This window comes from Nitrospira sp. MA-1, assembly GCA_032139905.1.
Taxonomy (GTDB): Bacteria; Nitrospirota; Nitrospiria; order Nitrospirales; family UBA8639; genus Nitrospira_E.
On the sequence record JAQJDB010000004.1, the window covers coordinates 57,672 to 115,342 of the forward strand.

Annotated in this window: 52 protein-coding genes, 1 tRNA gene and 1 pseudogene (2 of these 54 cut by a window edge); 32 read left to right on the forward strand and 22 right to left on the reverse strand. The window is 51.4% G+C overall.

Features of this window, described 5'->3' with window-relative positions:
• From PJI16_03345 to PJI16_03365, 5 genes are all read right to left on the reverse strand, one after another.
• Window positions 1–2,022, reverse strand: partial view of a proline dehydrogenase family protein gene (locus tag PJI16_03345; GenBank protein ID MDT3776593.1) — the 5' portion only. 969 nt of this gene lie to the left of the window's left edge; 2,022 of the gene's 2,991 nt are visible here — the first part of the coding sequence; it begins with the start codon at window positions 2,020–2,022; the stop codon falls past the left edge of the window.
• Window positions 2,023–2,105: 83 nt separating this feature from the next.
• The gene (locus PJI16_03350) at window positions 2,106–3,038 is read right to left on the reverse strand and encodes a hypothetical protein (protein MDT3776594.1); all 933 of its coding nucleotides are present in this window, start codon (window positions 3,036–3,038) and stop codon (window positions 2,106–2,108) included.
• Between the two features lie 311 nt (window positions 3,039–3,349).
• On the reverse strand, window positions 3,350–4,171 hold the full coding sequence (locus PJI16_03355) for a dienelactone hydrolase family protein (GenBank protein ID MDT3776595.1): 822 nt from the start codon (window positions 4,169–4,171) through the stop codon (window positions 3,350–3,352).
• A gap of 664 nt (window positions 4,172–4,835) precedes the next feature.
• A complete protein-coding gene (locus tag PJI16_03360; protein MDT3776596.1) occupies window positions 4,836–5,153 on the reverse strand; it encodes a hypothetical protein in 318 nt (105 codons plus the stop codon).
• 89 nt (window positions 5,154–5,242) lie between these two features.
• On the reverse strand, window positions 5,243–5,548 hold the full coding sequence (locus tag PJI16_03365; protein MDT3776597.1) for an ATP-dependent Clp protease adaptor ClpS: 306 nt from the start codon (window positions 5,546–5,548) through the stop codon (window positions 5,243–5,245).
• 253 nt (window positions 5,549–5,801) lie between these two features.
• On the opposite strand from PJI16_03365, the gene PJI16_03370 reads away from it, so the two are divergent.
• The 3 genes from PJI16_03370 to PJI16_03380 all read left to right on the forward strand — a co-directional run bounded on the left by PJI16_03370 (window position 5,802) and on the right by PJI16_03380 (window position 8,585).
• Window positions 5,802–6,824: an SDR family NAD(P)-dependent oxidoreductase gene (locus PJI16_03370; protein MDT3776598.1), complete on the forward strand. Its 1,023-nt coding sequence runs from the start codon at window positions 5,802–5,804 to the stop codon at window positions 6,822–6,824.
• A gap of 388 nt (window positions 6,825–7,212) precedes the next feature.
• Window positions 7,213–8,289, forward strand: a complete 1,077-nt coding sequence (locus tag PJI16_03375; protein ID MDT3776599.1) for an OmpA family protein — start codon at window positions 7,213–7,215, stop codon at window positions 8,287–8,289.
• A 207-nt stretch (window positions 8,290–8,496) separates the two neighbouring features.
• Window positions 8,497–8,585 (forward strand) — tRNA-Leu (locus PJI16_03380).
• 185 nt (window positions 8,586–8,770) lie between these two features.
• On the opposite strand, the gene PJI16_03385 is transcribed toward PJI16_03380, so the two are convergent.
• The gene (locus tag PJI16_03385) at window positions 8,771–9,124 is read right to left on the reverse strand and encodes a hypothetical protein (protein MDT3776600.1); all 354 of its coding nucleotides are present in this window, start codon (window positions 9,122–9,124) and stop codon (window positions 8,771–8,773) included.
• 111 nt (window positions 9,125–9,235) lie between these two features.
• Here PJI16_03385 and PJI16_03390 point away from each other — a divergent pair, with 111 nt between their 5' ends.
• Both PJI16_03390 and PJI16_03395 read left to right on the forward strand, forming a co-directional pair.
• Window positions 9,236–9,673 (forward strand): STAS domain-containing protein, encoded by a 438-nt coding sequence (locus PJI16_03390; GenBank protein ID MDT3776601.1) that lies wholly within the window; start codon window positions 9,236–9,238, stop codon window positions 9,671–9,673.
• A 341-nt stretch (window positions 9,674–10,014) separates the two neighbouring features.
• Window positions 10,015–10,359, forward strand: a complete 345-nt coding sequence (locus PJI16_03395) for an STAS domain-containing protein (protein MDT3776602.1) — start codon at window positions 10,015–10,017, stop codon at window positions 10,357–10,359.
• A gap of 499 nt (window positions 10,360–10,858) precedes the next feature.
• Here the strand turns inward: PJI16_03395 and PJI16_03400 are convergent, their stop codons facing one another.
• Window positions 10,859–11,059: a hypothetical protein gene (locus PJI16_03400; GenBank protein MDT3776603.1), complete on the reverse strand. Its 201-nt coding sequence runs from the start codon at window positions 11,057–11,059 to the stop codon at window positions 10,859–10,861.
• A 1,005-nt stretch (window positions 11,060–12,064) separates the two neighbouring features.
• On the opposite strand from PJI16_03400, the gene PJI16_03405 reads away from it, so the two are divergent.
• From PJI16_03405 to PJI16_03455, 11 genes are all read left to right on the forward strand, one after another.
• The gene (locus PJI16_03405; GenBank protein MDT3776604.1) at window positions 12,065–12,397 is read left to right on the forward strand and encodes an STAS domain-containing protein; all 333 of its coding nucleotides are present in this window, start codon (window positions 12,065–12,067) and stop codon (window positions 12,395–12,397) included.
• Between the two features lie 71 nt (window positions 12,398–12,468).
• Window positions 12,469–12,846, forward strand: coding sequence for an STAS domain-containing protein (locus PJI16_03410; protein MDT3776605.1), 378 nt, complete (start codon window positions 12,469–12,471; stop codon window positions 12,844–12,846).
• A gap of 542 nt (window positions 12,847–13,388) precedes the next feature.
• The gene (locus tag PJI16_03415) at window positions 13,389–14,489 is read left to right on the forward strand and encodes an ABC transporter ATP-binding protein (GenBank protein ID MDT3776606.1); all 1,101 of its coding nucleotides are present in this window, start codon (window positions 13,389–13,391) and stop codon (window positions 14,487–14,489) included.
• Window positions 14,438–15,346 (forward strand): ABC transporter permease, encoded by a 909-nt coding sequence (locus PJI16_03420; protein ID MDT3776607.1) that lies wholly within the window; start codon window positions 14,438–14,440, stop codon window positions 15,344–15,346. Before PJI16_03415 ends, PJI16_03420 begins: the two co-directional genes overlap by 52 nt.
• Entirely contained in the window at window positions 15,343–16,143 is an 801-nt protein-coding gene (locus tag PJI16_03425) for an ABC transporter permease (protein MDT3776608.1), read from the forward strand. The genes PJI16_03420 and PJI16_03425 overlap by 4 nt, the downstream gene beginning before the upstream one ends.
• A gap of 13 nt (window positions 16,144–16,156) precedes the next feature.
• Window positions 16,157–17,215: a spermidine/putrescine ABC transporter substrate-binding protein gene (locus PJI16_03430; GenBank protein ID MDT3776609.1), complete on the forward strand. Its 1,059-nt coding sequence runs from the start codon at window positions 16,157–16,159 to the stop codon at window positions 17,213–17,215.
• A gap of 84 nt (window positions 17,216–17,299) precedes the next feature.
• On the forward strand, window positions 17,300–18,127 hold the full coding sequence (locus tag PJI16_03435) for a HEAT repeat domain-containing protein (GenBank protein MDT3776610.1): 828 nt from the start codon (window positions 17,300–17,302) through the stop codon (window positions 18,125–18,127).
• A gap of 112 nt (window positions 18,128–18,239) precedes the next feature.
• Window positions 18,240–18,770 carry a peptide deformylase gene (gene def / locus PJI16_03440; protein MDT3776611.1) on the forward strand — a complete coding sequence of 177 codons (531 nt, stop codon included), beginning with the start codon at window positions 18,240–18,242 and terminating at the stop codon, window positions 18,768–18,770.
• Window positions 18,771–18,896: 126 nt separating this feature from the next.
• Entirely contained in the window at window positions 18,897–20,621 is a 1,725-nt protein-coding gene (locus PJI16_03445; protein MDT3776612.1) for an ABC transporter ATP-binding protein, read from the forward strand.
• Window positions 20,622–20,714: 93 nt separating this feature from the next.
• Window positions 20,715–20,906 (forward strand): DNA gyrase inhibitor YacG, encoded by a 192-nt coding sequence (locus PJI16_03450; GenBank protein MDT3776613.1) that lies wholly within the window; start codon window positions 20,715–20,717, stop codon window positions 20,904–20,906.
• A 194-nt stretch (window positions 20,907–21,100) separates the two neighbouring features.
• Entirely contained in the window at window positions 21,101–21,640 is a 540-nt protein-coding gene (locus PJI16_03455) for a hypothetical protein (protein ID MDT3776614.1), read from the forward strand.
• Window positions 21,641–21,681: 41 nt separating this feature from the next.
• On the opposite strand, the gene lpxD is transcribed toward PJI16_03455, so the two are convergent.
• From lpxD to fabF, 3 genes are read right to left on the reverse strand one after another with little or no spacing between them, the layout of a single operon-like run.
• Window positions 21,682–22,764, reverse strand: a complete 1,083-nt coding sequence (gene lpxD / locus PJI16_03460) for a UDP-3-O-(3-hydroxymyristoyl)glucosamine N-acyltransferase (GenBank protein MDT3776615.1) — start codon at window positions 22,762–22,764, stop codon at window positions 21,682–21,684.
• A gap of 23 nt (window positions 22,765–22,787) precedes the next feature.
• Window positions 22,788–23,159 (reverse strand): acyl carrier protein, encoded by a 372-nt coding sequence (locus PJI16_03465; GenBank protein MDT3776616.1) that lies wholly within the window; start codon window positions 23,157–23,159, stop codon window positions 22,788–22,790.
• A complete protein-coding gene (gene fabF / locus PJI16_03470) occupies window positions 23,156–24,409 on the reverse strand; it encodes a beta-ketoacyl-ACP synthase II (GenBank protein MDT3776617.1) in 1,254 nt (417 codons plus the stop codon). Before fabF ends, PJI16_03465 begins: the two co-directional genes overlap by 4 nt.
• A gap of 219 nt (window positions 24,410–24,628) precedes the next feature.
• On the opposite strand from fabF, the gene PJI16_03475 reads away from it, so the two are divergent.
• Both PJI16_03475 and cynS read left to right on the forward strand, forming a co-directional pair.
• On the forward strand, window positions 24,629–24,880 hold the full coding sequence (locus PJI16_03475; GenBank protein ID MDT3776618.1) for a hypothetical protein: 252 nt from the start codon (window positions 24,629–24,631) through the stop codon (window positions 24,878–24,880).
• The gene (gene cynS, locus PJI16_03480) at window positions 24,873–25,325 is read left to right on the forward strand and encodes a cyanase (GenBank protein MDT3776619.1); all 453 of its coding nucleotides are present in this window, start codon (window positions 24,873–24,875) and stop codon (window positions 25,323–25,325) included. Before PJI16_03475 ends, cynS begins: the two co-directional genes overlap by 8 nt.
• Window positions 25,326–25,717: 392 nt before the next feature.
• Here cynS and PJI16_03485 read toward each other — a convergent pair whose 3' ends face one another.
• Entirely contained in the window at window positions 25,718–26,086 is a 369-nt protein-coding gene (locus PJI16_03485; protein ID MDT3776620.1) for a DUF2784 domain-containing protein, read from the reverse strand.
• Between the two features lie 277 nt (window positions 26,087–26,363).
• Between PJI16_03485 and PJI16_03490 the strand changes: the two genes are divergently transcribed.
• From PJI16_03490 to PJI16_03505, 4 genes are all read left to right on the forward strand, one after another.
• Window positions 26,364–27,662: a hypothetical protein gene (locus PJI16_03490; GenBank protein MDT3776621.1), complete on the forward strand. Its 1,299-nt coding sequence runs from the start codon at window positions 26,364–26,366 to the stop codon at window positions 27,660–27,662.
• A gap of 374 nt (window positions 27,663–28,036) precedes the next feature.
• Window positions 28,037–29,485, forward strand: coding sequence for a SulP family inorganic anion transporter (locus PJI16_03495; protein ID MDT3776622.1), 1,449 nt, complete (start codon window positions 28,037–28,039; stop codon window positions 29,483–29,485).
• Between the two features lie 41 nt (window positions 29,486–29,526).
• Complete coding sequence (locus PJI16_03500) at window positions 29,527–30,390, forward strand: universal stress protein (protein MDT3776623.1); 864 nt, start codon at window positions 29,527–29,529, stop codon at window positions 30,388–30,390.
• A gap of 455 nt (window positions 30,391–30,845) precedes the next feature.
• Window positions 30,846–31,853, forward strand: a complete 1,008-nt coding sequence (locus PJI16_03505; protein ID MDT3776624.1) for a hypothetical protein — start codon at window positions 30,846–30,848, stop codon at window positions 31,851–31,853.
• A gap of 597 nt (window positions 31,854–32,450) precedes the next feature.
• Here PJI16_03505 and PJI16_03510 read toward each other — a convergent pair.
• Window positions 32,451–32,633, reverse strand: a complete 183-nt coding sequence (locus PJI16_03510) for a hypothetical protein (GenBank protein MDT3776625.1) — start codon at window positions 32,631–32,633, stop codon at window positions 32,451–32,453.
• A gap of 1,557 nt (window positions 32,634–34,190) precedes the next feature.
• On the opposite strand from PJI16_03510, the gene PJI16_03515 reads away from it, so the two are divergent.
• Window positions 34,191–34,340: a hypothetical protein gene (locus PJI16_03515; GenBank protein MDT3776626.1), complete on the forward strand. Its 150-nt coding sequence runs from the start codon at window positions 34,191–34,193 to the stop codon at window positions 34,338–34,340.
• 138 nt (window positions 34,341–34,478) lie between these two features.
• A pseudogene (locus PJI16_03520) lies at window positions 34,479–34,808 on the forward strand (DDE-type integrase/transposase/recombinase).
• Window positions 34,809–34,956: 148 nt separating this feature from the next.
• On the opposite strand, the gene PJI16_03525 reads toward PJI16_03520, so the two are convergent.
• Both PJI16_03525 and PJI16_03530 read right to left on the reverse strand, forming a co-directional pair.
• Window positions 34,957–35,640: a PDZ domain-containing protein gene (locus tag PJI16_03525; GenBank protein MDT3776627.1), complete on the reverse strand. Its 684-nt coding sequence runs from the start codon at window positions 35,638–35,640 to the stop codon at window positions 34,957–34,959.
• 21 nt (window positions 35,641–35,661) lie between these two features.
• Window positions 35,662–36,249, reverse strand: a complete 588-nt coding sequence (locus PJI16_03530; protein ID MDT3776628.1) for a hypothetical protein — start codon at window positions 36,247–36,249, stop codon at window positions 35,662–35,664.
• A 579-nt stretch (window positions 36,250–36,828) separates the two neighbouring features.
• Between PJI16_03530 and PJI16_03535 the strand changes: the two genes are divergently transcribed.
• A complete protein-coding gene (locus PJI16_03535) occupies window positions 36,829–39,051 on the forward strand; it encodes a hypothetical protein (GenBank protein MDT3776629.1) in 2,223 nt (740 codons plus the stop codon).
• 127 nt (window positions 39,052–39,178) lie between these two features.
• Here PJI16_03535 and PJI16_03540 read toward each other — a convergent pair whose 3' ends face one another.
• Entirely contained in the window at window positions 39,179–40,018 is an 840-nt protein-coding gene (locus PJI16_03540) for a DUF5677 domain-containing protein (protein MDT3776630.1), read from the reverse strand.
• A 754-nt stretch (window positions 40,019–40,772) separates the two neighbouring features.
• Complete coding sequence (locus PJI16_03545) at window positions 40,773–41,609, reverse strand: hypothetical protein (GenBank protein MDT3776631.1); 837 nt, start codon at window positions 41,607–41,609, stop codon at window positions 40,773–40,775.
• A 517-nt stretch (window positions 41,610–42,126) separates the two neighbouring features.
• Between PJI16_03545 and PJI16_03550 the strand changes: the two genes are divergently transcribed.
• A complete protein-coding gene (locus PJI16_03550) occupies window positions 42,127–42,459 on the forward strand; it encodes a hypothetical protein (protein ID MDT3776632.1) in 333 nt (110 codons plus the stop codon).
• An 88-nt stretch (window positions 42,460–42,547) separates the two neighbouring features.
• Window positions 42,548–43,804: an IS4 family transposase gene (locus tag PJI16_03555; GenBank protein ID MDT3776633.1), complete on the forward strand. Its 1,257-nt coding sequence runs from the start codon at window positions 42,548–42,550 to the stop codon at window positions 43,802–43,804.
• Between the two features lie 77 nt (window positions 43,805–43,881).
• Here PJI16_03555 and PJI16_03560 read toward each other — a convergent pair whose 3' ends face one another.
• The 3 genes from PJI16_03560 to pgm all read right to left on the reverse strand — a co-directional run bounded on the left by PJI16_03560 (window position 43,882) and on the right by pgm (window position 47,379).
• Window positions 43,882–45,036, reverse strand: a complete 1,155-nt coding sequence (locus tag PJI16_03560; GenBank protein MDT3776634.1) for an NnrS family protein — start codon at window positions 45,034–45,036, stop codon at window positions 43,882–43,884.
• Window positions 45,037–45,482: 446 nt separating this feature from the next.
• On the reverse strand, window positions 45,483–45,659 hold the full coding sequence (locus tag PJI16_03565; protein ID MDT3776635.1) for a hypothetical protein: 177 nt from the start codon (window positions 45,657–45,659) through the stop codon (window positions 45,483–45,485).
• 70 nt (window positions 45,660–45,729) lie between these two features.
• Window positions 45,730–47,379, reverse strand: a complete 1,650-nt coding sequence (pgm, locus tag PJI16_03570; protein MDT3776636.1) for a phosphoglucomutase (alpha-D-glucose-1,6-bisphosphate-dependent) — start codon at window positions 47,377–47,379, stop codon at window positions 45,730–45,732.
• Window positions 47,380–48,442: 1,063 nt separating this feature from the next.
• Between pgm and PJI16_03575 the strand changes: the two genes are divergently transcribed.
• A complete protein-coding gene (locus tag PJI16_03575) occupies window positions 48,443–49,810 on the forward strand; it encodes a sodium:alanine symporter family protein (GenBank protein MDT3776637.1) in 1,368 nt (455 codons plus the stop codon).
• Window positions 49,811–49,960: 150 nt separating this feature from the next.
• On the opposite strand, the gene PJI16_03580 is transcribed toward PJI16_03575, so the two are convergent.
• Window positions 49,961–50,203 (reverse strand): hypothetical protein, encoded by a 243-nt coding sequence (locus PJI16_03580; protein ID MDT3776638.1) that lies wholly within the window; start codon window positions 50,201–50,203, stop codon window positions 49,961–49,963.
• Window positions 50,204–50,522: 319 nt separating this feature from the next.
• Here PJI16_03580 and PJI16_03585 point away from each other — a divergent pair, with 319 nt between their 5' ends.
• Together PJI16_03585 and PJI16_03590 are read left to right on the forward strand one after the other, a co-directional pair.
• Window positions 50,523–51,038: a hemerythrin domain-containing protein gene (locus PJI16_03585; GenBank protein ID MDT3776639.1), complete on the forward strand. Its 516-nt coding sequence runs from the start codon at window positions 50,523–50,525 to the stop codon at window positions 51,036–51,038.
• A gap of 11 nt (window positions 51,039–51,049) precedes the next feature.
• The gene (locus PJI16_03590) at window positions 51,050–51,568 is read left to right on the forward strand and encodes a DUF1499 domain-containing protein (protein ID MDT3776640.1); all 519 of its coding nucleotides are present in this window, start codon (window positions 51,050–51,052) and stop codon (window positions 51,566–51,568) included.
• A gap of 533 nt (window positions 51,569–52,101) precedes the next feature.
• Here the strand turns inward: PJI16_03590 and PJI16_03595 are convergent.
• Window positions 52,102–54,459: an FdhF/YdeP family oxidoreductase gene (locus PJI16_03595; GenBank protein ID MDT3776641.1), complete on the reverse strand. Its 2,358-nt coding sequence runs from the start codon at window positions 54,457–54,459 to the stop codon at window positions 52,102–52,104.
• Window positions 54,374–55,351 (reverse strand): formate dehydrogenase accessory sulfurtransferase FdhD, encoded by a 978-nt coding sequence (gene fdhD / locus PJI16_03600; protein MDT3776642.1) that lies wholly within the window; start codon window positions 55,349–55,351, stop codon window positions 54,374–54,376. The genes PJI16_03595 and fdhD overlap by 86 nt, the downstream gene beginning before the upstream one ends.
• 341 nt (window positions 55,352–55,692) lie before the next feature.
• Between fdhD and PJI16_03605 the strand changes: the two genes are divergently transcribed.
• Together PJI16_03605 and PJI16_03610 are read left to right on the forward strand one after the other, a co-directional pair.
• Complete coding sequence (locus PJI16_03605) at window positions 55,693–57,126, forward strand: SDR family oxidoreductase (protein ID MDT3776643.1); 1,434 nt, start codon at window positions 55,693–55,695, stop codon at window positions 57,124–57,126.
• A 247-nt stretch (window positions 57,127–57,373) separates the two neighbouring features.
• A protein-coding gene (locus PJI16_03610; protein ID MDT3776644.1) for a DEAD/DEAH box helicase crosses the window boundary here: on the forward strand, window positions 57,374–57,671 show its 5' portion. The gene runs 4,148 nt beyond the window's last position; 298 of the gene's 4,446 nt are visible here — the first part of the coding sequence; the start codon lies at window positions 57,374–57,376; its stop codon lies off the right edge, out of view.

The window sequence follows — 57,671 nt, forward strand, 5'->3', positions numbered from 1 at the left end:
ATTCCCGCTGACTAAGGCTGCCGAAACAAGACCGGTGGGGATGGCTAACGAAAAATTCCACGGCGCAATCACCACGGCCAATCCTCGTGGTTGGAAAATCCGTTGGTTATATTCCCCTGGCTCTATTCCCAGGCGCTCCGGAGTGCCTAACCGAATCATTTCCCTTCCATAAAATTCCAGAAAATCGATGGCTTCAGCGACATCGGCATCGGCTTCCCGCCAGGGCTTACCGGTTTCCAGTATTTCCCACGCGGCTAATTCCGATTTGCGTTGTCGCATCAGCCCGGCTGCATGAAATAAAATCCGCGCACGAGCTTTCGGAGGGACCTTTGCCCACGTACCGATATGGTCGTGCGCGATGTGAACAATCGGATCAATCTGGTCAGGAGATGGAGTTGGAAATTTGGCAATAATTTGCCCAGGAAAACTAGGGTTAGTCGAGATCAGTTCTGCCCCAAACCATTGCATGGGGGTTGGAACCGGATATGAATGGATTTGTCCCAGGAGGGGACCGATGTGATTGAGAGCTAGAGAAAGATCTCGTTGAACGTCCTTTTGAGAAAAATCCGAATGTGGTTCGTTGGAAAATCTCTCGGGACTGTCTTCAGCGAGTACAGTGGCTTCCGGCTGAATTTCCCGAGACATCGTCTCCTCTCCATTCTTGTGAGCGTTTGAGGGTGCCAATAGCAGATGCTCCAGGGATTCGGCCGTTTCATATTGGCGTCGAATAAAACTTTCATTCGAGGTATTTTCCAATAACCGACGCACGAGATAGGCCATGCCGGGAAGAAGTTCCCCAATCGGCGCATAGACTCTAAGCCGAAATCCCTGTTGAACCACGGCATCACGTAGAGGTTCGGCCATGCCATATAACATCTGATATTCAAACGTTCCCGGCGGGAGATTAAGTGAGTCGCCCATCGCCTGGACTACGGCTAAGGTTCGAATATTGTGCGAGCCAAAGGCCGGGCGAATGAAGGCTCGATGTTCCAGAATTCGCTGGGCGAGGTGTTCGTAGTTCGCATCCGTGTCGGTTTTTTTTAAGAAGACCGGGATGGGCCAACCTTGTTGTTGATAGCGAATCACTTCAGAGTCCCAGTAGGCGCCTTTGACGAGGCGAATACCGAAGGGAGTGTTGCGCTGTTTTCCCCATGCTAGAAGAGTATCCAGTGTGTGGTTGGTGTGCTTGAGGTAGGCTTGTATGGCGATGCTGGCATGCGGAAAATGTTGGTAGGCAGGTTCAGAAAATAAGCGCATAAATACCAAAAGAATGAGCGGCTCCAATTCGGCCTGTTCCATATCAAATGTGAGGGAGGCAGGGAGGGCCTGCGCAAGCTCCAGGATCGATCGTAGTCGAGGGGCAACCCCAGCGTAACTGCTCTCAGGATCAATCGGGTCTAATTGCGAATATAAGGCAGAGAGTTTGATGGACAGATTGATCCTGGGAAGAGACCCAAGATGATCGGTTTCTAATAGATGTTGATGATTCCATTGTGGGATAATCTCATGTAATTGGGTCAATGTCTGAAGGCATCGCGTGTGATATTGGTCGGCCTCCTCTTCACTGACCGTGGATTCTCCGAGCAAATCCAGCGAACACGCACTTCCTGCTTCCCAAAGTTGAGTGAGCGTCGGGACAGCGTGACCGACGGTTTCCCCTGCCATAAATGTGTAGGCCATTTTCAAAAATTGGCGTCGCAATATCCGTGTCCCAACTTGGGCCGTAAGGGAATTTTTTGAAAACCGGTGCAGGAGCCACTGCAGGGGACCAGGGAGAGTCGGCAGATCTTGGAAGTATTCCTTCAGGATACGCACAAATTGTGCGTCTGTCTGAAGGGAGGGAAGGACGTCAATAAAGCGAAACAATTGCACTTTGAACTGTTCATCACGAGTTCCCCAATCTAGAAGCAGTGAGGTCCACCACCGGTGATCCCAAAATCCCGGTGTATGGTGATGAGCGTATTTGGCTAATGTTTGTCCAATGCGCCGAATGTCAGGTTCCAACGAATCATGCGCAATCATCGGCTTTTTCCTCCTAAAGGTATTTTACACCTTTTCGGAGAATGGGGAAGAGAGGTGAAGGGGGGGCAAACCGGGAAAAGGGATTAGGGCTGGCAAGCCGAGAGACGTTTACCGGAAATACTGCCATGAGGACCAAGGGAGTTTTTAAAAGTGCCTTCCAAATGAGTGTCGTTGTTGCTGAGCAGCAAACTATCTTCCTGAACTCCTTGGAGAAATGTCCATTGGAGATAGACCGTATCCCCGTGAATCTCAATAGTGGTCGGTGCGATTTGAGACGGCGAGGATTGGTCAGGGGGTGAAAAGGTGACAGTCATTTTACGATCGCCATGGTTTTGGTGGTTATGTACTATCCATCGCCAGGTACCGCACAGCCGGGTGGTGTCAACATTGGCTTGTTCCAGTTTTTGCCACTGCTGAATCTTTTGCCAGGCTTCCCATGCTGTCCTATGGGCGGTGGCCTCCAACTGGCTGATTTTTGTGAGAAGAATCATTCTAAACATAGGGAAAAGCCGGGTTTCAATATAATGCTGAGTATAGGCATCATGAATTGATTGGGCGGATTGGTGCTGATTGGCTATGTTATCGGGAGTTTGCCAATACTCGAGTAACCTCTCCTCGATTCCTTTTTGGCCGTGCTGCGTGAAAGTACTCGTCCAGGATTGGGGACTATTATCCCAATCCGGATACGTTTGATCGTAATATGAGGCAAATTTGGCAAATTCTTCGCTAGGGGGAGGTGGGTGAGAGGTCATCGTGTGAGACCAAGCCGATACTTGTTTGTAGCCATTAATGACAGATTCCAAAGCTTGAGGGGGCGAGTGTTTCGTGATCCATTTCAGGTGTGCATCGTCGGGGATGATGTCGGAAAGTGGTGGGATACCTATTGTTGGTTTAATAAGAATCTTCCGAAATGTTTGCGTATGAATGGTAGTAGCCAGTGAGTTCAAGTAGATGATGATCGCTTCCTTGATCTCTGCTGGGAGATTCAACTGCGTAGGTAACAGTTGTGATTTCATGTGAGAGCGTGAACCTCTTTCACCTGGAATGGTTGTGGCTTTGAATAGGGCTAAAGCCTCGTCATCAGAGGAAAGCTGAAGAATTTGTGTACGATGTTTTTCAAGGAGGGACCAGGGGAGCCTAGTTGATTCCTGATCGGCAAAGGCAGTCGAAAGGAAAGAGAAAATCAAGACTTTGGCGCAAACAAACCAGAGAATCAACCAAACATTTCGATTGCCACGCCATTCCATTTTTCAAAAAAAGAGTTGGCGGTGTATCGGGATAAATGGATGAAAGGAGTCAGGCATGGATTTCAAAAATCAAACGATGCTTATGGGGTTTTGTGAATGATCGCGTTAATGAAGTCTATTGAGGTTTGTAGCACGTCTTCTAGATCTGATGCCCGGTAGCTAGGAGTGCTACTTTGCCAGAATTCATCGGAGGCGTCGGGATAAGATCGCACTTCGATCTTTTTCCCGGCCTGGTTGGCCATTTTGCAGAACTGGTCACGTTCTTCTGCTGAATTGAGTAGGCTTTTTCCCGGTGTCTGGAGCAGAAGGGGGCAGTATAAACGTTGAGCCAATTCAGGGTCGGTTGGCAGAGTCCCAGAGATTGCCACTGCGGCCTGAAGGCGACGTCGATGCGCAGCAGTTTTGATTGCCAGGGATCCGCCCATTCCAAACCCGATCACGGCATGCGCATTGCGGGTGGTTCTTTCTAAATTTATATCCTCGGTCAGGTTAGCGTTGAGAAATTCAAAGCTGGCATTGATGTCTTGTAAGGCTTGTTGCTCATTGACTCGTTCCATTAAGGCATCGGCAACTTCAGCATTGGCCGTCACCATCCCGCCCTGTCTCACATACAAATTGGGAACTAAGACCACGTACCCTTGGCAGGAGAGGCCTTTTGCTAATTCCTGAATATGGGACGTGAGTCCATAGCGATCATGCAGGAGGACCATAGCCGGTAGTATTTTGTTGGCCTCTTGGGGGGCGAATTGAAGACCCTCCACCTGCGGGCCTTTAGCATGTCGTGTTTCCGCGTAGGGATCCACCATGTGGTCTTTGTGTGTTTCAAAAATTCCTGAACTATTAAATCGCACAACGGTATATCCAATTTGTTCAATGTCATAGGGAGTAGTGTGTTGGGTCATCAGAATAGCCTTTGGATAAGAATGAGCCGAGCTAGCGGAAAAGGAAAAATCATTGAAAATTCAATGGCAAAAGTCAAAACACTATATCGGTGGATTCTTTGGCCTGTCAATCGAGCATCTGTTCTTCAGAGCGGGAAGCGTTAAACGAAGATTTTTTATTGGTTTCGTCTTTCAGAGGAATGATTCCATTGGAATGCATTCTCTGGTGATAAGAGTTCGGTCATGCCATATTTCCTCACATGGGAAGCCATCTCAGAATAATTGGCATCTCTTTTTCGAGGAAAACCACACCACATTCACGCAGGAAAAAATCAACTCAAATGCTATTGTGCGTTTCGTTAATTTTGTAATCAGATATTTCTTGCTAATTCCTAAAACGATCAGTTTGACCACCTTCCAAGTCCATTTTTTCTTGATACAAACTGTACTTCCTGAATCCTAGAAAAGTTCATTAGGGAATATTGCCAATGTGGTGGCTTTTAGTGTAAGATGGCGCCTGCAGTGGAATGTCAGAAGGTTGGATATCGGGATAAGGAAAGGAGTTGAGCATGGAACGGCGAGTCACTTCCCATACGGAAGAAGAAGAAATGAATCAACGCCGTCGCCTTCTCACGCTTGCACGGAAAGGGGATCAAAAGGCGGTTGAATCGTTATTCGAATTATATCAAGTTCGGGTTTTTTCAGGGGACGCTCTGAAAAAAAAGAAGTTGCCAACGTTTCCCTTGCCCACGCCAACAGGATCTTCGGGGAAAGGCTCGGGGAAGGGGATAAAGAAATTAGGTAAAATATCCAAATCTTCTCCATCAGAGAGGAATTCTCTTCCATTAACCGCCAAGGTACCGCAAGAGTCAAAAATGATGTCGGGATTGCCCACCAAGAAAATTGGAAAAATTAAAGTGGCAAAGCCATCTGCAGGAAAATCCGTACAAACTGCTCCCAAGCTTGGAAAAAGTAAAAAAGGTGTTCCTGTTGCCAAAGCCAAGACTCAGAAATCCACCTTGTCTGTGAGACCGGCCAGGGCAAAGAAAAAGTAATAATAGATAGGGCAACTCTGTCGTGTGGTGTCAGAATTCAATAGCGGACTTCAACTCTCAAACCACCTGCTGCCAACTGCTTCCCAATTATATCAGCGTCTTTAATGTCTCCTTGATAGACGATTGCACTTCCGTGGTGATCAATCTGCCAGGCTAATTCAAAGGCTTTTTTCGGGGTCATCCTGGGAATCACCTGACAAAAAAGACTGACGACTTGTTGGTAGGTATGACAATCGCAATTGTAGACGACGACTTCAGCCTCAAAATCTTTTCCGGTTCCTGTGTCAATGGTTTCTAGGGTTTCCGGGTCTTTTACGATTCCATAGGTAATAGGGTAGAGCATTCTGCATTGTAGCAATGGAGCTGAGGTCCCTCAAGTGAATGCCTAGGGACCCGTTATTTTGAAGAAGCCCCGATTACAGAACAATCAGGAAATTGATCGTCAGAGATACTTGACCTATGATTGTCCTTCCTGAATCAAGCATGGCAGAATTGTTGCCGAAGAAAACTAATGCAGGGGTGTGCCAAATTCGACAGCTAGCGTGAAAAAATGATGTGCCAAATAGGAACCCTCTAAGTAACATAAAGGAGTGTTTGTGGGTAAAACGATACTGGTAACTGGAGCTGCGGGGTTTATTGGAAGCCATGCGGTGGAAGCATTGATCAGGCGTGGAGATCAAGTGATTGGAATCGATAATCTCAATGATTACTATGATCCTGCGCGTAAAGAGAAAAATCTTCGAGAAGTGACCGAACATGCCAAAACGGAGAAATGGCCCGGCACATTTCAGTTTCTCAAAGGAGATATTCGCGATCGAGAGTTGGTTGCAAATCTTTTTTCTGATCATCGTTTTGACGCTGTTATCCATTTAGCAGCGATGGCGGGAGTTCGGGTATCCATTGATGACCCTGGACTATATTACGATGTCAATGTGATGGGGACGATGGCCTTATTGGATGCGTGTGTGGGGCGGATTGGTTCACAGGGTAAACGTTCACCTTCTCCGATATTTGTGTTTGCATCAACTTCCTCTGTGTATGGCAATACCAAGACGATTCCCTTTGTTCCGGAGGATTCGTGTGATAAGCCGCTTGCCCCGTATGCGGCAAGTAAGCGAGCAAGTGAATTGCTAGGGTATACCTATCATCACTTGTATGGGTTGGATTGCACCGTATTTCGATTTTTTACCGTGTATGGCCCACGTGGTCGTCCCGATATGATGGCCTATAAAGTATTGGATAATATATTTACTGGCTGTGAAGTCCCTCTCTATAACAATGGGAACATGCATCGAGATTGGACGTATGTCGAAGATATTGTCAGTGGTCTTACCGCGGCGGTGGATCGTCCTATGGGTTATGAAATCCTGAATCTTGGACGAGGTGAACCTGTCCACCTTGTCGACTTTGTGAAAGGCATTGAGCAATTAGCAGGACGTGCGGCGCACCTAGTTCCCGCGCCCATGTTGGATGCCGATATAGCCTACACCTTTGCCGACATTTCCAAGACCCGCAAGCTATTGGGGTATAATCCTCAAACATCTGTGCCCGAAGGAGTCGCGAAATTTTGGGCATGGTATCAATCGGAGATATTGCCGGCTTCAGCCTCAAAGCCCTAACCCCGAATTTCTCAATTCCGCCGTTTTGCCCTCTCATTCTTTCAGAGTCTGTTCCTATTCCCCGGTTCAACTGGACCGGGGAATCTATGCCTCTATTCCTGCTTGAAAACGAGCGACAGAAGGTTTCCTCCCATTTCGTGCCTGTTGTTGACGTTGAATAATGATATCTGGTCCTTCGGGTATGATGCTCAAGGGGACATTTTTTCGCATGTTGCGGGAAGCCTTAACTTTTCTACGGAACTGCCGAAAAGGATTTACACGTGTCCATCTTAGAAGAATAAAGATAATTTTGGCAGTCTTTCAGAGGCCATTCAGTATTCGAGATGAAGGAGAAATATTCTTCTTTCTCTCATGATACGAATAGTCACCATTGCACCAGGAGGATCTCATGTGGGTTTGTCCAAAACGTAGCGCTTTAATTGTCGTTGTCACGTTGGGAGTCCTTATGGCTTCGGGGTGTAGTAGCCATTCGGTCCGAACTGGGGCCAACTCGGAAGGGGATGGGATGGCCTCAAGTGAAGATGCAGTTGACACCAATAGGATTATGGGTCAGGCAAATGGATCAGGTGAGGGAAGAGGAATAAATGGCGGGTTGGTTAATGGAGTCAAACCTTCTCAGCATTCGAATGGTTCGAATTCCCAAGATATGGATATGGTTAATGGGGCAGATCCAAATTCGAATCCTGAAGGGATGCAGGGAACGCAACGAGCATTTGGCCTAGGTGGCTCAAACTATAAGCATCAATACCCCGGTGTAGATGGATCTGACCCTAATCATGGACCTGTTTCTGGATTTGAAAATGGAATGGCGTCGAGTCAGAATCCTGATCCAGAAGCTTGGGCAAATGCCTATTTGGGAGATGGCAAGAATCGCCGTGAGTTTTATGGAGATCCGTCAAAGTCCGGGATTCCCATGGACGGCTCTTCACAAGGAGGAGTGAATCCTGCGAACTGGGGCGAAGCGTATAGGAAGGAACATGGCGGTCCTTCTCCTGAGTATGTCGATCCCGATTCGAGCATTGCTATTGGCCCTGGCCAGCAAGGGCGGGTCTCAGTGGGAATTGGGAGAACCGATAAGAATGGCTCGATATTTGAGTCAAATTTTAGTGGGTCCATGGGGATCCAACGGGGTCAGGTTCAGGACATTTACTTTGCCTTTGATAGTTGGAATATTTCTGGCGACGCCGCCAAGTTTCTTGAGGAAGGGGCCCAATGGTTGCAGGCGAATCCTGGAAAGGCTTTGACGATTGAGGGGCACTGCGACCAAAGAGGGACTCAGGATTATAATTTGGTATTAGGTCAAAAACGGGCCGATGCAGCACGAACATATTTAGTGAATCTCGGTGTGCAACCGGACCGGATTAAAATTGTCTCCTACGGCAAAGAGCGACCATTTTGTCAACACGACAATGAAGATTGTTTCCAGGAAAATCGACGAAATCATATGGTTGTTCGGGTCAATTGAAAGTAGGGCTCTCATAGGACCCTCTGTGGTCTTCGAATAAGAGGATGCGAAGCACTCGCATCCTCTTCATTTTTCTTGTACATCCGTTTTTCAACCAAAAAGACAAAAAGGCTGGAATAGTTAGGTTATCCTCTCCTAATCTTTCTGTCTGAAAATCTTGCACCGGTTTTTAATGAGTGGTAGAGTCTCCACCCCAATCTGTGCGATGCCGGAGTGGCGGAATAGGCAGACGCAAGGGACTTAAAATCCCTCGGGCTTACCAGCTCGTACCGGTTCGACCCCGGTCTCCGGCACCAACCAAATCAATCGCTTGAAGCGACGAACCTCTAAATGTTTCTCGATCTTGTCTTCAGTAATCTTGTCTAGAAGAGTAGAGCCGCCCAAAACCGGAAGAAACCGCCTGGAAAACCAATTGGACTTTTTTTGAAAAATCCGTTGGCGTTGAAATTCGGGGTCTGTCAGATAAGTGTCTGTGAGGGCCTTAAACGTCATTGGCCCTTTGGCTTGATCGCTCACAATTTTTCCCATCATTAAGTCCGTTATATTTGGCCATTTGTTTCTTAGACAAAGTCACGTTGAGAGTTGAGGTTTTCCACCGCTTTAGCTTGACTCCCAGTGTCTCTCCTGCTACCTGAAGTATCTTCCCGTCATCCACGACACGAAACTTCACGTACCTTTCTTCCTTTATTTTGATCAGTCCCATAAGACTTCTTATAGATTGAGGAAATGGGTGATTATCAATGACTTGGGCCAGTGTGACATAATGCACCACGGCCCGCTCTTCCAATGCACGAATGGGAAGCCCTTGGGCTTGCCGAATTCGCTTTAATGCCATCTCCGGATTCTTCATGTGAGTGTTTAGACTAAAAGTGGTTAGCTGAGTTTTCTCGGAAGCGGCATCACGATTTGCGTTTTGATATAACCATCCAATGCGGTGGGTTCAAATATGCCCGCACTTTCCGAGAGTTGTCTTTTACCCACAAAGCCTCTTCACTCTCTCCTCTGTCTTACCGATAAACCTCTTATGCAGGACTTTGATAACTCCAAGCATCCTACCACCAGAGTATTAACCCTTTCCGGACATCTGGATTCCCTTCAAACCCTGAGGCTTGAAAAATTTATTGAGGAGGCCCAGCAAGGAACCTGTCGTCACGTCATCCTCAATCTTTCCAAAGTGGCCACGATGGACCTGGGCGGAGTGGGCAACCTCTTCACGTGGTACCACGCTTTGCATATCAATCAGGTGCGCCTCAGTATCGTGGCTCCGTCCCCCATGGTCCGCAATACGATGGAATCTCTCCATTTGACGGAACTCATTTCAATCCATTCGTCCATCCCTGAAGCGATCAGTCATCATCATGTCCCCAATTCCGTTTCTTCCTAGATACCTCCTGGTGTCATCGGCAGCACTGTCTATTTCTGAATCCATCGCTCTACCTGGTTCGTAGCAAGTTTAGAGTTTTAGCCTTTGCGCTTGGCTTTCGTTGCTCAGGTCGCAAACTGCAATATTCACCCATTATCACGGTGGGAAACTCCACGAATGATCTCACCTTTTTTGGTAGTTCAACGACATCACTTTACTTTTTGAGTAGTTTGCTCATTAGGACCACCAGTACGTACCTCTAGTCTTAACGAGTAATTGTTCGGCCTACCCGGAAAAGATTGAATATAGCCCTATGTATTAACATCCCATTTTTATTCTCTACAAATTAAGAGGTAGATTCGATGCTCCAAGTCCGCGAAAAACTAAATAACCAATCAACCGTCATCATCTTCACGGGACGGTTTGATCGACAATCAACCATTGGTATTGGGGATCTGATCCTTGGATCCAAGGACATGAGGTGTCAGCACATCATTTTGGATTTTATGGGCATCACCGGGATTGATTCGGTGGGTCTCGGTCTCCTGTATCTTTGGTACCATAAACTACAACCTCAACACATTGGGCTAAGTATTGTGGGGCCTTCTCCTAATGTTCAGGCTGCGCTGGAAGGCTGTCACCTTCCTGCCTGCGTTCCGGTCTATGCCACTGAGCACGAGGCAATCAGACAGGAAGTTTACTGTTAGAGGGCTTCATCGTTCGGACATCAGTATGGTCGTCTGTTCTTTGATCCACTAATCCCGGGTTGTAGGAACACCAGTCATCAAACTCTCATTTTTTTGGGAATATGTCGCCTTCCTCCTACTTTAATTCACTGGGAGTCCTGGTATTGATCTGCAAAAATCCTAGTGAAAAGCTCCACAACTGACTCAAGAGGTGATTGAAACCGAAGGTAAATTTCTTCAGGTGGCGAGGAGATTTGAGTAAGGATTTGAGAATGCCAAAGTGGTATTTCTTTTTGAGTCGTAACCCTTAAAATTGAATCATTCGCGTATTACTTTCCCTGTGTGATTTCGTTGTGAGGTTTTTTTGTTTTCTTCCATCAAAATGTAGCTGGCCGGTTTTTCCCCTATCAAAAAACTATTGGACTGAATGGTTCTTAATTAGATGTTTCTATATTCCCCAAAATTTTTCCTACGAAAAAAAACTGATGAAGAGCTAGAAACTACTGTGAAGGGGCTCAAGTTAACTAATGGCCACGGCTAGGTCACGTCGACAGTCGGAACACTTGGCTCCTTCTTTCGAAACCGATACCAATCGAATGTAATGTGCGCACCACATGCAGTAGAGATACCCTGGTCCATTGAATCGAAACGGATAGGTGGGGGAAAGCTTTCCCCAATTGACCGTTTCTATGGGATACCAGGAGTGTGTGTGTGGCAGCATTACCTAAAAATCCTTTCTCAATAAAATGGTTGGTCCCGACCCCTATGCTGAAATGTGTGTTTTTGCTAATTCCAGAACCAGTGAAGGGAAAAGACTCCCAAAAACGCTATCACCGTTTCAATCACCCATAAGGTCGTCCAGTCCATAAAGATGTCCCCCCTGGTTTCTTTCTTGTCCTTTTTCTCGTCTTTGCTCATAAAATAGCAACCTTAATGCCATATAATCCGGCGCATCGGACCGACCGGCTGCCCTCCTACCAACTAATTGATTATTAAAAGAAACAGGAAAAGTAGAGGAAGGAAAGTTGCGATCTAACCATGGAGGCCGAAGTATCGGAATAGATACAGATCGTATCTCATTCGCTGAGGAAATCTGGCTTTTTGACGAGCACGTCATTCAGGATGTTTGGAAGGACCGTATTATTGGCCTACATAATAGCCTCTGACTCCTTGTGGGGTCGGACTTTTGAGTTTTATTCGTCTTAGGGATTCACAAAGGATATGTGTTTGATCCTCCTCCGAACCGGTAGACATTCCTATACTTAAAGTAAGGTAGGGGATGGAACGTCATGACCAGGAACCTATTGACGGATGAGTTCAAAGAAGAAGAGGTCATGCAGGTATTTTCAGGCTTTTAATCTCCTCCCAGCTTGACCCTGGTCTCAGCATCACGTTTCTTTTCTGTGTTGTCTTCGCCTTTTTCCCACTGTGTTGTAGCGTGTGGGTGATCAGTGAATTGCCCTGGTCGTTAAAATTTTCATAGAACATTTTTACCCATTGGGTAAGGTCTGCTTGGTGTTTTATATGAGGCCAAGCGCCTCGTCCCATTCCCTGTTCTATACACACATGTTTTTTGAGGAAATTTTTAATATAAAAAAGTGGATATCGAAATATTTCAAAATGGGAGCATGGCACATCTGTTGCTGATATATGGGATCTGAAGGATAGCGGAGCAGAGGCTATTCCAGTCATATTATGTGTCAGATCATAAAGGAGGGACAGGTGCATGTTGGTACGAGCACGGTGGGAGAAGGAAACGAGGGTCTTGCTGCTTTCTGGTCGGTTCGATAAATTTGGACGAGTACCAATTGAAACGGCCTTGGCGGCGGGAGAGGGACGAGCTTGCAACCACGTTGTGATGGATTTTTCACGAGTGTCGTCAATGGATAGTGCAGGCATTGGAAGATTGTTGTTGCTCTATCATTCGCTTCGAAGGAAAGGCATGGGATTGACGGTGATCAATCCAAAACCCTCGGTTGAGACACTTTTGGATCTGGCGGATCTAACCACCATTATTCCCATTATCCCGGAAAAGTCTGAAATCCGATCGGTTGCCTGATCCCCAGAGAAAGAGAATCGAGTTTTTCTTAAGTTGTGGAATCGCAAAACCGAAATGGAAATTATTGACCTATGATGTCTATGATCCATACCCAACCGACTTCAATTGACGATATGCATGTTATTACATTCGGGACCTGCTTTGATGGGTCTGCCGAACCTGCTTTAGAGGCGGCTGTTTTACAGGTGCAGGAAATTCAGGGCAAACATATCATTCTGAATATGGAAACCCTGACCACACTTAATAGTCGTGCCTTAGGGAAATTATTCCTCACCTACCATCATCTCAATCGGAAGCAAATCCGGCTCAGTATGGTCAATCCAAAGCCGGCAGTCCGTGAAATGTTAGCATTTGTCAATTTTCCGAAGATCGTCCCCATCTATGATTCGGTTGATGACGTAGTGGCTTTCGAGCAACGTCAGATGGAATCTTCAGGCATCCCAGAGTAACCGACGTCACAAAAGGCGTATTGAGGCCAGGGGCATTTCGGATAAAAATGCGGCTTGGGAAAATGGGTAAGATTAATGAATGAGGTTCTCGTATATGAGTTGACTAAAAGGAGCGCTTCCCTCTGAAAGGAGATGCAGCATGTCGATTAAAACCGGTCAACATATCGTCGAAGGATCCATGTCCAATCTCCTCCTTCATTAAGATCCAGGCACTTTCCTGGAGGCCGCCCTCTATTTCGGAAGACAAGCAAATTGAATATCTGCCCAACGTCTGATTCCTAAGGCATTAACCCAGGCACTCCGGGATCTCGCCCCGACGGTTCAGAGGCGGACTTGCAGTTTTTGATGCCTATGGGTGCCTGCAAGGCCTGAACCGGTTCTCCGACCATTCGCCATAGCCTTCTTGTTTGCACCCCTCGCCTTCGTCGGTTTGCCTTTGGCATACTGATGCCGGTATCCCTTCATTGACTTCCATTTTCCTCCCTTCCTAGAATCGTCACCTTGGCGGCTTATCCAATTCTCCCGGAAGGGATCTCTGGCTCGTGAATGAAAGCGTCGTCCTCGATAAGGTTATCAAAACTCATGGTCTCGTGAGGGCGGTGGATCATGTGTCCTTGGCGATTCAGAACGGGGAATTTTTTTCCATATTGGGACCGAGTGGGTCGGGGAAAACCACAATCCTTCGGTTAATTGCTGGATTAGATCGGCCGGATCAAGGGGACATTATAATTCAGCAACGTGCTGTCACCTTGGATCCCCCTCATAAGCGACCCGTGAATATGGTGTTTCAGCATTATGCGCTCTTCCCGCATCTGTCCGTGTTTGAAAATGTGGCCTTTGGATTAAAAATGAAAGGAGATGGCCGGGCCAATATTCAAAAGGCGGTGAGTCACATGTTGGCTCTGGTTCGTTTGCAAGGAAAGGAGAAGCGACTCCCCGGGCAACTGTCCGGAGGGGAGCAACAACGGGTGGCGCTTGCACGAGCCCTAGTGAATCGTCCGGTCGTCCTGCTGTTGGATGAGCCCTTGGCTGCTTTGGATCAGCAGCTACGCCAGGAGATGCAGGGAGAATTGAAGCGATTGCAGCGTGAGGTGAAGGCGACATTTATTTGCGTGACCCATCAGCAGGATGAAGCCCTCATGCTCTCGGATCGGATTGCGGTCATGCATGGGGGGAAGTTGTTGCAGGTGGGAACGCCTCAGGAGATTTATGATCACCCCGTATCTTCGGTTGTGGCCAAGTTTATCGGGCTTTCCAATGTGTTGTCGGGCACCATTGCCAGTTGTGACGGTGGGTTGTGTCGGGTTGAATCGAATGGCTTGTCACCCGTCATGGTCTCGTGTTCCCCACATGATTTTCCGCAGGGGGCCGTCACGGTCATAGTTCGCCCCGAACGCGTGCATGTGTCCTCTAACATGTCTGCCAATCGATATGACAATGGTCTTCAGGCGATGATGCACCACGTGGCATTTTCCGGGAATGAAGTGGTGTACCATGTTCGGCTTCAGGACGGGGCGATCTGGATGGCTCGCGTGCCAATTGCCGAAGCACAGGCCTGTCCCTTGACAGTTGGTCAACAGGTGTACGTGCAATGGTGGGCACACGATGGGTTGGTTTTGCCCTCCCAATCTCCTCCATGCTGACCAATCGTTTTGCCACATCTTCCGCATTTCCTGTCAGGCTGTCCCTCGTATCGGCAGGCCTCTTCTTGGGCCTGTTCTTTTTTCTCCCGCTGGTATTGGTCTTTGGAGTGAGTCTGGCAAGCCGGGGATTGTATGGGGGAATTTCCTGGATCGCGACCTGGGAAAATTATCAACGTGTCTTCGATCCGCTCGTGGGAGTCATATTTTTTCGGTCGCTTCTCCTGGCTGGATTAACGACTCTAGTTTGTGCAGTGGTGGCGTTTCCCTTAGCCTATTGTCTGGCCAGGGCTTCCCGGCCCTGGCAACTCATATTATTGACCCTTGTGATGATTCCATTTTGGACGAATTTTTTGGTTCGCACCTATGCGTGGGTGTTGATTTTTCGGGCGGACGGTATTCTGAATAGTCTGTTGATCAGAGTGGGGTTTCTGGAGGAGCCGCTTTCCTTATTGTTCACGGATGTGTCGGTATTTGTGGGACTGGTCTATGGCTATCTGCCCTTTATGGTGCTTCCTCTGGTGGCGGCCATAGAACGCATCTCTCCCCAATTAGAAGACGCGGCGTTTGATTTATATGCGTCTATGGGCGCGATGTTCCGACATGTGCTGCTCCCGCTCAGTGCCCCAGGTTTTCTGGCCGGGGGAGTGTTGGTCTTTATTCCTTCCCTCGGTGCCTTTATTACGCCGTATTTATTGGGTGGAGGACAAAACATGATGGTGGGGACCTTCATCCAGCAGGAATTTTTGGTCGCCCGGGACTGGCCGTTTGGATCAGCCATCTCATTCGGGCTGATGGGAAGCGTTCTTCTTATTTGGTTTTTGCTAGCTCGGACGTCAGTGGGAAAGGATCCGTCATGAAGCGGATGCCGAGCAGTTTCATCCTCATGAGTGTGCTGGTCATGCTCTTTTTATATCTGCCGGTGGTCATCCTGATCGGCCTGTCATTTAATGCCTCCACAATGGGAGTGGCGTGGAAGGGGTTCACGTTTCAGTGGTACGAAAAGCTGGCCCTGGACCGGGCGATTCTCGAAGCGACGGTCAATAGTGTGGTGATTGCAATAATATCAACCGGATTGGCCCTTTTTCTTGGAGTGGGGACCGCCATCGGTCTGGAAACCCGTCAAGGGGGGCAGAAGGCGTGGGTCAACATGATCCTGTTGCTGCCACTGGTCATCCCGGAAATATTATTGGGTGTGGCCTTATTGATGGTGTTTGTCTTATGTCAGGTCCATCTGGGGTTTGGGACCATCATTATCGGACATATGGTCTTCAATCTTCCGTTGACCATCGTCATGGTCAGAGCCCGTCTCCGTAAGCTGGATCCTGCCTGGGAAGACGCGGCGCGTGATTTGGGCGCCACTTCATGGGACGTGCTCACCCGCATCACACTTCCCTTGTTACGTCCGGCAATCTGGGGGGCAGGACTGTTAGGGTTTACCGTATCGTTGGATGACTTTGTCGTGACATTTTTTGTCGCCGGCCCCGGTTCAACCACCCTCCCACTCAAAGTGTTTTCGATGATCAGAACAGGGATGACTCCCGAAGTGAATGCCTTGTCGGCGGTAATGGTCGTGGTCTCCATGCTGTGCGTGGGGTTGTCTTGGTTCCTCCAGGAGCGGTCGGCACCGGCTTCGTCTGAATCTTCGTATTTATGAAGGGCGGCAACTCATGAACATGTTGTGTCAGTGGGCGGGGATCTTGATTCTCCTGGTGGCGGCGGGATGTTCGGAATCTGGCACATCCTCGGAATCACCATCCTCTCAACGCCCTACTCTTTATTATTTTACGTGGTCTGACTATGTGGATGCGGGGGTGGTGGCCAAATTCGAAGCGACCCGGGGGGTGCGGGTGGTCGTGGACACTTTTAGTAGCAATGAAGAGTTATTAGCCAAAGTGCAGACCGGCATGACCGGGTATGATGTGGTGGTGCCTTCTGATTTTATGGCAGGCATTATGGGCCGATTGGGGTTGCTGGCGGAGTTGGATCTGGAAAAAATTCCTCATGTGCAAGATCTGGAGCTCCACCTCCAGCAGCTCTCGTTTGATCCCACCAACCGGTTTGCCATTCCCTATTTATGGGGCACGGTTGGAATGGGGTATAATTCTGAGGTGGTGACGGAACCGCCAACCAGTTGGGAAGCCTTATGGGATCCGAAATTTTCCGGTCGTATCAGTATGCTGAACGATGAACGGGAAGTCTTCGGGTTGGCACTCCAGTCCTTAGGCTACTCGCTGAATAGTGTCGATCCCCAGGCCATTCAACTAGCCAAGCATAAGTTGATGAAGCAAAAGCCCTTGATCAAAGCGTATACGAGTGAACAGTTTGACCAACTACTTGTGGCCGGGGAGGTCGTATTAGCGCATGCCTGGGGAGGGCCGATCGCCAGGGCGATGCGTGAGCACCCGTCAATCCGGTATGCGCTCCCCCAGGAAGGTGGGATGATGTGGACGGATTGTCTGGCGGTCCTGGCCAGTTCTACTCAACAAGCGCTCGCGATGGATTTTATCAATTTTCTTTTAGATGAAGAGGTGGCGCTTGCCACATCGCAGCGACTATTATTTGCTTCAGCCAACCGACATGTTCGGAATCGTCTGCCGGAAGAGATTCGCACGAACACGGCGGTGTACCCGCCAAGTGAGATGCTTGCCCGGATGGAGTGGTTGGAAGATGTTCAGGAGGCCATTCGTTATTATGATCGAGCATGGACAGAGCTGAAAGTGCACTAGGCTTGGCTTGACCCTTTTAGCCATCTGCTACTAAACTGCATGATTGCTAAGTTTTATATACGAGGATTCACGAAAGGGAAGTCCATGATGCAGCGAATGATAATTTCGTCACAGACAATATGTTGGGTGGTCGTGGCCTTTTTCCTGGCCGGCGCTCCGCTGTGGGCGGAAGAACCAGGAACAAGTCGTTCCCCTCTCTACCTGACGCAAGTGCCCTATGAGCCTCCTCCTCCGTCAGAATCAAGAGGGGTCGAGGCCACGCCACCTCCTGAAAGCTTAACGACCGAGGATGAGGAGCGTCTGGAAGCACTTATTCCGCTGCTTGAGGGAAAACAGGAATTTTGGGCCATCGGAGAGTTTGTCTATTTTGGGAAACACTCGATCCCGTATTTAGTAAAAGCCCTCAAGTCGCCGGTGTCCAGAGTCCGGTTCAATGCGGTGGAAACGCTGTCGATGATCAATGATTCCTCCGCAGTCCCGGGCTTACTGGAGGTCGCAATCAATTCGGAGGAAGACTCCCGGATCCGGTCCCATGCATTGCGTGTGGCGACACGATTGGATCCCAACCAGGTCGTTCCGGCCATAGAGGTAATGGTGAAGGACCCCAATTCTACGATTCGGAATACGGCGGTGTTTGAATCACGGAGGGTCCATCGGAAGGAAGTGCTGCCTTTCATTATCAGTGCCATTTCAGATCCAGAGCAATACGTGTCAATCACGGCGCGGGATTCTTTCTGGATTCTCACCAGATTCAGCGGTTCAATCCATGATTGGGAAGCCTCCACCCCTGAAGACAGGAAGGAATGGATGAAGGAATGGTGGTCCTGGTTGGAAGAGAATCAGGAACGATTCGGCGAGACCCCGTCATCCACAAAACCTCTTCGATCACCGGCAGACCTGAATGTCAGTTGACAGTGGTCCCTGAATAACCAAACGAGAGGCCAGGGCCTTCCCGGACGGTGGTCGGAAGCGTGTGATTTCATGAGACGAAAGACGTAGAAGATTCAGAAAAGGAGTCAGGTTGATGGCAGTATTACCTATAGCAAAAATCGGCAACCCCGTTCTCCGGCAACAGGCCAAGCCGGTCGATCCCGCATCAATCGGGAGTCGACGAATCCAGGAGTTCCTTGATGATATGTTTGAAACGATGGTGCATTATGAGGGAATTGGATTAGCCGCCCCGCAGGTCGCACATTCGGAACAGATTGTCGTGATGGAATGTGAGGGGAAGGATGGCATTCCGAAGACCGTCCTCATTAATCCTAAAATTGTGTTTTATAGCCCCTCCCAAACTGAAATGTGGGAAGGTTGTCTCAGTATTGATCTCATGCGAGGTAAGGTGGTCCGGCCGTCCATGATCCGCGTGCAGGCCTATGATCGGCAGGGTGTACTCCAGGATTTTGAAGCGAACGGACTCTATGCGGTGTGCATCCAGCATGAAATGGACCACCTCATCGGAAAATTGTTCATTGATCGGATGGCCGACATGTCGACCCTGACCCAGTTGGAAGAGTTTGATGCCTATTGGCGCGAAGAATCCGCCCCGGTGATTTAATTCCTGCTTGAAAGAGCTGACCGTCGAGCGTTTTCTGCTCATCCATTCCACGCGTGTGTTTCCGTGATTCCATGATTCCCATGAGAATCACGCCATCTGGCGACAAAAAAGGTTTCGAAACTTCCTGTGAAATCGCTCCTGAGAGTCCTGTCCTACCTGGCCCCGTATCGCGGGCTCGTGTGTGTCACCTTCTTCTTTGCCGGTGTAACGACGGCCCTGGAGCTGCTCCCCCCCTGGCTCATCAAAGTGGTGATTGATGACGTAATCCCGGCAAAAAATACGGACATGCTGACCTGGGTGCTCATTGGACTACTCCTGGCCTATGGACTGAAGAATCTCTGTAATTCCCTCCGCATCCGCTTTAATAACACGCTAGAGCAACGGGTGGTGCATCGACTCCGACAACAAGTGTTTGCCGCTCTGCAACGGTTATCGTTGACGTATTATGAAAATCGATCGACGGGTGAAATCATGTCGCGTGTCGTGAATGATACGGAACACGTGCAACGAATTTTCATTGATGGGCTTGAGGGCATGTTGACGGCCACTTTGACCCTGGTCGGCATTACCACTATTTTATTTATGCTGAACTGGAAAATGGCCCTTCTCGTTCTACTGCCGATTCCGATACTCACCATCGGAGGCGTGGCGTTTACCCGCCGGGTCCACCGGTATTATCACGATATTCGTCAGCAGGCCGCTGAACTCAATGGCTATCTGCAGGATTCCTTGTCGGGGATCCGGGAAACGATGGGATTCAATCGACAGCCCTACGAGCAGACTCGTTTTCAGGACATGAGTCATCACTACAGCCAAGCAAATCTGAAAGCGATGTATTTATGGTCGATTTATTCTCCTGGAATGATTTTCATCGGAAGCCTGGGAACCATTTTGATTGTGTGGTATGGCGCAGGTGAAGTGATAGCCGGTCATCTTTCCACTGGTGAGTTGGTCATGTTTTTATCATACCTCGTCTTGTTTTATACCCCGGTCAATCAAATTCATTCCGTGAATCATTTGTTGCAACATGCCCTGGCTGCCAGTGAACGGGTGTTTGACATCTTGGATGCGGAGCCTGCCGTTCCCGACCACGGGCATCTTCGTCCGGCTCAGCCCCGGTTGTCGGGGAAAGTCGAATGGAAGGATATGGCCTTTTCTTATCGGCCCGGGAAACCGGTCTATCAACATCTTTCCCTGGTGGTGGAACCGGGGGAGCATGTGGCGTTAGTCGGGCCAAGCGGTGTGGGAAAAAGCACGCTCATGAAACTTCTCTTCCGGTATTACGATGTGGGGGAGGGTGCGATTGAGTTGGATGGATACGATATTCGTCATCTCCCGTTATTCTATCTTCGTGAACAAATCGGCTTTGTCCAACAGGAACCCTTTTTGTTTAATGGCACGGTGCGAAGCAATCTAGCGTATGGAGACTTGGCGGCATCGCAGGGTCAAATAGAAGCGGTGGCGCGGGCTGCGCAAGCGCATGAATTTATTCAAGCGCTACCTGATGGATATGACACCTGGATCGGGGAACGCGGAGTGAAATTGTCGGTTGGGCAAAAACAGCGTATCGCCATTGCCCGGGTATTGCTCAAAGATCCACCCATTGTGGTCATGGATGAAGCCACGTCGAATATTGACACGGAAACGGAAGTCGAGATTCGGATTGCCATGGATGAACTCATGCGTGGCCGGACGACGTTTATCGTGGCCCATCGGTTGTCAACTCTGCAAGCCGTGGATCGAATTGTCGTGTTTGAATATGGACAGATTGTTGAGGAAGGCGATCATGCGACCCTACTGGCAAGAGGGGGCTTGTATGCCGGGTTGTATGAAGCCCAATTTCATGTTTAACATGGTATCGCATACATCCGCTGCTATACGCGTAATCGAGCGCTGGTGGGTGGGGGCCGGAACTAAAGACCCGAGTCTATCGTGAGAAACGAAATGACCGTGAAATGTCCGATATGCGGCAACGTGGAACAATGGGAAGGCAATGTCTTTCGACCCTTTTGTTCCAAGCGATGCCAATTGTTGGATTTGGATGGATGGTTGAGTGAACGCTATCGTATTCCCGATGCGGAAGAAGATGGGTTGGATGAGGCGGTTGGTGAGTCCGGACCCACATCTGCTGATTAGGAGAGGGTTAGACTGAGGAGAAATGCGTTGCCAATATGGCTTCCTGCTCTCAAGTTCACCGCTTTTCTGAGTCAGAGGCCAACGATGGGCAATTCGCCAAAATAGGGTTTCGCTCAGCCACATTGACCTTTTCGCCCTCGCTCCATCCAGTCCGAGATGCTCCTGGTAAATGAAATTATAATGGAGACAAACCTATGCCAAAAATGATCACGGCGAAACGTCATGAGGACGAAACAGATAAGGCCCAGGAGTTTGTCCGGACCAATATCCTACTTCCTGCCAGTTTGTTGGGGTTGATTTCGATCGTCGTCGGAGTCATCGCCTTAGGCTTTCAATTCTGGGCAGGAACGTATGGATGGGAAACCTTTACCTACAGTTCGGCGCTCATCATAGCCGGAGTTCTTGTGGGAATCGTTCAAACGAAATACCAACAGTATCTATTGCGAGAGTTTCCGGGACATTTTGCTAATCGCATGAGAGCCTATAGCCAACGGTCGGTCCGGAAGGCCAAGAAGGCCATCACCGAGCATGATATTGAGCATCGCGGTCGCGGATTCGTTCCGCTCTGGTATCTTCTGGGGATCGTGATGTTTTTTGCGCTTTCCGGATTAGCTGTGGCTACCGGTTTTATGGAGCCGGTTGCCGCGTTTGCCTTGCCCTGGGCAGGCTATTTCTGGGCAAAGTTATTTTTTTGGAAGGGGGTAGTGTTGCTGCCGGACCGCAAAAAGAAATGAGGCCTTTTCTGCTGTTGAGTCCTGGATCGGCTATGGCCGGATTAGCGCTTGGAGGGTGAAGGCTTCTTGAACCGTTCTGGCTTGGGAGCCGGTTGGGCCGGAAGAAGCGATTCAAGATGTTTGACCTGTTTTTGAAGAGCCCGAAGTTCCTTGCGCAATTCGGGGAGTTGGTATTGAATGACCTGTGACCTTCGCCAGATACCATGTTCGACCGCCGGTCGCCCACCTACAATCTGACCGGATTTCACATCATTGGTGACCCCCGAGCCCGCCGCAATTTTCACCTGATCACCGATCGTGACATGATCCACCAGGCCGGCCTGGCCCCCAACCATGACGTGGCGGCCTAACACCGTACTGCCTGCAATCCCCACCTGGGCGACGAGAATACAGTCTTCCCCGATTACCACGTTATGGGCGATCTGCACCTGGTTGTCGATCTTTGTGCCGCGCTTAATGACGGTGCTGCCAAATGTTGCCCGATCCACGGTCACATTGGCCCCGAGTTCAACGTCATCTTCAATGATCACATGGCCCAATTGCGGAATTTTATGGTGGCGGCCTTCATGTTGCACATAGCCGAAGCCGTCGCTCCCGATGACGGCGCCGCTGTGCACAATGACTCGATTGCCGAGGACACACTTGGTCAGTAATGAGACATGGGGGTAGAGGATGCACTCATCCCCGATACTGGCATCGTCGCCAATATGTACCCCGGCATGAATGGTGACCCCGGAGCCGATGAGCACGCGGTCCCCAATAGTGACGAGAGCGCCAATTGAGACATCCGGACCAATCCGCACATCGAGTCCTGACACAGCCGTGGGGTGAATGCCACGTGGTGGAAGAGGAGGAAGGAAAAATTTCTGCGCCAAGGTGGTGACGGCGACCAGCGGATTCGGAACAATTAATTGCGGTCGAGGATCGTCGGGAATAGGCTCTGTCACAATGAAGGCTGCCGCCTGTGACTGACGTGCCGCTTTCTGAAACGAAGGCTTCAGGAGAAAGGAGATATCTCCCGAGGAGGCTCCTTCAAGATGAGAGAGCCCGGATATCTGAATGTCAGAGGATCCGTGAATGGTGGCGTGAATGGCTTGGGCTAATTCCTGAAGAGGAATATTCATGATTCCTGGGGAAGACGATATCGTCATGTGCGCGATTTTTTTGAAGTGGGACGGGTTTTGGCTTTTTTGACAACTGGAGCAGGGCGCGAATTCTTTGCCGGTGGTGTGGGGTGCGGGTCGGAGAGGGCGTTCCCTTGAGCATGTGTCCGTTCATCCAGATAAAGGATGACCGCCCCGATGGTTGTTAATCGCCCAAAATCCTCATCCGGTATTTGAAGGTCAAACGCCGATTCGACTTCATAGACTAATTCAATGGTTTGCAGCGAGTCCAATCCCAAATCATCACGGAGCGAATCCTCAGGATGCAGATTTTTCGGATCGCGCTGAAGGTATTTACCGAGGGTGTGGTACACCTGCTGACTGAGTTGAGAGGATTTGTTTACGGAAGATTTCATGTAAACTTTTTTAAGACGAGAACCGCATTGTTACTTCCAAATCCGAAGGCATTCACCAAGCCCACCCGAACGGATTTTTTTTGTACCTTAGTAGAAAGTCCCGGCAAGGCACAATGGGGGTCCGGATTATCATAGTTCACCGTGGGGTGGATGACACCGGTTTGAATGGATAAGGCCGAGACAATTGTGCCGATTGCTCCTGCTGCTCCCAAGGTATGGCCAATGAGCGATTTGGTGGCATTAACCTTGATGGCATTCAGGCGTTTGTCGAACACCGCCCGTAACCCCTTGACCTCCACATCGTCACCGACCACAGTGGATGTCGCATGGGCATTGACGTAGTCCACCTGGGATGGCGAAACCCCTGCATCTTTTAACGCCAGGCTGACGGTTCTCGCAATATCCGAGCCATCCTCTCTGGGAATCACCATATGATACGCCTCGTTGGTGGCGGCATACCCCGCCAGTTCGGCATATATTTTCGCTTTACGACGGGTGGCATGGCGAAGCGATTCCAGAATCAGGGTGCCGGCCCCTTCCCCCATCACAAAACCGTCCCGTCCTTGATCGAATGGTCTCGAAGCCTGATCGGGGTGGTCATTATACCGGGTGGATAAGGCGCGTAATGAGCAAAAGCCGGCAAAGACCAACGGGGTAATGCTGGCGTCCGCTCCTGAGGCAATGACAACATCCGCCTGGTTCAAGCGAATGGCCTGCAGGGCTTGTCCGATAGAATGAATGCTGGAGGAACAGGCGGTGGAAATGGTGAGATTCGGTCCCTTTGCCCCAAAGGCTAATGCCAGAATGCCTGAGGCGGAATTCAGCGTAATGGTCGGAATAAAGTTCGGATGGACCCGATGGGGCTTCCGGGACTGATAGAGGGTGGTGAGTTCACGCTCCCCCATCATCATGCCACCCATGCCCACACCGGCCATGACCCCCATCCGTTCGGCCGGCTCCTTCTCAAGGTCCAGCCCACTATCCTGAATGGCTTCCCGTGTGGCAGCAAGGGCAAATTGCGCATAGCGGTCCACACGCGATGAGAATTTATCTTCTGAAGGATCCGGGAGACGAAAGTCGGAAACCTGCCCTGCAATCCTGGAGCGATAGGATTCCATGGGGAAATCCCCAAAAGATGAGATCGCCGTAATCCCTGATTTGCCATGAAGGGCGGACTTCCAAAAAGTAGGAACCCCGACACCAATGGGGGACACGATGCCGAGTCCGGTAATGACCACGCGCACTGCCATAGTTTTCTCCAAAAAAGAAGGTTCTAACCTACCAGAACCTTTGGTCAAATAGGGAGGGGGCATGGTGCGATAAATTCTGTTTTTATGCTCTTTTTTCTTCATATCGAGCATTTCAGTTTAGGATTTGGTGCCTGGAAGGGTCGCGCGGTAAAGGGGAATTTGAGTTGAATAAATTCACGATTTGCCTAAAACGTAAGCAGAATGTCGGAGTCATGAAAAATGGCTGGCGGAAATTACTTGAGTCCCCGCTTGAGAACTTCCCCTTTCGGGGGAAGTCTGGCAAGGCATCAAGGACTCTCCAACACGTACTGGAAGCCGTTTCAGGTGGGGGAATATTGGATTGACACGTCCATGCTCACCGCCTACCGTATTGTCAGCCGTGAGGCAGAGAAGAACGTCTCAGCTCCAGGGGCACCATGGGAATATCAATCATTTGGAGACTTTAAAGGAGGAGAGGGTGAAAATGAATAAAAAGGAACTTGTCAGTCAGTTGCTTGCAGCGAAAAAAGCCTCAGGAAAGACGTACGACGAGCTGGCAGCAGCCCTCGGCCTGTGTAACGTCTATGTGGCCCAATTATTCCGATTGCAGGCGCAACTCAAGAAGGAAACGGAGGTCTTGCTCGTCAAGCTGGTACCGGGACTCACGGGGAATTTGCTTGATGCCATGCGGGAGTTTCCCCTGCGATCCTATGATCCGGCGGTCCTGCAGGAGCCACATGTTTATCGCATGACCGAGGTTTGTGCCCATTATGGGGAGTCCATTCTGGACATCATGCACGAGCAGTTCGGTGATGGGATTATGTCGGCGATTGATTTTAAGCTCACCGTCGAGAAGGTAAAGGGTGACAAAGGAGAGGACCGTGTCGTCATGACATGGAATGGAAAGTTTCTGCCACATATCGAACAGACCGCATAGCTGGGCGGGGAGTGATGCCATGGAAGCAATGGGCCAGAGGGCAGGAGATTATTGTTGATTCTAGTTCCATTAAATGTAATGCAACAGTTTAGTTTTTACTTTAAGTTATTTGTTTTAGGCTCTCTGAAATGAAAGTGAATGTTGGTGGATCATTAGGATTAGGCAGTCCATGAAATGCATAATTTTGTTTTATTGTGAATGCATATATTAACCTTTGTGGAGCGGTTAATTTCATTTGTCTGTAGCATGAAGCTCAAGCTAAAAGTAAAGTGTAACTTTAAGTTTAATGCTAATGAAAACGAGTTGGAGATAGACCGTGTAGACGAAGAAAAATATGACGGTGGAATGGGGGGAATGGTTTAACGAAAAATCGGAGGGTTAACTGAGGTAGGTTAGATACCTGAGGCTTTCCTCCACCATACAAACCCATAGGTCACAACCATAAAAAGCAGGACGATGAACCCCAAGATTATTTGAATCTCCGGGGTGAGGCCTTGGGGATAAATGATGGGCAGGGCATAATGCTCAAGGAATCCACCCGCATATCCAGCGTCACCGCCGGCCTGAAGAAGCCAGTTTTCTAATGGAGTGAGAGGGCAGATCCACCCGCCAAATTCCAAGGCTACCGCCCAAAGTGCGGCAGGAAGATGAACCCAGGGGATCCAGCGCCACCACATCGTAAGGATTCCCCCGACCAATACAAAGACAATGAAGGCTAAGTGGATCAGAAGGACAAGGTCAGCAAGGATTTGCCAATGCATGAGGACTATCCCGATTGTGATGGTTTCCGGTCAATTCCAGACCCAAAATGGATCGAGAGGAAATAGTACAGACGTCCCCTCTGTTCCGTCCGGGATGGTACCATCCTGGATTCCTCCCGACGGAATGGGTCTTCCATCCTGCTAAATCCAAATACGTAATGGTTTCTTGCGCTTTGTGGAGCGACGGAAATTCGTATGCCGATCATGCGGGTGTAAAGTACCAATTGAATGTCGGTCTGTCATTCCAATAAAGGCATAACAGAGGGAGGAGGAGGCAGTGAATTACGATAGTGTATCTCCCGGAGCTCCCCTCGATTTACACTCACATCGGATGGCAAACGTGGGACAAAGGTTCTTACATGGCTTACCACCGGTTCACCTGATCGGATCCCAGGCCAGGGGGCTATCACGGGGAAGTAAACTGGTGGGTTTCATCCTGGGGGTGGTGTGGATTGGAACGGTCGTTCCCTTGGCTATGGGCAGCCATAAAGGTTCCGAAGGGCATCATGTGGCTTCCGAGTCCGGAACCCAAAATGCTGTAGGGCATACCATTGAAGGTGCGCCGTTTCAGGTTTATCTTTCCAAGGGAGTCGGGACAGACCAAGAAGGTAGCCAGGTCCAAGCCGGAGGCAATGCCGCACTCCAGACGGTTATTGGGGTTTTCAATCACATGATGGAACATCGGACTGAATACGCCAGATTTCAAGAGGCCCTGACCAAAGATGCCCTACAAAAAGTCATCATTGAACCAAAGGTCGTGAATCGGGAGGGTAAAGAATTTTTATTGTTGGTGGCCCAAACCGCACAACCCAACCAGGTCAATCTGCTTATCAGCGCATCCGCACTCGAGAAACAGGGCTATCTCAATCATCCGGATCAACTGGTGCCGGTATTTGCGAGAGAATTTCAATGGGTGGTGAGCAAAAGCGACACGACCTCGAAACGTCAAACAAATATGCCCCCCGGAAACTTCAAGCAAGTTCCGATCAAGACCAATCAAGAAATTGCGGAAATGTCAGGAGAGGACCGCGATCATCTGCTTCAGCTTTTGTTTCGCACCTATTTAACTACCACCGACAGGCATAACAGTTTGGATGGACAATCCTATTACGAAACCGGTTCCACCACACGGATCCCCCCGGCACAACCTGATTCCACGACCAAATTGTATGACATTCGGGTGCGTGAGGCGCTGCAAAAAATTGTGAGAGAACCATACTTTCAGGAACAGACTCCGAAGGCGATCAGGAGTCTGCTCAATGGCAAAGTTTGGAACGTCACATTCGCGGACATTCAGAATCGGGATTGGGCCACGCGGACCCGGGTGGTCCCCAAAGAGCAATCGATCACGGTTGGCGAACAAGAGAGAACCATTCAACCCGCCATGATCTTGATAAATACGTATCGGGCCGCCTCGCCGGACGATCCTTTCTATGCGGAAACCAATGGTCTTCCGATGGGTGCGCTTCCCGTCGGCAAGTTGGCACGGGTCATCGCTCGGGAGATTCAAGACAATATCACGGAGAAGTCGATGCGGGGCCATGTGGCCCAGGATGAACTCTCCGCTCCGCAGTGATCAGTGCGGTGCCCACAATCTTCATTTTCTCACTCAACAATGTCGCTTGTGCGTGTGAATAGTCTGTGATACTGTCAAGCGTAGCGTGTAAGACCTCTCGTAGCGTGTAAGACCTCTTCTTCCCGGGGCAACAGACCTCTTGAAAGCGAAGTAAGGCCTTACACGATTTTTTTGTTCGAACCCTCCTTGGTCTCCTGAAAACAGGAACATTCCAGCAAGCATCCAGGAGTTGTGTGATGGGACAGAAAGGGTGGTCGGGCGGAGCCCGCACCCCCAATGGTCTCTTGGCGTGTGTTTTTTGTGCAGAAGGTCTGTCTAAATTGAAAGAAGGAAGATGAATGATACAGGAGATCGTTGGCAAAATCCGTGGAGGTATGAATATCAGAAACGATCTGCTTGCAGGTCTCGTGGTCGCGCTGGCATTGATCCCTGAAGCAATTGCCTTTTCGGTCATCGCCGGCGTAGACCCCAAGGTGGGTCTGTACGCCTCGTTCTGTATGGCCACCGTCATCGCCTTTGCCGGCGGTCGGCCGGGCATGATCTCGGCTGCCACGGGTGCGATGGCGCTGTTAATGGTCACCCTGGTCAAAGACCATGGGTTGCAATACCTGCTGGCCGCTACGGTGCTGACGGGTGTGCTGCAAGTCGTTGCCGGCTGGCTCCGACTTGGTTCCCTGATGCGCTTTGTGTCGCGCTCCGTGATCACCGGCTTCGTCAATGCGTTGGCTATCCTCATCTTCATGGCGCAACTGCCTGAGCTGACCGGTGTGAGCTGGGAGGCCTATGCGATGGTGGGCGCTGGCCTGGCCATCATCTACCTCTTCCCGTACCTCACCAAGAGTGTGCCGTCTCCGCTGGTAGCCATTACGGTGTTGACCGGTGTGTCCATTGGTCTTGGCTTGAATATCCGCACCGTGGGCGACATGGGCCAACTCCCTGACACCCTTCCGATGTTCCTGCTGCCGGATGTGCCGCTGCATTGGGACACCCTCCGAATTATCTTCCCGGTGTCGGCCACATTAGCCGTGGTGGGGCTGCTGGAATCCATGATGACCGCATCCATCGTCGATGACCTGACGGATTCCTCAAGCAACAAAAATCGCGAATGTGTCGGACAGGGCATCGCCAATATTACCTCGGGCTTCATCGGCGGCATGGCCGGATGCGCCATGATTGGGCAGTCGGTCATTAACGTGAAATCGGGAGGCCGTGGGCGGCTCTCGACCCTGGTTGCAGGCGTGTTTCTGCTGCTGATGGTGGTGTACATCGGTGACTGGGTGGCCCGAATCCCGATGGTCGCACTGGTTGCCGTGATGATCATGGTCGCGATCGGCACCTTCAACTGGGCCTCAATCCGCAATCTGCGGGAGCATCCCAAAAGCTCCAACGTGGTGATGATCGCCACCGTGGTGGTGGTCGTGGCCACTCATGACCTGGCGAAGGGCGTGCTCGTTGGCGTGCTGTTGTCCGGGTTCTTTTTCGCTCACCAGGTCGGACAGATTTTGCATATTGGCTGGAAGTCGGAGAATCAGGGCCGTCTGCGCACCTATATCATCACCGGGCAGGTGTTCTTTGCCTCGGCTGAGCGGTTTGTCAATTCTTTTGATTTCAAGGAAGTGATCGAAAAGGTTCAAATTGACGTGAGCCGTGCCCACTTCTGGGATCTGACTGCTGTCAGCGCGTTGGATAAAGTCATCCTCAAGTTTCGCCGCGAGGGAACGGAAGTCGAGATCATCGGCTTGAATGAAGCCAGCGCCACGATGGTGGATCGCTTCGCCGTCCACGACAAACCCGATGCCGTGGAACAGGTGATGGGCCACTGAGAGGAACACATCTGGTGAAAAATGTGAAAAAGTGGCGGGTCATCAAGAATGAGAATAAGGTGCTGGCCTGCGTCGATCAATCGCATTTCGCCGATTACGTGGCCGACTATGCGGCCTGGGCGGCATGCCGCATGGCGGCACCGCTGGAATTTCTCCATGTGATCGATCGGCATCCCGAGATTGCGACCGGCCACGATCACAGCGGTGCCATAGGGATCGATGCGCAGGAAGTGCTGTTGAACGAACTGTCCAATGAGGATGAGTCCCGCAGCAAGGCGGCCCGTGAGCGGGGCCGGATCTTCTTGAACGAATTACGGGAGCGGGCCATGGTCTCGGGAGTCGAATCTCCCGATGTTCGCCAGCGCTACGGGCTGTTGGAAGAGACCTTGGTGGAGCAGGAAGAATCCGTGCGTCTGTTTGTGTTGGGGCGCCGGGGTGTCTCGGCTGAGGCCACCCAGCGTGATTTGGGGCGCAATGTTGAGCGGGTGGTGCGCGCCCTGCACAAACCGATACTCGCGGTCACTGATAGCTTCAGCGAGCCTCGCCGGATCATGATTGCCTTCGATGGTGGAATCGTCACCCGACGAGGTGTGGAAATGGTGGCGGCCAGCCCGCTCTTCCGTGGCCTGCCGGTGTACCTTCTGATGTCCGGCAAAGAAAGTCAGAGTGCCCCCAAACAGCTTGAATGGGCCAAGACCACATTGGAGGCCGCAAGCTTTGATGTTTCGCCTTCACTCATTCCCGGCGACGCGGAACGCGTCATTGCCAAGGCGGTCCAGGAGCAGGGCATCGATATGCTGATCATGGGCGCGTACAGCCATTCTCCGCTTCGCAGCCTGGTATTCGGCAGCAAAACCTCCGACTTGTTGCGTTCCGCTAAAGTTCCGACGCTATTGCTCCGATAAATCATCTGCCGTTGCTTCGTTTCAATCTGATACCACCAAATAAAAATGGTGAATGCGGAGAGGCGGTCACTGGTGACAGACACGGCGCAGCCACGGAATGGAGGACGGGAAACCTCGGTGATGTTCATCATGACGAAAGGGTGGACGTAGAAGAAAAAAGAAGCCGGGCTGTCATAGGTCCAGCTTGTCAGAATACAAACCCTATGATACCGTCAAACGTATCGTGTAAGACCTCTTCTTTCCGGGGCGACAGACCCCCCGAGAATGAAACAGGGACTTACACGATTTTTTTGTGCAAACCCTCCGTGGTCTCCTGAAAGCAGGAACAATCCCACAAGGATCCAGGAGTTGTGTGATAGGGCAGCAACGGTGGCCGAAGTGGGCTGACACCTGAATATGTTGAATCGTGTGTGTAAATTTTTGTAGTTTTTTGTGAAAAGAAAGAAGGATACGTGATGGTAAAAAAGATTGTGGCCAAAATGGGTGAGGGTATCAAGAATGCCTCCGAGATTGGCTATCATATTGTAATTTTGTGTCTGAGTGCGGGGATTGCGATGTCGCTCCCGACCGCGGCCAGAAGTTTTCTGACCTATTGGACAAGAGTAGAAACAGAAAAAATGTCGATCGTGGCCTTGGAAATAGGCGTCGCGGCGTTACTGATTGTGGTGATGACCTATCTCCGACGGAGTTGGCAGGATCGGAAGCTGGCCAAAATGGCGATCGATGCCGGCTTCGTGTCATTTTTCCCCAAACGGGCGCGACGGGCTGAGGATGGGATTCGCAAACTTCGGCAGACCCAGGGGCGTGGCCGAACGGTCCTGGTCATCGGGTCAAGCGGGTATGACACGTTGCGTGACCAGGTGGGGGACTTATCGACCATTCTGGATAAATGTCTGGGAGCCAACATCATGCTGGTAAACCCCTTTAGCCAGGGTGCCAGTGCACGCATCCGGGCCATTGCCGATCCGTTAATGTCGATTGAGAAATATCGAGCGGGCGTCAGGCAAAGTATTGAGTTGCTCAAAAGGCTTCAGGGAGTCGGAAAATCCGTCAAACTGAAACTCTATTCGGATCCTCCGCTTCTGAAATTGGTTATTCTTGGAGATTATCTTTGGATGCAGCATTACCATACCGATCTGGATATTCAGGAGATGCCGGAATACGTGCTGCGACACAATGCGAACGACCACGGGCTGTACACCTTGTGTTATCAATACTTTGTGCAGCGTTGGGAGCAGACCGACATACCGGAATACGATCTGGTTACCGATGAGCTGGTCTATCGGGATAAAAATGGCCGGGAAATCAGAAGGGACCAATTCTGGCCGGATGACATCCCGCAAAACCTAGAGCAGGGGAGAGAGATCCCCGTGTTGTCAACGCCACAGATGACCAGGGAACAGCCCGCTCTGGAGCATGCCATGTGTCGAACAGCAACTGAAATTGTACGACCGCATTTCTGACCCTCTGAATAGGATATCTCCCAACTACTCCCCACCAAGGCTCGGACAAAAAGACTCGTATCCTTTCGTCCGACGCCTGCCGGCTGGCCCAAGTAGGGACGCTCTCATCCGCTGGCGGGCCCTGTTTGAGCCCGGCGAGTTGATCCGCCCTCCTGCGTCCCTACATTTCAATAAAGCCAGACGGGGCGTCACTGGTTTTGGGCCCTTTTGCCGAAACAAAAGGGCCTCGCCTGCCGGGGGCGAAACCCGGCATTACGGAACATCACGTTGACACGAATGTTCAGTGCAAAATTTTGAACTCCAAAGACCCGCAGCATTGCACCCAGGCTTCCTAAAAAGTCGGTCATGATCGTCATAGGGTCTAGGTGCGGTGAGTGGTCTGGTATGGTTCCGGCTAGAGTTGGTCATGATCGCGGAGAACTCGTGGTCACACTTCTTACACTTTTCACGGGCGTTCATGTGTAACCCAATGGCTGTCGGTTGAGCGCCTGTTTATCGGAGGCCAGGAAAGAGACCGGACGTGCGGGGAATTTTCGGCTATGTATGTTCGGATGGCTTCCATATCACGGAGTGCTTGGGGAGACCAAATGATTTGAGTCACAATCCGAGCCGACGCTTGACTTGGTCATGCGGAATGCCTTCTCCCGCATCAAGTTCAGCCAAGCCTGCATCAATCTTGGCGAGAAATACAAGCCGCTCAATGGCGTCGTCATATGTCGCATCAGATGGCAAATTCTGCAAGGACTCCAGAATGCGGTCTCGTATGGTTTCAGATGACATATTCCGATTATACCTTTCCCCTACGGGGATTAAAACTGTCAGAAGCGTCCGCCTAACAGCTCGGTGTTAACGGCGTGGTAGTCCAAACCCAAAAAATCTGTTTGTCCCCCATAGACCCATAGCATCATCCTGGTTCACCAGAAAGTACCTCACGATCGCCACGGGGTTTGCATGGCCATGGCTGGGGCGGATCATGATCGCAGAAAAACTCGTAACCATTCTGCGAAATACTCGTCAAGAAAATCCATGTGCAATTTAACGATTCACTTGAGCTGCCACCGAGCGTACCGAGTCAACTGACCTGCGGGCGGGTCAGCAGTCCACCTCCAATTACTCGTTAGATGCCCACTCCTGAGTAAGGAGTGTTGTGGCGGCGTGTATGTACTTCCGGCAATCGAACTCGTACCTCTTCAAGAAGATCCCAGAATCGCATCTTTGCAAAGCCCAAAGCAGGATCCCGAGCCTTTCGTTGACGAGATTCCGCTCAAGGTATTTCCGAGCGATGGACTTGTGTATCCGCCGCCCGAGTTTCGCTGAAACATAGCAATAGGTTATCGCGTCCCAATCACGTAGGTTCTGAGTAACGTCAGGTGACTCTTGGCCAATTCGTATATAGAGTCTTGCCACTTCCGAGGGGTGAGTCAACACTTCGGAAATTCCTACCCGATTCTCTTCGAGGAATGTGGGTGAGAAGTGTTGTATGAGCAGGTCCGCAGATGCCGGATCTCGGCATGAATTCCAGGATCGCAGTACGAGATGTTTAGGAATCCGTCGACCTTCAGCGGATAGACTCTTATATCCGCGCTGACGCATTCGAGTGTACGGCGAGGCAAGGAAGTATCGTTGAATTCTTCGGCGAGTGCGAGTATCACAAACCTCCCCTATTTTACTCAAGCAAAGCCCGTAACTTTCTCGTTCTCGGTACTTCGCTTTCGGTACCAGCCGAAGTAGCCGGCTAATAATTCGCCGTCCAAAAGAGCGATTCCCATCAGCAAGATTTTCGCAAATAACCTGGAGAGAGATGTCCCGTAGTAATAGGTCTGAGTCCAGATTAGAGAATAACAGTCGTTCAATTTCGTCGCCGTCAAGGCAACGGCAGAGGTTGCGGAGGAGCTTACGTTCATCTGTTCCAGGTTCGCCGGGCGGTATACTTCTGATGTGGGCGACGCGATCCACTTTCTGGTATCTACCGATTTTTATGCTGATCGGCATAGCAACCCTCTTGACTAGCATCAAAGCTCATGGATCGGCCTGGTATGGACAGGCGGATTCTTGGTTAATTATGGAATTAAGTCAAGTTGGATGACACAAAAAAGGTACCTGACGGAGTTGGTCGTGTTGCTGCCCGGGCCTTTTCCATGAGAGGAGATCTGGTGAACATTTTTCTTCCTTGATCCGACACCTGCCGGCTGGTCCAAGAGAGGGACGCTCTCATCTGAAGGGTAAATGACCGACCGAGCAGCAACGGATCCCTGAACTCGAATCGGAAAATCGCCGTTTACGGATGGAGCGTGAAACCAAAAAAAAGCCACGGCCTTTTTTTGCCAAGGAACACACATGAGGTCTCGATTCATCGAGCAGCAGCAGAAGACCTGGCCGATCACCCTCACGTGTGGTGTGTTGGGCGTCTCCCGAAGTGGCTATTATGATTGGACAGCGCGTGATCTGAGGCAGGGCATTCGTTCGAATATCGCGCTAGAGAGATGAATGTAGGAGATCGTTACTGAACACCGCCAACGCTATGGCGCGCCACGGATTACCGAGGCGTGACAGGATGAAGGCCTGAGCTGTCGTGAGAACCGTGTGGCTCGACGCATGCGTGCTTTGGGACTGAAAGCGATTCAGGCCAAGAAATTTACAGTCACCACTGACTCGACTCACGCAAAGCCGGTGGCACCCGGTCTGATCGAGCAGGACTTCCGTGCGGCGGCGCCCAATCAGAAATGAACCAGTGACAGTACCTCTGTCTGGACTGAGGAGGGATGGCGGTATCTCGCCGTCGTGATGGACTTGTACTCACGGGCGATGGTCGGATGGTCGATGAATCGACGGATGACACAACAGCCGGTGTGTGACGCGCTGACCATGGCCGTGTTGCGTCGCGGCTTCCCCAAGGGCACGATTATCCACTCTAATCGTGGCAATCAGTATGGTTCTCCGCGCTATCGGCCATTGATTAGGAACCATGGTCTGTGCGAAAGCAGGGGGGCAGGGCCGCCTGAATGGTACATTTCAAATTTGCTACAAGAATGTCTGATGGGGAAGGATTGAGAAGATGAGGTAACTAATCTTCACATTTAAGCAGCATACAACAAGCGTCAGTTTACGGGTTGCTGGATTCCGCCAGCGTAAACTTTATGTTTACCGGTTCCATTCCAAGCATTGGCCAGATCGTTAAAATGATATCTTGCCCACTTTTGGAGGCAATGGACTCATCAAGCCAGCGCGCATCAGGGATTATTTGGTCATCCAGAGCCAGCAATAAATCACCGGGCATTAGCTTCGCCGCGTGAGCGGGGCTGCCGTCAACAACATCTTGAACAATGACTGCGACATCACCCCCAATGCGTTGGTGTGCGCTGACTGGCGCGTCCTCATAGTACGCCCCAAAACTAAATTTTCTGACAGCCCGCCAGTACGTTGCCAAGTACAAACTTCCATTCCGCCACTGAAGCACCTGAGCCGCATCGAGACTACCACCAAAGTTCATGGCCGAGATAGGTGCAACTATCGGCAAATGCCCGCCGACTAAATACGAGTAGCCAACCATGGCGTAACCCTGCCGGTACATCTTCACAGACTCTTGGTCCATGTGTGTGACCCAATGATGGTCGATGGATTTCGCCTTAATTAGTCGGTAGTCCTCAGGATCGAGCAACGGATGATAACTCATGCTGTAAGGGTAGGCACAGCCGCCCAAGCCAGAGGCCAGTATCGACACGAGGAGAACGTAAGCAAATTGTTGACCTGTAGAGCCGTTCAATTTCTTGAGTATGAGTATAACCAAATCCACACCGGTCCTGGGCGCTTAGCGTCGCCCTGGAAATGCGCGCGGTAAAGCGCGCCCCATTCGGCCATTGGCTTGAACTAACCCACCAACGGCGGTGGCGAATTCCGCCAGTTCCAGTTCGGTGAACAGGGGGCCTCGCGCCTGGGTCCAGCCCAGGCTTGAAACATCACTTAGAGTTTCTGCACGGCGTGGGGCTTGGTTGACGTATTGCTCTCGATAGTTGGTCAAACCAATTTTTTCGCAAGTCATTCCGCCTTGCATTCCTCCGCCCACATTGATGCACTCCCTGATTTCAGCCGATCGAGATTGGTATGCCGGCGGATTATGTAAGAGTTGCTGCTGAGCCAAACCATTAATTTGAAGTTGCGTCGAATACGCAGCACTGATATCGGCCAAGCCTTGTGTCGTGTTGACCAGGGCATCTCCCATGGCTTTGATGTTGGTCGGTTTGGCATTGACCCAGGGGGACTCACGGTAGAACGATTCCACGCTGGTACGGACTATGGTGCCGTCCTTACTGGTCGGTGCAGTGGTGGTACAGCCGCTGGTCGCAATCACCCCAGTTACCATGACTATTAAGAGATAATCGGATCGAATGCGTGCCATAATCCTTTCACCTTAGAGTATGTGAATTTGCGCAGTTTGTGTTGTTCCAAAGCGTGCCGCTTCGAAATAACTACAGAGGGCGCATTTTCTTTTCTATTGTTGTCCATGTCAATAGTGAGAAACATAAAATAAGGATAGCTTTGATGTGAAGAGCAGTTATTAGAATACTTGGATCATCATTATGCATAATCGAATCATTGTGCAGGATAGTTTGTGCTTTTAAGATTTTTTCTAGTTCGTGAGAATCCCGAGTTTCACTCAAAATTAATCGGTGGCGAATCAAACCCGTATTTATTTGCAGATCTCAACAATAATGCTCAGCTGGACTTCATGCATGGAGAATACTGCCAGATCTTATTTTGGAGTTAAGGCTCCGCAATGGGATTCTGGTGTATAAAGTGGTCTATGCATGAGATATGATACACAGTTTCAAATAAGGATGACTCTGCCGAGAAAAAACACTGATTTTTGGTTAGGGTAGTACAAGGTATGAGTCGTACTTTTGGCTGAAGTTAAATCTTTATTACTTGTGTTAATTCGTGCGTCATGACACTTTGTATTGATGGTACAGGAAGTAAAATGAGGCAGGTGCTGGAGAAGATAATGAGGATTTCAATAAATTTCAGAGTGCGAGCTCAACGGGTAAGGAAAGGTGCCTTGTCTTATGTAGGAGTTTCTCTCATCATAATTTTTCTGGGGGGCTGTAGTACCACAGAACGTTCCGAAACCAAACAAGAGACTGCGAGAAAAGCCACTATTGAAGAACTTCATTTTTTACCGATGGCTACCTCCTATAGCTGTTGGCCGTGTGCTCTCAGTTCCATGGGTCGCTCTAATCTACCCAATGAAGATCAGCAAGCTAACTACTTCGAGGCTGGTGCGGATATCCCCATTGTTGCAGAATTGGAAAATGACAAAAATCAGCGGTTTTATATGAAGCCGTCCAGCGTGCGCTCCCAAAAGGATTTGGCCTTGCCTGCGACGCGGGTCTTGTCTCCTAGTGATTTCACTATCACTTTATCGGGCTCAGAGTGGGAGAAAAAAGGCACACTCTTCATGATTGAAGGTTATCTCCATTTTCGCTGGGGTGACAAGCTAAATCCTGAAGTCATTATAGAGGGACTGGATGATGTCGAAATCATTTTGAGAATTCAATATAAAAACGGGCCTATACTGACGAGGACATTGCGCCCTAATACGATAAATACCTGGGGATTGCCGCCAAAGCTTGCCCACACACAGCCTCTTCAGCTAGACACGAGTTTAGCATATGTCGTTAATGACGATGGCATGCCTGCTGTCATCGAAGGGAGAGAGGTCCCCAGTACGAGTAAATGGGGTTGGTATTCGCAACGTGAGAAACCCAATGGATACCAAGAAAAGCTATTAGGGATAAAGGCCGATGCATGGAACGTTATTGAATTTGATTTCACACAAGGAATAAATCACTTCTCCGGGAAACAGTGTACAGGAATCCACCCTTCTCGCCTGATCGTGACAGGACAAAACCTTGATGTCCGTAAGCAGGGTTGCCAGTTGCAAATAAGGGCGCAGCAAATCACAGGCCCCCATTCCTTAACGGTGGCAATGGTTGGCGCGCCCGAAGTAAATATTACCATTCCGGTTGGGATAAAACCCATGCGGGCGAACCTACCGCTTTCAGAAAAAATTACCAAGGTCTCCTGGGGGCACATTAACAACGCGAGAGGCTACCAAGATCGCACAAAAGTCCTTCCTGGAGATCGGCTCGAATATTCGGTGAAATTTCATGACCAATGGTACGAGTGGTATGGCCATGAAGACGGTGTTTGGCAGAAATTGAAATTTGAAACGAGTGAAGGTATTACCATTGAGCCCGGCCCGACAATACGACAATGGGATGATCCTGAGTTTTACGTCGTCATTGATAGAGACCTCGCCAACGCGCTAACCGGTGCGTTGACTATGGAAGTCTGGTACGAAGGACGGCGTGATCTTGCCAAAAGTCTTGAATACACGCTCGATAGCACAAGCCTCTATAGTCCTTATTTGTTTAAAGCAAACCAAGGCACCCTGGAAAAGAGAACTGGTCGTGATGGGCGTCAGGGTCGTGATGGGCGTAAGGGGATAGACGGCCGGAGTGCACAGATCCAGAGCAGAGCCAATGGTGAACATGCTGGTGATGGCGAAGCTGGCGGGGATGGTCACAACGGCAATCCCGGCGTAAAACCCGATCCATTAAATCTTACGGCTATGCAAGTCAAAGGCATAGATGGGCAGGACTATGTCCTGTTTGGTTTTCAACGGGGTGCAGAAACAGAAGAAATATCTTTGCTGATACTGGGCGAACCGTGGAAGGTTGAATTGATCGGTGGTCCTGGGGGCAAGGGAGGACGAGGCGGTCATGGGGGAGCAGGTGGCGATGGTGGAACTGGTGATATGAATCTGCGTGGCGGCAATGGGGGGCAAGGGGCCGATGCTGGCAATGGTGGAGATGGCGGAGATGGTGCTGATGGCGGCGATATTCGATTAGAGATCGCTGACCGGAAGCTGGAAACGATGTTTCAGTTAATCACCGCAGGTGGCCACGGTGGTGCTCCGGGTGAAGGTGGGACGGGTGGTAGAGCAGGAAGGGGTGGTCCTGCGCTTATGAATGGACGAAATGGGAAGGATGGTCGCGCGGGCCGTGATGGTTCCGCTGGTTACCCTGGACGGAGCGGACAACCGGGCCGTGTTGAGGTGAACATCGCTAATACTGCTAGCAAGCTTTGGTCGCGAGCCTCGGCCGAAATGCGTGCGCTATTGGTAAAGCCGGCCCTCTGATAAAAACTATTTTTAGCAGGTACTAACCTTCCTCAACCTCATCTGGATTTCGAGCGAGAAGAAATTCGACTTACGTTCACCAATGTTCAATCTAACGGATCGGAACTCAACTGCGAGCCACGACAACCTATTGCGCCTGGACCTCCTTCCGCATCGCCTCGATTCGCTCATCGAAGTCCGAACAGTCGAGGATTCGCGTATAGGTGGCGAGTAAATCTGCGATAAGGGCAGCAGCGAGCAAACTGGAGTTGATTTCTTGTTCTTTCGACATGAGCCGTGGGTGAATCACTTCGTCGCCGTCCGCAGCGATGAGGGAGTCCATGAGCGACCGCATACCCGAGTGTACATATGGGTTCGTTTCCTGGTAGAGAGCCACAATGCGCAATGGTCGAGTGGGATCCGCTTCTTGCTCACGCGTAACTTTCTCATAGGCTTCAACCCGTGCCACCAAGTCCAACCCTTCCCAGTCCCAGTAATCGGAGCCATCGCTCCTTTTATGAGAGAAGCGGTCTCGATGGACATCGAGTTCGGTTTTGAGTTCCGCGTCGGTCCTGCCAGCTTGCCGCAATATGTGGGGGAACCGTCTGCCTATTTCTAGTAGAAGTCGCCAGCGATTCACGTCACTGAAATCGTGGAAGTTCTTTGCACGGTCGATCCGTTTCTCCGGTTCACACTCAATGAACTGGAGGTTGATGAATGTCTCACAAAGAACCCTCATGAGAACATTCTGAACTGGGCTTTCTCGAAGATCCAGAACTCCTCGGCAGAGCTCTATTATACGGACGAGATGTGCGTACGCGACATAGCTCAGGAGTTCACGATCTCCAGGGCGCTCGACACGGCGAGGTCGATAGGTTGCTTCGAAGTCTTGGGCGAGCCGAATAGCCTTCGTGAGTACTTGTCGGTGCTGCTCCTGCCGCGCTGAGAGGGCTGGTGCAAGCCACGGGTCGCTTTCGGGTTCAGTCAAATCGGACCCCTCGCCGCCTAACAATAATAACGTTTAAGCGAATCCGCATAAAGCTCCGATCCGCCAAATTCTGTCCGTATAACACGCCATTAAATTTTCTAAACCCAACACCATTTTCGTCGCCGTCTCAATGTGGGGCGCCTAAGAAGCTAAATTGCAGCATCTAATGCGAAACGGCAAAACATTTTCTTTCATAGCCCTCTAATCCCATATACCCAACTGGAATGACCGAGAATGATTCTTGGTTAATTGACGGAATTAGTCAAGCTGGATAGCTCCGAGTAGGTACTTTAATGTGTCGAGAGTGGGGATGACCTGGCCTTATTGCTAGAGCAAAAACTGGTGAACATTCTTCCTTTTTGATCTGACGCCTGCCGGTTGGCCAACGGAGGGCCGCTCACATCTGCTGGCGGGCCTTGTTTGAGCCCGGCGAGTTGGTCCGCCCTCCTGCGTCCCAACATGTTAATAAAGCCAGACGGGGCGTCACTGATTTTGGGTCCTTTTTCTGAAAGAAAAGGACCTCGCCAGCCGGAGCGAAACCCGGCATCACAGATCATCACGATGTCACGAAAGTTCGGTGCACAAGTGCGCTGTCCAAACTGCCCGTACATTTTTTTTGGCCAAGGCCAAGATGGATTTCTGATTCATCTTGTAAAGGTGCCCGGTGTGGCCCAGCCTGGCGCCAGGTATGATTGCTGAAGGATCACATCCACACCGTGAACACTTGTCACGGATGTCCATGTGTATTCTAACGTCACCCTTCACCCCGTAGCTCTCCCGCGTCGGAATGCAAGGACGTGTCAGGTTCACTTTGACCAGGGATTGGAAAATCCTGAAATTCAAATCCATCAGGTCCAAGGGAAGTGAACAGAATGCCGAAGGGTGATTTAATTGGAATAATTGTTTTATTGATAGGCGGGGCGTATTTTTCGAAATAGTAACGTTGAAGAATATCTCTTACATTGACAAGCAATTGCTTAATGGTTTGGTGCGTTGAAACGAATGTATTAGCTAGGTCTATCGACTCTCCTTGCTCATCAACGTAAATATTCGGGATTGTGACTACATACTTAGTATCTACCTGTTTTACCCAAGCATGGTATCCTGCATCTCGGAATTGGGAATTGACGTGATACGAGTGATTTCGTATTTTGTTCGCAGCGCAATGGAATATACCTTTGCTCACTTCAAATTGCGCACTTAGTTCTTCCCCTATATCTTGTTCTTCGACAAAACATTTCCCGAGTAGATTTTTCTTATGGTTTATACCGATTAGGTTGACCTCGAAAAGTGCCTTTGCCGCGCCAAGATATGCTTCTATTTCATATTTCGAGGTCACATCGCTCGTTAGAATTTCAGCTCCCTTAGGGGTGAGTTGCAAGATTTCAGCTGGTATTTGCAAATCACGCTCGAAGTGCTCCCATACGTTTGTTGCATGATATAAAACCCTATCGGCTAAACGGATAAAAATGAACGAAAAATTCACTAACCCCGTGTCAGATACAGTCTTTGCTATATGAAGCATCATTAATTCTAAGGAGGACCTTAGTTGCCGATCAGCCTTGTACTCTATTATATAATTCTGGCGCATTTAGCCTTCCATGAACCTAATGATTTTTAGGTGGATCGGCTTAGCAACCTTCATAGTTAGCCTCACCGCCCATCAACCGGACTGGAATAGCACAGGCGAATTCTTCGTTAATTTAAGAATGGAGTCAAGTTGGATAACTCCGAAAAGACTCCTGAGTTTGTCGATTGTGTTGTTGACCCGGCCTTTTCGCGAGACCAAATCTGGTGGACATTCATCTCCCCTGTTCCGACGCCTGCCGGCTGGCCCAAGTAGGGACGCTCTCATCTGCCGGCGGGCCTTGTTTGAGCCTGGCGAGTTGGTCCGCCCTCCTGCGTCCCTTCATTTCAATAAGGCCAGACGGGGCGCCAATGGTTTTGGGTCCTTTTGCCGAAACAAAAGGACCTCGCCTGCCGGGGCGAAACCCATAGCTGTTAAGCTAAGGGGACAGAAAACTTTCAACTAGCGCTGGCCTGGCGCTTTTTTTGTGCTATATTACCGATAGCATTATATAGGCTATCGGTTTAACCAGGAGGTCCTCATGACGCGAGAAGAACGCACCCTGCAACGCATTAAGACTCAGCTGATTGACCTCGGCCCCGTCCTGCCGGGGAGCCTGAGCACCCAATGGAATGTCTGCGGCACGACCGGGTGTCAGTGTAAAGACCCTCAGGAGCCGAAGAAGCATGGGCCTTACCATCAATTGAGCTTCACCTTGGCCGGCAAGAGTTCCACCCTGTTTATTCCCAAGAAGGATCTGGCGGAGGTCCGGCGGCGGCTCAAACGGTATCAGCGTTTGAAAACGTTGACGACCGACTGGGTCCAGGCTGAGGTCGCGCTGGCTCGCTGCCAGGGCTTCGGGAGCCGAGCATGAGGGCCGCCCTGTTCGGGGTTTTGGAGGGGTTTAAAAAAAACGCCTCAATAGGCTGGCTAAGGAAACGGGGTTCGCTCAACGCCAAGGCGTGCTGCAGCCGTATGACTTCCTGGTGCTGATGACCCTAGGACAATTCGGGATGAAGCATCCCTCGCTGGGGGGGATGGTGGGGGCTCTGAAAGCCCGCATGAGTCGGGAAGCCCTGCATCAGCGGTTTACGGCCTCTGCCGCTCAGTTTCTCAAGCGCTGCTTGCACACGATCTTGCACCAGAAGTTCCAGGGGGCGGGTATACGCACGATGTTGCTGCGGCCTTTCGGCCGCGTGTTGTTGGTTGATAGTTCGAGTTGGGATGTCAGCCCAAAGCTGCAGAAGGTCTGGCCTGGGGCTGGCGGTAATGCCTCCCCAGCTAATTGCAAGATCCAAGTAGCCTATGACTACAAGCAGGGAGAACTGATCTTCCTGGAGACCACCGCTGGGACGGTGCCGGATAATCGCTACACGGATCGGCTGCCCGCTCTCCTCAACCGGCAGGATCTCGTGCTTATGGACCAAGGCTATTTCAAGCTGCGCACCCTGAACGCCATCATGACCCGCGACGCGTATTTTTTAACCCGGTTCATGGTGGGCACCACGGTCGAAGTGGCCCAGACCGGCGCGCGCCTCGAGCTTGACCGCTTCTTGACCCAGGGGCCCGTCCTGACCCGGGAGATCCAGGTGCGCCTGGGCCAGGGGCCTCAGCAAACCCCTGCCTGCCGCCTCGTGTGCTTGCGCGTGAGTCCCCAGATAGCCCGGCAACGGCGGCGGCGCGTCAAGGCTCACGCCCAGCAACAAGGCCGGACCGCTCGGACCTCGACTCTGACGTGGTGTGACTGGACGCTTTTCATCACGAATGTGCCTGAAGCCTGGTTGCCCCTCGATCTAGTGCGAGCCTTGTATAGCCTGCGCTGGCAGATCGAGTTGGTGTTCAAACAATTCAAATCGATTCTTCAGGTGCACCACTCGACGACCGGCAATGAACATCGAGTGCGCTGTGAACTCTATGGCAAATGGATTGCGGCGGTATTGGTCCATCGTATTCATACGTGGGCCAACCAAGCGCGGTGGCTGACCGCGGGACAAGAGATCAGCCTCGAGAAGTTGTACAAGCGACTCCAGGAGCGAGCCTTTCAGCTCGCACAGCAGTTGATCATCTCGTTCAGCCAAGGGAGGACCCACCTCATTCGTGAACTCGAGCCGTTACTCCGGCACTGTACCAAACAGTCCCAACGATCCCGAATGACGACCTTAGAGATGCTGGAAGCCCGAGTCGACCCCAAATTGTCTCCCAGCAAGGGCCCGGCTTAGCTTAACAGCTATGGGGCGAAACCCGGCAACACCGAACATCACGTTGACACCAAAGTAAGGTTTTGCGAAGTGTGTCTTTACTCCTCGTCGAGGCTGGGGCGCAAAAGAAATGGTCCATACACAACAGCGAACAGCAGATAGCCACTGCTCCAGACTATTGCCGACAGGCCCAGCACAAGAGAGGTTGAAAAGTCCGTGGTCGGACCAAGTACCCGCAGAATTGCACCCAGGTTCACGAGACTGTAGATCATGACCGTCATAGGACCTGCATGCCGTGCCCGTCCCGTATGACCCAGGCTGGCGCGGGTCATGATGGCCAGGGTCATCGAACCCACGGCACCGGTCGTGAGCACGTGGACCGCATTCTCCTGGCGCAACCCTAACCCTAGAATCGCCGCACCCAGGATAAGCAGCGACATCGCCAACCACCCATAACCCACGTGCAGGATGAGCACCAACGGTTCACGCCAGGTGATCCAGCCGTACCAGCGCAACAGACGAATGAGATTCACCAATCCCGCTGCCATCAAAAGCCAGCCGGTCACCAGGCCCTCTGGCTGAACCGTCCAGGCGAGAGCGGCAATCGCTGCAAGAAGGATCGACACGCCGTCGAAACGGGAAAAAGACGCAGGTTGTTGGGGCATGCCGCGCTCGCTCAGATAATCAAGGGTAAAACTGGGAATGACGCGCCCACCGATCAGCGCCAACAGCAGGATGATGACCGAGAGCGCCATGCGCCCGGGAAGTTCCGTTGCGGAGTCGTTCAGAGCCGACATGTGGAAGAGCAGATTGGCAATTGCATAGAGACTGATCAACAGGCCGATCGGCGAACGATCCCATGCTTTTCCTATCGCGATTTCCCGCCAGACAATGATGGCCAGCGCAACAAGAAAGGCGCCGTCAATGATGGCGCAGACCAAAGCTGGAGGCCAGGGGATGGCGATGACCAGGCGTCCTGTCAGCCACAATGCCCACAGGATCATCAAGGGCATCTCTTTAATCGGAGGGCGGTCCGTCCAGTTCGGCATGGCGGTGAAGAGAAACCCTGCGATCACGGCAGGCAGGAAGCCGAAGATCATTTCATGCACATGCCATTCTCGCGGGACATACAGGAAATGGGTGTTGTCGGCTCCGGAAAGAATCAGGGCCCAGATCGGGAGTGCTATGCCCGCAAAGACGGCGGCGCTCAGGAAGAACGGTCGAAATCCGAAGGAAAAGAATGCAGGGGTCATCCTGAGCCCACGGCGAAGGATCTGTGACCAGTGTAACGAGGGCATGGATCAGCCAGATTTTTCGGTTCCCTCAGGATGACATCGATTGGGTTGCAACTTTTTCGCATGGTACTACCGTGGATCGTGAGAGGCAGAGGGATATTCACTTTTCAATAATTGAAAACTAGGGTTCATCTTGAGCCAACAGCGAAGGATCTGTGCCCGGGTTGAGGATGCTACGGCTTAGCCAGATTCTTCGTTGCACTCAGAATGACAAAATCCCCCGAGACGTTGGTGTTTCATTGCTCGGTCATCACCCAGACATCGGACGAACACGTCATACCTTTGTGCGGCCCATATCAGGTGGTCATCGTGAGCGCTTCGGCGAAGGATCTGTGCCTATGTTGATGGTGACATGGCTTAGCGAGATTCTTCGTTGCACCCTGCCCTGAGCCTTGCCGAATGGGTCAGAATAACAAGGTTTTCCAGGATGTGTGCGTGCCTTCGAGTGATTCCCTGCCGACATTAATCAAATCCGTCGAGAGGCTCAGGGCTTTCCTCACCAGATCGTCAGCCTGAGCTCCTTGCGAAGGATCTGTGGCCGGGTTGACGGTGACACGGCTTGGCCAGATTCTTCGTTTCACTCAGAATGACAACGCCTGAAGCCTGGGAATCTGTACCAAACTGTAGTTCCTGTGCGCGACTCTGCGTTAACTAAGAGGCCGTTCCCAGGACCTTGGTAATCAGGGCTTGCGCCTCTTCCTGGATTTGTTTGAGATGTGTGTCGCCTCGGAAGCTCTCGGCATAAATTTTATAGACATCTTCTGTTCCAGACGGGCGGGCGGCAAACCATCCGTTCTCCGTCATAACTTTTAGTCCCCCAATGGCATTGTCGGTTCCCGGCGCCGAGGTCAGAATGCCGGTAATCTTTTCCCCGGCAAGTTCCGTTGCCTGTATCTGTTGGGGTGCGAGTTTTTTCAGAATGGCCTTCTGCGCGGGTGTGGCCGGGGCATCGATCCGCTGGTAGACGGGGACGCCCAGCTCCTTGGTGAGGTCCAGGTAGAGTTGGCTTGGGTCGCGTCCTGTTTTGGCCAACATTTCTGCCGCTAACAGATCTAGAATGATGCCGTCTTTATCGGTCGTCCACACGGTTCCGTCATGACGCAAAAAGGATGCGCCGGCACTTTCTTCTCCCCCAAACCCGACGGACCCGTCAAGCAGCCCGTCCACAAACCATTTGAAGCCTACCGGGACTTCCACGAGACGCCGTCCCAATTTGGCGGCCACCCGATCGATCATGCTGCTACTCACGACCGTCTTCCCGACGGCGGCATCTTTCCGCCAGCCGGAGCGTTGCGTAAACAGATAGGAAATAGCGACTGCGAGATAATGGTTGGGATTCATCAGGCCCGCCGTACGCGTGACGATTCCATGACGATCATGGTCGGTATCGTTGGCGAAGGCGATATCGAAACGATCTTTTAAGGCAATCAGTCCGGCCATGGCATAGGGCGAGGAACAGTCCATGCGAATCTTCCCATCCCAGTCCAGATTCATGAAGCGAAAGGTCGGATCCACGCCTTCATGTACGACGGTAACCGGGAAACCGTACCGCTCGGTAATAGGTCCCCAATAGTCCACGCCTGCGCCGCCAAGTGGATCTACTCCAATAGATAGCTTGGCGTCGCGAATGGTCTCCATGTCGATCACGGCTCCAAGATCTCCAACATACGAGCCGACATAATCATGCTTGTGCGTGGTCGAGGCCCGGCGCGCTTTCTCATACGAGACGCGTTGGACCCCGCGCAGGTCATCGGCCAGTAACGCGTTCGCCTGTTTCTCAATCCACGTGGTGACGTCGCCATCAGCCGGCCCCCCATGGGGCGGGTTATATTTGAAGCCACCGTCTTCCGGCGGATTGTGCGAAGGCGTGATCACAATGCCATCGGCCAATCCCGTTTTTCGATCACGGTTGTAGGTCAAGATGGCATGGGAAATGACCGGGGTCGGGGTGTACCCGTTGTCGCGGTCTACCATCACGACCACACCATTAGCGGCGAGCACTTCGAGCGTGCTTGCCAGGGCCGGCTCGGAGAGCGCGTGCGTATCCATGCCTAAAAAGAGAGGCCCGTCAATATGCTGTTGCTGTCGATAGAGGCAGATGGCCTGGGTGGTCGCCAGGATATGCGCTTCATTAAACGAATTCTTTAATGAAGAGCCGCGGTGTCCCGATGTGCCAAAGGCCACGCGTTGTTCCGGCACAGCCGGGTCGGGTTGACCGGTGTAATAGGCGGTGACCAGCCGGGGGATGTTAGCGAGCATGGATGGTTGGGTGGGCTCTCCTGCAAGGGCACTGACCTTCATGTTGATCGCTCCGCGTCCAGAGATGAATGAATGTGACATCTCCTGATTTTCAGGAGGAGGGGGCATACCTTACCGATATTTATCAAAGGATTCAAAGCCTTCATTCTTTCTCATGCCGACCTGGTCGTGTCAAAGAATCGGGTGCGGCCTTCTACTCTGTTTGGGACCTGTTCGGCATGGCAGGAATCTCAACGAAGGCTCCATGATCTCAGCTCTTATTTGAGTCTTATCAACACTTTTTTAGAAATTCTGTGGATAAGAAAATCATTGACATCGGCATCTTTTCCACGGACATCAATGGGCATCGGTGTGGAGACACATGTCAAGAAAAAAATACGATTTCTACCTTTACGCCTACGCCAAAAAACCCACACCACTCCCTGTAGTGGTATAAATTTTTTTTTATACAATGCCTAAAACAGTGGCAATCTGCTGGTTTCCTTTTTAATCCTTAGAAAAACATGCGGCTCACGCCTGCTTTCACCAGGTTATACACAAAATTTGGGGATGAGTGTTTTTGGCCATGGTCTGAATTTTGCCGACCTCAAAAATCAAGGCTTTTTATGTGATGGCTGCCAATCACGAGGAGTCAAAGGGGTGATGGTGCTCAATCATCTCAAAACTATTCCCATTCTTGTTCGTTTCCAACCTTTTCGCCAGCCCTTAATGAATTCGACGGGAGAAAATTGTTGATGTGCCAGTTCTGACCATACCTTACATCCCGATATCCTATGAACGTTGTTACCCTGACCCATTCGGCAAAACACAGGTCAGGGTGCACCGAAGGATCTCGCCGAGCTTCCGCATCGTCAACCTGGGCACAGATGCTTTGCCATGGGCTCAGCATGACAAGTTGGAAAGGGTCTTGCCTGGTTAGGGCGTTCGTTGTAGGTCCGATTGATGAAGTGAGATTTTCACTTTGAATGACTGACGCTCCTTTTCTTGAAGAGCCGTTGCAGAACCAATCACATCATATTTGTTTACACAATGCACCTCATTGGTAAAATAAGCGGTGCTATACCGTCACCCTCCTGCTTTTTCTTCTACCGGGAAATAATGCCGTATGGACTCCCTTGAATCCTTCGTGTCGACCGTAGCCGGTTGGGTGTGGGGTCCGCCCATGTTGATCCTGTTGGTCGGCACCGGGTTGTATCTGACCATTCTGCTAAAAGGCCTGCAGTTTCGTGTCCTGCCGCATGCGCTGAAGTTAGTGTTTCACAAAGAGCCGAGTGCCAATGGCGACATCAGCCATTTTGCCGCGCTCATGACCGCCTTATCAGCCACCGTGGGTATCGGAAATATTGTCGGCGTGGCAGCCGCCATCACGCTCGGGGGGCCCGGAGCTGTCTTTTGGATGTGGATGACCGGTCTGGTGGGCATGGCGACCAAATATGGCGAAGCCGTGCTGGCGGTGAAATATCGTGAGCAGGGCCAATACGGGATGCGTGGCGGGCCCATGTATTACCTGGCCAAGGGTGCCGGGCTGCCATGGTTAGGGTGGCTCTTCGCTGTATTCACAGCCTGTGCGGCATTTGGCATCGGCAATATGACACAGGCCAATGCCGTGGCCGGGATTGTTGAGTCGACCTTTCAGATCCCGCCCTGGATTACCGGGGTGGTATTAATGAGCCTGACCGGCCTTGTGATATTGGGCGGCATCACATCCATTGGCCGGTTTACCTCCGTATTGGTGCCATTCATGATTGTGGGGTATGTGTCATCAGCCCTGGTTGTCCTGGTCCTGCATGTGACGGAAATCCCGCAGGCCTTGGCTAGTATTGTTTATCACGCGTGGAACCCGATTGCGGCCGGAGGCGGGTTTGCCGGCGCCACGATGGCTGCCGCCATGCGCTACGGGTTGGCAAGAGGCGTATTTTCGAATGAATCGGGCCTGGGGTCTGCGCCTATTGCCGCTGCCGCCGCACGCACCGACGATCCGGTCAGACAGGCCCTCGTCAGCATGACCCAGACCTTTATCGATACGCTGGTGGTCTGCAGTATGACGGCGTTGGTCATCCTGACCGCGACTCCATGGACTCAAGGTATCGATCCGGCTCAACTCACCAGCGCCAGCTTCGGGGAAACCCTTGGTCACACGGGAGAACTCATTGTCACGTGTTCCATCACGCTGTTTGCCTATTCGACCTTGATCGGCTGGAATTATTATGGTGAGAAAGCCATTGAGTATCTGATGGGGACGAGGGCAATCGTGTATTACCGCGTGATCTTTGTCGGGGTCGTCCTGCTCGGCGCCACATCCAGGTTGGAACTGGTGTGGAATGTGTCCGATATCATGAACGGCTTGATGGCCATTCCGAATCTCATCGGGTTGCTGCTCCTGGCAAAGATTATTAAACAGGAAACAGTACGCTATTTTAACCTGCAAAAGTTGGGGGCTGATTCTTCGCGTTCTACTCCTCCTCCCGTGTAATGCGGGGAAGGAAAAGTGAATACCCCCATCAAGCCGGCCGATCGACAATCCGTGTGCGGATCCTTCCCGCCACCGACTCTTCTGAATTTTGTCTGTAGGGTTGAGGGTTGGTACCTGTGTTCACCACAGGCTGCCAGGGTAGATCGGGTCTCAGGAATGGACAAACCAGTGCCCCAATTTCAATAGGGCGTAGGGTGCCAGGTAAAAAGACAATACGGAAATCACGACCCCTGAGATGGCTCCGGACAGTCCGCTCATGAACACCCCGATCAGGGGAAGCAAAAACACGATCAAAATCATGGCCAGGGCGATACGCTTGTGTTGTTCGTAGAAAGCCTGGCGTCGGTCACTCTTGAGCGAATCGGAAAATGATAAATCGGAAGGAAGTGCCATCCGTACAGTATAGACAAACAGGGTGTTGATTGTGAATGTATTCTCAATCCTGACATGGAAATTTTATGGAGCCTGAAAGGAGATGGAAAAACGCGATTCTCCCCAATAAACCACTCCATGCAGACAAAAGAGTCCCGCGCCTCCCAAACACACATGCTCTCTGGGGTTCAGATATCCCACAGGCTCTTGAACAAAAGGTCGTCAACCTCATCCGTTTTATACATTGGGCGAATGACATTCTCCTGATATAGATCAATAAGAAAGATTGGGCGAAAGATGTATTCATAATATTCCTAATAAGGATAAGGAGAAATTGTTTATGGTCACAAAAACTCAGAAAGCTCAGGCAGCACAAGTCACCGACATGCTTCGCAAAGACCACAAAAAAGTCAAAGGGCTTTTTAGGAAATTTGAAAAGACGGATAATGCCCGGGAGAAGCAAGAGATCGTCGACATGGTGGTAACGGAGCTTGAAATTCATGCGGAGTTGGAGGAAAAGATTATCTATCCGGCCGTTCGCTCGAAAATGAATGACGAAGACCTGATGGATGAGGCCATCGAAGAGCACCATGTTGTGCATGGCGTCATCGGGGAACTGAAAAAAATGAAGCCGGGTGACCAACGCTATGATGCGAAAGTGACGGTGCTCGGCGAACTCTGCAAACATCATATTCAAGAAGAAGAGGAAGAGATGCTGCCCAAGGCAGAAAAGCGGGATATCGACTGGGACGGTCTCCACCAGCAGGTGATGAAACGGAAAAACCAACTCATGGAGAAGGCGGGGTTGTCTTCCAATGGCGCAAGCACGAACTCGAAAGCGCGGAAAAAGAAATAGGAAAAGCACACATGCGTGCGCTCAACCGCATGTCAAACAAAAACTTCAACAGTCCATTGATCGGGAGGCAATCATGCCGGGTGACGGCATGGTTGCCACTCAGAATAATGCTTCTGTGCCTGATTCCGGCGGTAGCCATTGCACAGGGAGCACTAGGGGAGGAGTTGATCGTGAGTGGGAGGACATTCTCATGCCCGGACAGGCCCAACTGTGTTTCCACAATGGCTGTGGCGGAAAGCCATGCGATTGCACCCTATCGATATCAAGCATCATTGGAGGAAGCCAAAGCCGAGCTGAAGCACATTTTCGCTCAATTTCCTCGCACGGAATTGGTGAGGGAAGAGGAGGATTATCTTCAGTACGAAGTCAAAAGTTTTCTCTTTGGTTTTGTGGACGATGTCGAGTTGTGGCTGGATGAGGCCACAAAAACCATTCACTTCCGTTCAGCCGCTCGCAGCGGCTACTACGATTTCGGGGTCAACCGAAAGCGAATGGAAGATGTGCGACAAATCCTGAATGGCAAGCTATAGCAATAGCAATAAGTATGCAATATTCTGCAACCTCAGCATAAAGCCCGTATGGGTCCTCAATGCCATATCTCCCAAACATGCATTAAGGGGCAGTTGAAAAAAGCCGCCAGCGCCGTTCTCGCCATTTTTCCGTGCTCACGTACTGGAAGTACGCTCTGCGCGCAAAAATGCCTCTGGCCTTCCCATCGGCATGACTCAGGGCAGGGCTGGACGAACTTTTTTGAACCGCCGCCGAGACCTCTGATAGACAATGTGCCTGGAGGTCAATTTGCCCTTGGAAATTATTATTATTCAGCACTCCCATTAAACAAATTCATTGTCATCTTGAGTGAAACGAAGGATCTAGCCAAGGCATAGCCGCATCCATCTGTCGACCGGCTCTTTCTTTTGGCTCTCCCCTTCCCCATTTCCGCCGGCCATCACCGGACAACAGGTGTTGTCATCCCTCGGGAGCCGTTTCAGGCTGAGCCGGATCCTTCGGAGGTCTCAGGATGACAACATTTCGAAGTGCTTCTATCTTTTTGACCGTTTATTTAAGTATGGGAAGGAGGAGTGTACGTGGTGGGGTGGATGGTGACGACGATGGATTTTGAGGTGGGAGTGTTGCTCTTGTCGGCGACGCTGTCGATGGGGATGAGCACGTTGGCTTCGGGGAAATAGGTTGCCACACAGGTCCGGGGAATGGGGTAAGGGACCACGACAAAGTGTGAGGCTAATCGCGTTTGACCTTTGTGATGGCTGATGATGTCCACTGCGTCGCCTTTGGCAAATTTTCGTTCTTCCATATCCTGCTCATTCATGAACACCACCCGTCGGCCGGCTTTGATGCCACGGTACCGGTCATCCAATCCATAGATGGTGGTGTTGTATTGATCGTGGCTGCGGATGGTCATCATGAGCAATTGATCGGGTGCCAGGTGAATGCCCGGCATCGGGTGGACGGTGAACCGGGCTTTACCGGATGGAGTGGGAAATTGCCGAGCATCACGGATCGGATTGGCGAGGTAGAACCCCCCTGGTTTGTTGACGCGTTCGGTATAGTGCTCATGTCCGGGGACGACCTGGCTGATGAGATGGCGAATGGCATCGTAATCGTGGATGAGTTCGTCCCAGTTGATGTGGTTCCCTGGTCCTTCTTTGTTGGTGAAGGTGGCCTTCGCGAGGCTGGCGACGATATCGACTTCACTTTTGAGAAACTCGGATACCGGCTCAAGTCGGCCCTGTGAGGTCTGGACGATACCCATGGTGTTTTCCGTGGTGACATATTGGGGGATGTCATCTTGAAGGTCCTTGTCGGTGCGTCCCAGGGCCGGAAGGATTAGAGCCTCGGTTCCGGTGACCAGATGAGCCCGATTGAGTTTGGTGGAGATGTGGACGGTGAGCCGGCAGCGGGAAAGCGCCTGCGCGGTATAGGCCGTATCCGGTGTGGCCGAAAGAAAGTTTCCGCCGAGAGCCATGAAGACCTTGGCCTTTCCGGCATGCATGGCCTTGATGCCTCGCACCGCGTCATGGCCTCTTTTGGTGGGTGGCTGAAAGTGACAGGCCTTTTCGAGGCGATCCAGAAATTCCGGAGAGGGGTTCTCGGTGATGCCCATGGTGCGATCGCCTTGCACATTGCTATGCCCACGGACGGGGCAGGGGCCTGCACCTGGTTTGCCGATGTTGCCACGCAGTAGGAGGAAGTTAATGATTTCCTGCATGTTGGCCACGGCGTTTTTATGTTGGGTCATGCCCATGGCCCAGGTGCAGATGATACTCTTGGCCTGTTCCGCAATATCGGCGGCCTTCTGAATGTCCTCTCTGGCAATGCCGCTGCCTTCCTCAATTTTCTCCCATGCGATGTTTCGTGTAATGGTGGCGAAGTTGTCAAAGCCTTCGGTGTATTCCTGTATGAACGAAAGGTCGAGAATGGAGCCAGGATTCTTTTCTTCCCTCATGAGCAGTTCCTTCATGATGCCTTTGAGCAGGGGGACGTCGCCGTTGATTTTGACGGGGAGAAAGAGCGTGGCGATCGGGGTTCCCTGGCCCAGCCAGCTAGTGACTTCCCGGGGATGAATGAACCGGGTGGTGCCGGCTTCGGGAAGCGGGTTGATGCTGACAATCTGACAGCCTCGCCGGGCGGCCTGTTGAAGCGTGGCGAGCATACGCGGATGGTTGGTGCCGGGATTTTGTCCAAGAATGAAGATGGCGTCGGCCTTGTCGAAATCGTCGAGCGTGACGGTGGCTTTGCCGATGCCGATAACTTCTTTTAACGCCACGCTGCTGGATTCGTGGCACATGTTGGAGGAATCGGGCAGATTGTTGGTGCCATAGAGTCGCGCGAAAAGTTGATAGAGAAATGCGGCTTCGTTGCTGGTACGACCCGATGTATAGAAGACGGCTTCGTTGGGATCGTCGAGGGCATTGAGGTGCCCGGCGATGGTGTCAAATGCCGTGGCCCAGGAGACGGGATGATAATGCGTATCTTCGCCCCGTTTGATCATCGGGCGGATGAGGCGTCCCTGCTGTCCAAGCCAGTGATCCGATTCCCTGCCCAGTTGCTCCAGGGAATATCGTTGGAAAAATTCTTTGGTGATGACGGTGTTGGTGGCTTCATGGGCGACGGCTTTGACGCCGTTTTCACAAAACTCGGTGATGGCCCGCGCACCATCAGGATCGGGCCAGCCACAACCCGGGCAATCAAATCCTTGCTTCTGATTGACCTTGAGGAGGGCCTGGCCACCGCGCATGAAACCCAGTTCGTGCGTGGTATGTTTGAGGGAAGTGAGAATGGCGGGGATGCCGCCGGCGCACGTGGAGGGCGCGTCAAGTTGAAGGCCGTGGCCATCTTCGATCGGGATGTTCCACGGCGGGGTTGACGGGGCTTCCGGTATGTCGCGTTGTTCGTCCACCTTTGTCCTCTGGTTGTGGAGCCTGGTGGGCTTGAATTCGTCCGAAGTCGTGATAGACCGTCATGCGTTGATGGTCTAAAAACCCCACCAGGGTCATGTTGAATTCTTCTGCCATCTGCACCGCCAGCGTGGAGGGTGCGCCCACGGCGGCGACAAACGGGATGCCGCCCATAGAGGATTTCTGCATGAGTTCGAAGCTGGCCCGCCCGCTTACCAGCACCACATGGCGATGCAGGGGAAGACGGTTATTCATCAAGGCCCACCCTAGAACTTTATCCAGGGCATTGTGCCGTCCGACATCTTCCCGCAGACAGAGCAACGTGCCCTGTTCATCGAACAAGGCTGAAGCATGACAGCCCCCCGTTTGCTTAAAGAGCTGTTGCTGCGCGGCCATGCGTTCCGGCAAACAGAATAGCATGTTTTGTGTGACGGAAGGGGAAGTCAGCATTTTAATGTTTTGGCCAAATGGATTGTTGATTTTAAGGGCCTCGATGGAAGTTTTGCCGCAGATCCCGCAACTGGAAGTCGTATAAAAATTCCGGTCCATCGTCGCGGTTTTCACCGACACGCTGGAGTGCAGCTTTACCCGCACGATATTCTGAAAGTTCTGCCCCTCGACGATTGGTCCACATGGTCGAATCTGTTTGATGTCGTTCCATTCAGTAATGATGCCTTCGGTGAACAGAAATCCTGCGGCCAGTTCCGAATCGTGGCCGGGAGTGCGCATGGTAATCGAGATACTTTTCCAATAAGCCTGGCCGTCGGCCCAATACTCCAGCCGAATTTCAAGCGGTTCTTCAATTGCTAACTGGTCTGCTCTGGCGTGTGCAACCGGGCGGGAGGAATCGGCGAAAAAGGTCGTGCCCTGCGTCGGATAGAGTTTGGTTGCCATGCTCCCAACCTCTTTATCGTTGAATGGCTAGGCGCCATTGGTGTCACTGTAGATCTTGTTATTATAGCTCCCTTCATTACTCTTATGCACGGCAGAATTTCTTCGTGGTCAAAGAAGACCTGATGCGGAGAATTCCAGGTCTCGATTGCATGGTCGTCCCTATCATCGACAATGGACCCTGAGAGAATGGACGGACCTCGTCAGGCCATGAATCATTTCGTCTTCGGTCACACTTACCCCGGTTTGAGGTTTTTGATGGCTATATTGTGCGGCTGCTGTACACTTCTTCTCTTGAGACGACAGATTTCCTGATACGATAGGGAATGCTCAAGAGGTGACATATGAAAATACTGCTGACGGGAGCGACAGGATATGTGGGCGGGAGACTGCTGCATCGGCTGGAGCAGCATGGCCGGCAGGTGCGGTGCCTTGCCCGGCGACCGGAGTTTTTGCAGTCCAGGGTTGGTCCCGGCACAGAGGTCGTCGCCGGTGATGTGCTTGATCCGGCCACCTTGGCGACCGCCATGTGTGGAGTGGAAGTGGCCTACTACCTGGTGCATTCCATGGGGGAGTCAGGAAGTTTCGAGGCTGCGGATCGTGAGGCTGCGGACAATTTCGGCCAGGCTGCGCGCGCGGCTGGTGTGGGACGCCTCATTTACCTTGGCGGTTTGGGCGATGACCGGGAAACATTGTCTCCTCATCTGCGAAGCCGGCATGAGGTGGGAGAAATTCTTCGGCAATCCGGTGTGCCGGTCGTGGAATTTCGGGCCTCCATCGTTCTTGGCTCCGGCAGCTTGTCTTTTGAGATGATCCGGGCGTTGGTGGAACGGTTGCCGGTGATGTTGACGCCACGCTGGGTTCATGTCCCTGCCCAACCGATCGCAATCGATGATGTGCTGGCCTATTTGACCGGAGCGCTTGACCTGCCGCTGACGAACAGCCTGGTTCTGGAGATTGGCGGTCTCGATGTGGTGTCGTACGGGGATTTGATGCGGGAATATGCCCGGCAGCGACAACTGCGTCGGCTCATGGTGCCTGTGCCGGTTCTCACGCCACGATTATCCAGCCTGTGGCTTGGACTCGTGACGCCGTTGTATGCGCGTGTTGGGCGCAAACTCATTCAAAGTATCCGGTATCCCACGGTGGTTCGCGATGACTCCGCGCGACGGGTGTTTGCGATCGAGCCCATCAGTGTGCGCGATGCCATCGCGCAGGCGTTACGGAACGAAGAATCGAAATTGGCGGAGTCACGATGGTCGGATGCAAACTCTGTAGGCGGAGGAGCCCGTCAATATGGCGGTGTGCGATTTGGTAACCGGTTAGTGGATGTGCGCAGACGGCATGTGCCTGTTCCGCCGGCTGACGCGTTTCGCCCTATTCAACGAATCGGCGGGAGTACCGGCTGGTATTACGGTAACTGGCTATGGACCCTTCGTGGGTGGTTGGATCTCTTGGTAGGGGGCGTGGGTCGTCGCCGTGGTCGGCGGGATCCGGAAGCCTTGCGGGTGGGGGACGTGGTGGATTGGTGGCGGGTGGAGGCCATCGAGCCGGGGAGGCGTCTCCGGCTCTTTGCCGAAATGAAATTGCCCGGACGTGCCTGGCTTGAGTTTCTCGTGGAACCTGAAGGCGCCGGCTCGAAGATCACGCAAACAGCCAGTTTCGATCCGATTGGTCTAGGAGGTTTGGTGTATTGGTATGGGATGTGGCCTGTGCATGAACTGGTGTTTCGCGGAATGATAAGAGGGATCGCCCGCGAAGCGCAGCGACAGGACTGAAAGATAAGACTGTTTACGAGGCCCTGGATCAGGGAAGGATTAGTGGACCCCTGAGTGGAATAGACCTGGCGAGCTTATGGTTCGCTTCAGTTAAAGAATAGCAGAAGCTGTACATCTCATCTTAAGGAAGGGCTGTGCGCTCACTTTCAAATTTCGTTCGACTTGACCGTGTTTGTTCTTGCTGTAAAGGCCTAGGTACAATAGATTTTCCCTTCCACTCAACATGTGAAGTCCACCACTTGAGGCCATGAGCAATACTCCGCCGCTTCAATCGTTTCATCCGGTTGTTCAAGAATGGTTTACGACCAGACTTGGTGCACCGACTGATGTGCAGCGAGCCAGTTGGCCAGCCATTCATTCCGGACAGCATGCGCTGATTTCTGCACCCACCGGCTCCGGGAAAACGCTGGCAGCTTTTCTCACATGCATCGACCATTTATTGCGACAGGCGATTACCGGGGAGTTGGAGGATGGCATTCAGGTTATCTACGTGTCGCCGCTACGGGCGTTGAGTCATGACATTCACAAAAATTTAGAACTCCCGT

What these genes read in the sequence shown, in the direction of transcription:
- PJI16_03350 (MDT3776594.1), bottom strand. Translation starts at nt 3,038, where the DNA reads ATGAAATCACAACTGTTACCTACGCAGTTGAATCTCCCAGCAGAGATC.
- PJI16_03355 (MDT3776595.1), bottom strand. Translation starts at nt 4,171, where the DNA reads ATGACCCAACACACTACTCCCTATGACATTGAACAAATTGGATATACC.
- PJI16_03365 (MDT3776597.1), bottom strand. Translation starts at nt 5,548, where the DNA reads ATGCTCTACCCTATTACCTATGGAATCGTAAAAGACCCGGAAACCCTA.
- PJI16_03375 (MDT3776599.1), top strand. Translation starts at nt 7,213, where the DNA reads ATGTGGGTTTGTCCAAAACGTAGCGCTTTAATTGTCGTTGTCACGTTG.
- PJI16_03385 (MDT3776600.1), bottom strand. Translation starts at nt 9,124, where the DNA reads ATGGCATTAAAGCGAATTCGGCAAGCCCAAGGGCTTCCCATTCGTGCA.
- PJI16_03390 (MDT3776601.1), top strand. Translation starts at nt 9,236, where the DNA reads ATGCCCGCACTTTCCGAGAGTTGTCTTTTACCCACAAAGCCTCTTCAC.
- PJI16_03395 (MDT3776602.1), top strand. Translation starts at nt 10,015, where the DNA reads ATGCTCCAAGTCCGCGAAAAACTAAATAACCAATCAACCGTCATCATC.
- PJI16_03400 (MDT3776603.1), bottom strand. Translation starts at nt 11,059, where the DNA reads ATGCTGCCACACACACACTCCTGGTATCCCATAGAAACGGTCAATTGG.
- PJI16_03405 (MDT3776604.1), top strand. Translation starts at nt 12,065, where the DNA reads ATGTTGGTACGAGCACGGTGGGAGAAGGAAACGAGGGTCTTGCTGCTT.
- PJI16_03410 (MDT3776605.1), top strand. Translation starts at nt 12,469, where the DNA reads ATGATGTCTATGATCCATACCCAACCGACTTCAATTGACGATATGCAT.
- PJI16_03420 (MDT3776607.1), top strand. Translation starts at nt 14,438, where the DNA reads ATGGTGGGCACACGATGGGTTGGTTTTGCCCTCCCAATCTCCTCCATG.
- PJI16_03425 (MDT3776608.1), top strand. Translation starts at nt 15,343, where the DNA reads ATGAAGCGGATGCCGAGCAGTTTCATCCTCATGAGTGTGCTGGTCATG.
- PJI16_03430 (MDT3776609.1), top strand. Translation starts at nt 16,157, where the DNA reads ATGAACATGTTGTGTCAGTGGGCGGGGATCTTGATTCTCCTGGTGGCG.
- PJI16_03435 (MDT3776610.1), top strand. Translation starts at nt 17,300, where the DNA reads ATGATGCAGCGAATGATAATTTCGTCACAGACAATATGTTGGGTGGTC.
- def (MDT3776611.1), top strand. Translation starts at nt 18,240, where the DNA reads ATGGCAGTATTACCTATAGCAAAAATCGGCAACCCCGTTCTCCGGCAA.
- PJI16_03450 (MDT3776613.1), top strand. Translation starts at nt 20,715, where the DNA reads ATGACCGTGAAATGTCCGATATGCGGCAACGTGGAACAATGGGAAGGC.
- PJI16_03455 (MDT3776614.1), top strand. Translation starts at nt 21,101, where the DNA reads ATGCCAAAAATGATCACGGCGAAACGTCATGAGGACGAAACAGATAAG.
- lpxD (MDT3776615.1), bottom strand. Translation starts at nt 22,764, where the DNA reads ATGAATATTCCTCTTCAGGAATTAGCCCAAGCCATTCACGCCACCATT.
- PJI16_03465 (MDT3776616.1), bottom strand. Translation starts at nt 23,159, where the DNA reads ATGAAATCTTCCGTAAACAAATCCTCTCAACTCAGTCAGCAGGTGTAC.
- fabF (MDT3776617.1), bottom strand. Translation starts at nt 24,409, where the DNA reads ATGGCAGTGCGCGTGGTCATTACCGGACTCGGCATCGTGTCCCCCATT.
- PJI16_03475 (MDT3776618.1), top strand. Translation starts at nt 24,629, where the DNA reads ATGGCTGGCGGAAATTACTTGAGTCCCCGCTTGAGAACTTCCCCTTTC.
- cynS (MDT3776619.1), top strand. Translation starts at nt 24,873, where the DNA reads ATGAATAAAAAGGAACTTGTCAGTCAGTTGCTTGCAGCGAAAAAAGCC.
- PJI16_03485 (MDT3776620.1), bottom strand. Translation starts at nt 26,086, where the DNA reads ATGCATTGGCAAATCCTTGCTGACCTTGTCCTTCTGATCCACTTAGCC.
- PJI16_03495 (MDT3776622.1), top strand. Translation starts at nt 28,037, where the DNA reads ATGAATATCAGAAACGATCTGCTTGCAGGTCTCGTGGTCGCGCTGGCA.
- PJI16_03505 (MDT3776624.1), top strand. Translation starts at nt 30,846, where the DNA reads ATGGTAAAAAAGATTGTGGCCAAAATGGGTGAGGGTATCAAGAATGCC.
- PJI16_03510 (MDT3776625.1), bottom strand. Translation starts at nt 32,633, where the DNA reads ATGTCATCTGAAACCATACGAGACCGCATTCTGGAGTCCTTGCAGAAT.
- PJI16_03515 (MDT3776626.1), top strand. Translation starts at nt 34,191, where the DNA reads ATGAGGTCTCGATTCATCGAGCAGCAGCAGAAGACCTGGCCGATCACC.
- PJI16_03530 (MDT3776628.1), bottom strand. Translation starts at nt 36,249, where the DNA reads ATGGCACGCATTCGATCCGATTATCTCTTAATAGTCATGGTAACTGGG.
- PJI16_03535 (MDT3776629.1), top strand. Translation starts at nt 36,829, where the DNA reads ATGAGGCAGGTGCTGGAGAAGATAATGAGGATTTCAATAAATTTCAGA.
- PJI16_03545 (MDT3776631.1), bottom strand. Translation starts at nt 41,609, where the DNA reads ATGCGCCAGAATTATATAATAGAGTACAAGGCTGATCGGCAACTAAGG.
- PJI16_03550 (MDT3776632.1), top strand. Translation starts at nt 42,127, where the DNA reads ATGACGCGAGAAGAACGCACCCTGCAACGCATTAAGACTCAGCTGATT.
- PJI16_03560 (MDT3776634.1), bottom strand. Translation starts at nt 45,036, where the DNA reads ATGACCCCTGCATTCTTTTCCTTCGGATTTCGACCGTTCTTCCTGAGC.
- pgm (MDT3776636.1), bottom strand. Translation starts at nt 47,379, where the DNA reads ATGAAGGTCAGTGCCCTTGCAGGAGAGCCCACCCAACCATCCATGCTC.
- PJI16_03575 (MDT3776637.1), top strand. Translation starts at nt 48,443, where the DNA reads ATGGACTCCCTTGAATCCTTCGTGTCGACCGTAGCCGGTTGGGTGTGG.
- PJI16_03580 (MDT3776638.1), bottom strand. Translation starts at nt 50,203, where the DNA reads ATGGCACTTCCTTCCGATTTATCATTTTCCGATTCGCTCAAGAGTGAC.
- PJI16_03585 (MDT3776639.1), top strand. Translation starts at nt 50,523, where the DNA reads ATGGTCACAAAAACTCAGAAAGCTCAGGCAGCACAAGTCACCGACATG.
- PJI16_03590 (MDT3776640.1), top strand. Translation starts at nt 51,050, where the DNA reads ATGCGTGCGCTCAACCGCATGTCAAACAAAAACTTCAACAGTCCATTG.
- fdhD (MDT3776642.1), bottom strand. Translation starts at nt 55,351, where the DNA reads ATGGCAACCAAACTCTATCCGACGCAGGGCACGACCTTTTTCGCCGAT.
- PJI16_03605 (MDT3776643.1), top strand. Translation starts at nt 55,693, where the DNA reads ATGAAAATACTGCTGACGGGAGCGACAGGATATGTGGGCGGGAGACTG.